This window comes from Streptococcus sp. 32226D021BW (assembly GCF_053545015.1).
On the sequence record NZ_JBPPVC010000001.1, the window covers coordinates 115012 to 171237 of the forward strand.

Genomic DNA, 56226 nt, shown 5'->3' on the forward strand with positions numbered 1-56226 from the left:
TGATAAACCGTTTGAAACGGGCCGAAGGTCAGCTCAGAGGCATTCAGAAAATGATTGAAGAAGATCAGGAATGTATTGATATCGTAACTCAGTTGAGTGCTGTTCGTTCCAGTATCAATAGTATGATGGGAATGGTCATTGCTCAGAAGGTCCAAGACTGTATTGCTCATCCGTCTGAAAACCCTGAAGAACAAGAAGCTCGTCTTGCTCAAGCTATCAATTTAATCATAAAAAAATAGGAGTAGGGGTATGTCGACAGAAAGAGAAAAGATGATAGCTGGACAATTTTATATGGCAGCAGATGCTGAATTGAGAGAGATGCGAACCTTTGCCCGCCAACAGATGAAAAAATTTAACGAAGAACTAGATGGACAAGCCCGTTCGGAGCAATTGAAGAACTGGTTTGGAACTACAGGCCAACGCATTTATATGGAGCCAAATTTCTACTGTGACTACGGTAGTAATATTCATGTTGGTGAGGATTTTTACGCTAATTTCAACTGTACCATGTTGGATGTTTGTCCCATCACCATTGGCAAAAATGCCATGCTTGGTCCAAATGTACAGTTGCTAACTCCACTTCATCCACTAGATCCTGATGAACGGAATTCTGGCTTGGAATACGGGGCTCCAATTACCATTGGTGATAATTTTTGGGCTGGTGGTGGTGCGACAATCTTACCTGGTGTGACCTTGGGCGACAATGTCGTTGTTGGTGCTGGTTCAGTTGTGACCAAGTCTTTTGGTGATAATGTCGTTTTAGCGGGCAATCCTGCGCGTGTTATCAAAGAAATACCTCAAAAATAATTCTTCTTCGGGAGAATTTTTTTCTTTGCCTTGCGAATAGACTAGGTGAGGTGAAGAAAATGAATAATTTTGAATTGTTTAAATGGAAAAAAGCAGGTCTGACCAATCTTAATATTAATAAAGTTTTGGCCTATCAAGATTTACATGGTAAAAAATTGACCTTGCGAAATGTCGCTGTAGTGTCTGAATGTAAAAATCCAGTGCTATTTATGGAAAATTATAAGAATCTAGATACAAAAGCCTGTCGCGAGGAATTTAATAAGTATCCATCATTTTCAATTTTAGATGACATCTATCCTTTGGCGCTCAAACAGATTTACAATCCACCTGTACTTTTGTTTTATCAAGGGGATTTAGAATTGCTGGAAAAATCCAAGCTGGCAGTTGTTGGTACTCGAAATGCTAGCAAAAATGGTATTCAGTCTGTCCAGAAAATTATCAAGGAATTGAGCAATCGTTTTGTCATTGTTAGTGGTCTAGCAAGAGGAATTGATACGGCTGCCCACATCGCCAGTTTGAAAAATGGTGGACGAACCATTGCTGTTATTGGAACAGGTTTGGATAAGATTTATCCGAAAGAAAATAGAGAATTACAGACCTACATCGGAAAACACCATTTAGTTTTGACTGAATACGAACCAGGTGCAGACCCTCTCAAATACCATTTTCCAGAACGCAATCGCATTATAGCTGGTTTGGTAGAAGGATTGGTAGTCTGCGAAGCTAAAATGCGGTCTGGTAGCTTGATTACCTGCGAACGTGCCTTGGAAGGAGGAAGAGAAGTTTATGCCATTCCAGGTTCGATTCTGGATGGAAAATCAGATGGCTGTCATCATTTGATTCAGGAGGGGGCAAAGTGCATTACATCGGGCTTGGACATCCTTTCGGACTATCAATTATAAAATAAGTTTTCCTATAGAAAAAATAAAAATCTTGACACTGATTAAAAAATAGTATATTCTTTGTGAGGTTAAAAATAATTGTAAGGTATAAGAATGGCTACGAAATCAGTTACTAAGAAAAAAACGACAACCAAGAAGAATCTTGTCATAGTGGAGTCTCCTGCCAAGGCCAAAACTATTGAGAAGTATCTTGGTAAAAACTACCGAGTTGTTGCTTCAGTAGGTCATATCCGTGATTTGAAAAAATCCAGTATGTCCATTGACTTCGAAAACAACTACGCACCTGAGTATATCAATATCCGCGGAAAAGGTCCGCTTATCAATTCCTTGAAGAAAGAGGCCAAAAATGCCAAACAAGTCTTTCTGGCAAGTGACCCGGACCGTGAAGGAGAAGCGATTTCTTGGCATTTGGCTCATATCTTGGGACTAGATGAAAAAGATAAAAACCGGGTTGTTTTCAACGAAATCACTAAGGATGCCGTTAAAAATGCCTTCAAGGAACCACGTGCCATCAATCATGACTTGGTCGATGCCCAGCAGGCTCGTCGTGTTTTAGACCGTATCGTTGGATATTCGATTTCGCCAATTCTATGGAAAAAAGTCAAAAAGGGCTTGTCTGCAGGGCGAGTACAATCCGTTGCCCTCAAGCTCATCATTGACCGTGAAAATGAAATCAATAATTTCAAGCCAGAGGAATATTGGACTATCGATGCCAGCTTTAAAAAGGGTACTAAGAAATTCCAAGCCAGCTTTTATGGCTTAGATGGAAAAAAAGTCAAGGTTGAAAACAATGAACAGGTCAAGGAGATTCTGGCTCGTTTAAATAGCGATGATTTCTTGGTCGAACAGGTAGAGCGTAAGGAACGTAAACGCAATGCACCACTTCCTTATACAACCTCGACCATGCAGATGGATGCGGCTAACAAAATCAATTTCCGTACCCGTAAGACCATGATGGTTGCCCAACAGCTCTATGAAGGGGTTAGTCTTGGTACCGGTGGTACACAAGGTTTGATTACTTATATGCGTACGGATTCGACCCGTATTAGCCCTGTTGCACAAGCACAGGCAGCGGAGTTTATCACAGAACGTTTTGGAGAAAAGTATTCCAAACACGGTAGCAAGGTCAAGAATGCGACTGGTGCCCAAGATGCCCACGAAGCCATTCGCCCTTCAAATGTTCAATTGACACCGGAATCCATTGCCAAGTATCTGGATAAGGACCAACTTCGTCTGTATACTTTGATTTGGAATCGTTTTGTGGCTAGCCAGATGGCTGCAGCGGTCTTTGATACCATGAGCGTTCGCCTCGGTCAAAATGGAGTGATTTTTGCTGCCAATGGTAGCCAAGTTAAATTTGATGGTTACATGGCAGTCTATAATGATTCTGACAAGAATAAAATGTTGCCAGATATGGAGCAAGGTGATACAGTTGTACGCACATCAACAAATCCTGAACAACATTTCACGCAGCCACCAGCTCGCTATTCTGAAGCTACTTTGATTAAGACCTTGGAAGAAAATGGTGTAGGGCGTCCGTCAACCTATGCTCCAACCATTGAAACCATTCAAAAACGTTATTATGTCAAACTTGCTGCTAAGCGCTTTGAACCAACTGAGCTTGGTGAGATTGTCAACAAACTCATTGTTGAATTTTTCCCTGATATCGTTAATGTTAAGTTTACAGCCGATATGGAACAGAAATTGGACGATGTCGAAGTAGGTAAAGAGCAGTGGCAGAAGGTTATCGATGGTTTCTATCAACCCTTTAAAGTGGAACTTTCTAAAGCTGAAGACCAAATGGAGAAAATCCAAATCAAAGATGAACCAGCTGGTTTTGATTGTGAAGTTTGTGGACACGAAATGGTTATTAAACTTGGTCGTTTTGGAAAATTCTACGCATGTAGCAATTTCCCTGATTGCCGCAACACCAAACAAATTACCAAGGAGATCGGCGTGACTTGTCCCGTGTGTCAACAAGGTCAGGTCATTGAGCGTAAGAGTAAACGAAATCGCCTTTTCTATGGTTGTGACCGTTATCCAGAGTGTGAATTTACCTCATGGGATAAACCTGTCGGACGTTCCTGTCCAAAATGTGACCACTATCTCGTTGAGAAAAAAGTTCGTGGTGGTGGTAAACAAGTTGTCTGTCCAAATGGTGACTACGAGGAAGATAAAATTAAATAAGATAAGACTGCTATTCTCATGGGAATGGCAGTTGTTTTTCAAAGTTTGGTAATTTTTTTAAAAAAATAAGAGAAAAGTCTTGCATTCTATGAAATACTGTGTTATGATTATTGAGGTTTGAAAAAACTGACCTAAGACAGTAGGGGAGCTAGACTCGTAAACATCCTACCGAGGCACAAAACGATTATTGAGATAAACGTATTTGTACTTTCGTGTCTAGGTTTAGGTGCGATTTTTTTGTGCCTAGCCCAAAATAAAAACGGAGGTAAAAAAATGAGTGAAGCTATTATCGCTAAAAAAGCGGAATTAGTAAATGCCGTTGCTGAGCAAATGAAAGCTGCAACATCTATCGTTGTTGTAGACGCTCGTGGTTTGACAGTAGAACAAGATACAGTTCTTCGTCGTAACTTGCGTGGTGCAGAAGTTGAGTACAAAGTTATCAAAAACTCAATCTTGCGTCGTGCTGCTGAGCAAGCTGGTCTTGAAGGTCTTGCAGAATTGTTTGTAGGTCCATCTGCAGTTGCATTTTCAAACGATGCAGTAGCCCCAGCTAAAACAATTTACGATTTCGCGAAAACTGCTGATGCTCTTGAAATCAAAGGTGGAGCTGTAGAAGGTAAAGTTTCTTCTAAAGAAGAAATCGAAGCACTTGCTACATTGCCAAACCGCGAAGGCATGCTTTCTATGTTGCTTTCTGTACTTCAAGCGCCAGTTCGCAACGTTGCATACGCTGTCAAAGCTGTTGCAGAAAAAGAAGACGCTGCTTAATGTGTCAGAGTGTAGCTGCTTAGTGCTACAAACTATTTAAAAACCTAAATTGGAGGAAAATCACAATGGCATTGAACATTGAAAACATTATTGCTGAAATTAAAGAAGCTACTATCCTTGAGCTTAACGACCTTGTTAAAGCTATCGAAGAAGAATTTGGTGTAACTGCGGCTGCTCCTGTAGCTGTTGCTGCAGCTGGTCCTGCTGAAGAAGCTAAAGACTCATTCGACGTTGAATTGACATCTGCTGGCGACAAAAAAGTTGGCGTTATCAAAGTTGTACGTGAAATCACTGGTCTTGGTCTTAAAGAAGCTAAAGAGCTTGTTGACGGTGCACCAGCTATGGTTAAAGAAGGCGTTGCAACTGCAGAAGCTGAAGAAATCAAAGCTAAATTGGAAGAAGCAGGCGCTTCAGTTACTCTTAAATAATAGAGTTTCCAATCAAAATAAAAACCTATCACTTAATGTGGTAGGTTTTTTCGTTCTATTGTTGCAAACGTTTTCGTTGTGGGGTATAATATAAAAAATGATGTCTAAAGATTAGGAGAAAGACATGAAAAGTTACAAAAACTATATCTTCGATTTTTATGGTACATTGGTTGATATTCGTACAGATGAGAATAAACTAGAGGTCTGGAATCAGCTAACACAGATTTACAATGCTTTTGGTTGTTCCTATCGACCGCGCCAGTTGAAAAATGCCTATCATCGTTTTGTAGAAGAGGCAGAGAGCTCTCTCGCGGAAACAGTGAGTTATCAGTATGTCGAAATTGATTTAGAAACAATCTTCATTCGCCTATTAACGGATGCACCAAATGAAAACCAAAGTACCAATAAGCCGACTGATTTAGAGACTTTTGGGCAAGTAGTAGCCACGATTTTCCGCGTGCTTTCACGTGAAAAGTTAGAGGCTTATGAAAATACCCTAACTAGTCTACAGACATTAAAGGATAGAGAAGTGCGATTATTTATTCTCTCTAATGCTCAACGAATTTTTACTCAGGCAGAAATTGAACAGACAGGTTGTGCGGATTTGATGGAAAAAATTTATATCTCTTCTGACTTTAAGATGAAGAAGCCTGAACCAGCATTTCTTCAACTGGTTTTAGAGGAAAATAATCTTGATGTTGAGGAAACGGTTATGGTTGGTAATGATTTGACATCCGATATAGCTATTGCTCATGAATTGGGAATGGATTCCATTTTGCTGAATACTTTCCCGTATAGTCAGGAAGAAATCGACTCTTATAGGAGACTTGGTTGGAATTTTGAGGTTGTTGGAGATATAGCGGAGCTATTGTAAATAAGCGATAGAACAGTAAAGAATATGCATAAAACATATTATGTAAATAAATAATTCTACTTTCATATTATGAGAGTAGTTTTTGTATTTTCACGTCATTTTCTGATATACTGGATAGGTATTAAAATTTAGAAAGGTTCTGTTTTGGGTCATTCCCAATCAGTAGCCAGTCTTCTGGCTAGAGGTATTAGTTTCATGTCTCAAACCCACATTAACGTTATCGGAGCTGGCTTGGCTGGCTCAGAAGCTGCTTATCAGATTGCCAAACGTGGCATTCCTGTCAAACTCTACGAGATGCGTGGTGTCAAACCAACACCCCAGCACAAGACCGACAAGTTCGCAGAGTTGGTCTGTTCCAACTCTTTCCGTGGCGATAGTTTAACCAACGCTGTCGGCCTTCTTAAGGAAGAGATGCGTCGTTTGGATTCCATTATCATGCGTGCCGGAGAGGCCCACCGTGTGCCTGCTGGGGGGGCCATGGCCATGGACCGCGAGAATTTCTCCCAAGCAGTCACAGATGAGATTCACAACCATCCACTGATTGAGGTCATTCGCGGTGAGATTACAGAGATTCCAGAAGATGCCATTACAGTTATTGCGACGGGACCTTTGACATCCGACGCCCTGGCGGAGAAGATTCACGCGCTCAATGGTGGCGACGGTTTTTACTTCTACGATGCGGCAGCACCAATTGTGGATAGTTCGACCATTAACATGGATTTAGTCTATCTCAAGTCCCGGTATGACAAGGGAGAAGCTGCCTATCTCAATGCTCCTATGAACAAGGAGCAGTTCACCGCTTTCTATGAGGCCTTGATTTCAGCCGAAGAGGCGCCGCTTAATTCCTTTGAAAAAGAAAAATATTTTGAAGGTTGTATGCCTATCGAGGTTATGGCCAAACGTGGTATAAAAACCATGTTATATGGTCCAATGAAGCCAGTTGGTCTGGAATATCCAGAAGATTACAAGGGACCTCGTGACGGTGAATATAAGACACCTTACGCAGTTGTCCAGCTCCGTCAGGATAACGCAGCAGGTAGCCTTTACAATATTGTTGGCTTCCAGACTCACCTTAAGTGGGGCGAGCAGAAGCGGGTCTTCCAGATGATTCCAGGGCTTGAAAATGCTGAGTTTGTCCGTTACGGTGTTATGCACCGCAATTCCTACATGGATTCGCCAAACTTATTGGAACAGACCTTTGCGACCAAGAAAAATCCAAATCTTTTCTTTGCAGGTCAAATGACAGGAGTAGAAGGCTATGTTGAGTCTGCCGCCTCTGGCTTAGTGGCCGGTATCAATGCTGTTCGCCGTTTCCGTGGCGAAGAACCAGTCATCTTCCCACAGACCACAGCTATCGGGGCTCTGCCATTCTACATCACCCACACGGAAAGCAAGCACTTCCAGCCTATGAATGTCAACTTTGGCATCATTAAGGAGCTAGACGGACCGCGGATCCGCGACAAGAAGGAGCGTTATGAGGCAATAGCAGAGCGTTCCCTCAAAGACTTGGAAGAGTTTTTGGGCTACTAAGATATTTAGACTATCATCAGACACCTTCGGGTGTCTTTTGTGTTATACTGGGGTTAGAAAAACGAAGGAGAAACGAATGAATCACGATACTTGGAAGGGAATTATTCTGCAGAAACAAGGTTTGTTGAAACCCCAGTCTGCCCAGAGAATCTGCCAAAACCTCAACGGCTTGCAGGCTCAGTTTCAGCCCTATGTTCATGTCGGATTTCGTAACCGTATGACAGCGGAGGATTTTCATGAGGGCAGCTGGCAGGAGGAACTGACACGCCAGTGGTCCATTCGGCGAACGGTTCATGCCTATCTCAAGTCAGAAATTCCTCTCTATATCCACGAGGGGCGGCTGGCCAGCACCGATTACCTCAAGACAGAAGGGCGGGACGGTTTTAGTCCGCAGACCAAACAGAAATATCACCAGCTGATTTTAGAAGCTCTTGAACAAGGTCCCATGACCCGTGAGGATCTCAAGGTCCTTTGCCGAGGGGAAAAGATGACACAGGAAGAGGAGAAGCTGGTCTTTAATGCCTGGGGCGGCCTTTTTCGCTACATGGTCGAGCGTGGAGAAGTCTATCAAGAGTACGGTGCCAAACGTTTTCATCGCCTGACAGACTTTCAGTCACTTTCGCGGGAAAAAGCAGAGCTGGAAATCGCACGGCGGTATTTTGCAGGTTTTGGGCCAGTCAGTTTAGCGGATGCTCGTTATTACTTTAAGGAAAATAAATCTACAGTCCAAAATTGGATGAAACAATTAGACCTAAAAATCGTTGAGGTAGCAGGAGAAGAACGTTTTTATCTGGGAGAATTAGAAGAAGCTGAATTGCCTGATTGCCTCTTCGTGGCAGGTTTAGACCAACTTTTGCTAGGTTATGAAAAGAAAGCCAATCCTTTCTTTGATCCCAAGTTTATCCGCCAGATATATACGCTGACAGGCATTGTCAAACCCGTTGTTTTCTACAAGGGACGACTGGTTGCGACCTGGCGGCGTGATAAGGACAGGATTGAATTGGCTATATTTGAAAATATGACCAATCGTGAACTGAAAGAACTGGAACGTTACCGTCGAGTCTACGAGGAACGCTTAAAAACTGAGCAAAAATTGTTCGGAAAATAAGAATAATGAAATAAAAAAACTAAATTTTCTGAATATTTCAGAAAATCTATGGTATAATACTAAAAACACTGTTTAGAAAGAGATGTCTATGAACAAGTCTTACTTTTATCTAGATATGAAAACGCACGAATTGGAAGTGCCCTTTACTGCTAGAAAACGCCGTGTCCGTGTTTTATTGCCAAAAGGATATGCTGAAAATACAGAAGAGACATATCCCGTTGTTTATTTCCACGATGGGCAAAATGTACTCTACAGTAAGGAAGCTTTTTCAGGGCATTCTTGGAAAGTCATTCCAACTATCAAGCGAAATCCCGATATTGCAAAGATGATTATTGTGGCCATTGACAATGATGGTGCTGAGCGTATGCACGAATACGCTGCCTGGAAGTTTAGCGAGATGGGCATTCCTGGAATTCAGTTTGGTGGCAAGGGTACTTTATATGCCGAATTTGTCATGGATGTGGTCAAACCTTTTATAGACCAAACCTATCGAACCAAGTCCGATAAAATCCATACTGCTATGATTGGCTCGTCACTAGGTGGCAACATCACTCAGTTTATGGGGCTAGCCTATCAGGACCAAATCGGCTGTCTAGGTGTATTTTCATCAGCTAACTGGCTCCATCAAGAAGCTTTTGACCGCTATATTGAGCGTCAAGCCTTGGATAAGGACCAACGTGTTTATATCTACGTTGGAACAGAAGAAGCAGATGATACAGATAAAACGCTGATGGCTGGCAATATCAAGCAATCTTATATCAATTCCTCTCTGACTTACTATCGTCAATTGATAGCAGGTGGGGTTGATTTGGACAATATTGCCTTGGAAGTTGTTTCCGGTGCCGTCCACAACGAAGAAGCTTGGGCAGCTTATTTGCCAGATTGCTTGCGATTTTTAAGCGAAAAATGGTAATGTAAAGAATTAGTTAGGAGAATGAATATGCATGTAGAATTTTTAAGTCACTGGTCAGGTCATCTCGGTCGTGAAATGAATGTCAACCGTTATGGTCACTCGGGTATTCCTGTAGTTGTTTTCGCTTCATCAGGCGGTTCGTACAATGAATACGCAGATTTTGGTATGATTGAAGCCTGCCGTGGCTCAATTGAAGCTGGGAATGTCCAATTTTTCACTCTTACCAGTCATGATAAAGAAAGCTGGTTAGCAGATTGGAAATCCATTCATGATAAAGCAGAGGCTCATCGTGCCTATGAACGTTATGTAATTGAGGAAGCTATTCCATTTATCAAACATAAGACTGGTTGGTTTGATGGGATGATGACAACGGGTTGTTCTATGGGAGCTTATCACGCACTGAATTTCTTCCTCCAGCATCCAGATGTATTTACAAAAGTTATCGCCCTTTCAGGTGTCTATGATGCTCGTTTCTTCAACAACAACCATGATTATGGTCATGATGATGCAGTCTATCAGAACTCACCATCAGATTACATTTGGAACCAAAACGACGGCTGGTTTATTGATAAATACCGCCAAGCAGACATCATTGTTTGCACAGGTTTAGGCGATTGGGAGCAAGATGGCTTAGACTCATTTTATAATCTAAAACGCGCATTTGAAGAGAAAAATATCCCAGCCTGGTTTGACACCTGGGGGACAGATGTGGCACATGATTGGGTCTGGTGGAGAAAGCAGATGCCTTACTTCCTACACGCAATCGGTCTATAAGGAGAGTTTTCTATGAATTATTTAGTGATTTCACCCTTTTATCCTGAGAATTTCCAGCCTTTTACCATTGAACTGGCTAAGAAAGAGGGAGTAAAGGTACTCGGGATTGGACAAGAGCCCTACGATCAACTTCCTGAAGAGCTCCGCCATGCCCTTACAGAATACTTCCGCGTGGAAGACTTGGAAAATATCGATGAAGTCAAGCGAGCGACGGCTTTCTTGATTTATAAGCACGGGCCAATCGACCGCATCGAGTCCCATAATGAGCACTGGTTGGAAAATGATGCTAGTCTCCGTAAGCAATTTGATGTTTTCGGTGCCAAGCCAAATCACCTCAAGAAAACCAAGTTTAAGTCCGAGATGAAAAAATACTTCAAGCAGGCTGGAGTGCCTGTTGTGCCAGGGCAAGTGGTGCGGACAGACAATGACATCAATAGAGCGGTCAAGCACATCGGTTTTCCCATGATTGCCAAGCCTGATAACGGAGTTGGGGCTTCAGGAACCTTCAAATTGACTGGCCCAGAAGATTTGGAAACCTTCAAGCAAAATTGGGACCGTCAGGTTGTCTATTTCTTTGAGAAATTTGTGGATTCCAGCATCATCACCACCTATGACGGCTTGGTCGATGCCAAGGGAAATGTCATCTTTGAAACAGGTCTGACCTATGTGCACACACCTCTGGAGCTTATGTTGTCTAAAAAAGACAACGCCTACTACATCGAGAAGGACTTGGATCCCAAGTTGGTGGAATACGGTCGTTCGATTGTCAAAACATTCGGTATGAAGGAGCGTTTCTTCCATATCGAGTTTTTCAAGGACGGCGATGATTACATAGCGATTGAGTACAATAACCGTATGGCAGGTGGTTTCACAGTTGAAGCCTACAACTATGCCCATTCCATTGATCTCTTCCGTGACTATGCTAATATCGCAACAGGTGGTACAGTTGAGGAACGTAGATTTGAACCACAATACTGCTTGGTAGCAACTCGTCGTGATACAACTGACTATGTTCACTCTGCAGATGACATTCATCAGAAATTCGCTGGTAAGATTAAAACCGTCAAACGCATGCCAGATGCCTTTGCGGAATTGCAAGGAAACGATGCCTACCTTCTAGTTACCGATAGCAAGGCGACCTTGGATGAGATGATTAACTTCATTGGAAAAACGAAATAAACTCAGTAGAAGATGCCAGAAATGGTATCTTTTTTCTTACAAACTTGTAAGTTTTGAGACCAAACTTGTAAGAGTAGTAGTACCGTAAATGAACTATAATAGACTCATAAGAAAGAGAAAGAAGGAAATTATATGTCATTTAAATTTTTACAAGCAAAGAAAATGGAAGAGGTGGTATTCTCAGAAAAAGAAAAGGCTGAACTCATGGAACAAGCAGAATTTTTAGAGGAGCTTGCCCATGATTTGCAAAGTATGCGATTTATGGCATACTAGAGGGAGGAAACTATGAAAAAGAATGTATTTGCCCTGCTGGTTTTGGGCGGTATGACTCTGACGGCTTGCTCTTCATCTTCAGCAGGTCTAAGCTTTGATGAAGGCTATCAGACCTTTCATTACAAAGGAAAAGACTATGCTATTAGTAAAGTAGAAGTAACAGAAGATAGTATCCAAAGAACAGAAGCTAAGTTTATGGAATGGCCAGCGGTCAAAGATAATGGATCGGTAAAAGAAACTGTTTCCTTGAATAACCTCTATATAACCACTAGCAAGGAATGGGTCATCGGTGTCCAGGATGGTTATTATAAGGTGGATTTAGTAGATAATATTGCTGAGTCAGACCGAATCGACTATCAAGCATTACTTGATGCAGTTGATTTATCCAAAGAAAACAATTAGGAGTTTATATGTTATTAGAAATCAATCATTTAGAAAAAGTTTACCGCACGCGCTTTTCAAAAGAGGAAACTCGTGCCTTGCAAGATGTGGATTTTAAGGTAGAAGAGGGCGAGTTTATTGCCATTATGGGCGAAAGTGGCTCTGGTAAAACAACCTTACTCAACATTCTTGCAACCTTGGACAAGCCAACTCGTGGCTCTGTTCTTTTGAACAATCAAGATATTACCAAAATCAAGGAGAGCGAGCTGGCCGATTTCCGTTTGCGTAACCTGGGCTTTGTCTTCCAAGATTTTAATCTTTTGGACACCCTGTCCATCCAAGACAATATCTTTTTACCTCTGGTATTGGCGCGAGCTAGCCATCAAGAAATGGAAAAACGTTTGAAAGTCTTGGCGCCAAAACTACGTATTCAAGATTTGCTGAAAAAACGTCCCTTTGAACTTTCTGGTGGACAGAAGCAGCGCGTGGCCATTGCTCGTAGTTTGATTACCCAGCCACAGATTGTCCTAGCGGACGAACCGACAGCTGCGCTTGATTACCGCAATTCAGAAGATTTGCTGAATTTATTTGAAGAGATTAACCGTGACGGTCAAACTATTCTCATGGTGACCCACTCGGCCAACGCAGCTAGTCATGCTAAGCGAGTACTCTTTATCAAGGACGGGCGGATTTTCCACCAATTGTACAAGGCAGGTAAGAGCAATCAAGACTTTGCCAAGGAAATTTCGCTCAATATGTCTGCACTTTTAGGGGGTGAATAGATGTTTTACCTCAAACTTGCTGGACAAAATATCCGAAAATCCATGGGTGTGTTTGCTCCTTTTGTTTTAGCCAGTCTGGTCCTCTTTACCTTGATTTGTTCTATGTTCTTACTCATGCTCAGTCCAGTAATGAAGACCATGGGCTCAGGTGCCATTTCTATCGGTCTTGGCGTGATTGTTCTGACCATTTTCTCGGTCATTATGGAAATATATAGCTTTAATTTCCTCATGCAGCAACGGACTAGGGAGTTCGGGCTTTACAATATGCTGGGGATGAACAAGAAAAAAGTAGCCTTGATAGCCAGCCTAGAATTGATGATGATATTCTTACTGGTTGTGGTTCTTGGTTCTGTCTTAGCTGGTGTGTTCGCAAATGTTCTCTACTTGATTTTTGTCAATCTAACAAATTATAGTGATTTGCATTTTGGAATAGCTCCTCTGGCATTTGCCATGACCGCCTTTCTCTTTGCAGGTATCTTCTTTATCTTGGAATTACTGGCTATTCGGACTATTGGCAAGACCAGTCCGCTGATTTTATTCCGAGCTAGTGAAAAAGGGGAGAAGGAGCCGCGTGGGAATTTCCTCTTGGCAGCACTCGGTGTACTTAGCCTAGGGGTTGGTTACTACCTATCACTTTCTTCTCAATCTGAAGGAGTTGGCGTCATCATTCGTTTCTTCATCGCTGTGCTCTTTGTCATCGCGGGGACCTACTTGTTCTACATCAGCTTTATGACTTGGTATTTGAAGGCTCGTCGGAAAAACAAACGCTATTTTTACACGCCAGAGCATTTCATTACCACGTCGCAGATGATTTTCCGTATGAAACAGCATGCAACTGGTTTGGCAAATATTACCCTCTTAGCAGTCATGGCCTTTGTGACCATTGCAACAACGACTTCACTTTATACTGGCATGTCAAGCATGACAAGTGGTCTTTATCCAAAGGAAACATCTATTACCTACAAAGTTGCGGATAGAAGTCAGGGTGAAAGTGCCTATCAGCAATCGGTGCTCAGCCATTTTCCAGAAAAAGCGGAAGATAGTCTGTCCTACCTGACCTACCAAGCTGGTCTGGTCTATGACGGTGGGAAGGAGATTGTCATTAGTCCAGAAACCATTGCCAATCCAGACTTTAGCAAAATAGCCTTTACCTACTTCGTCACCCAAGATGATTTCCGGAAGTTGGGCAATGACCTGCCAGAGCTGGCTGCCAATCAAGTTGCCTTTATCCGTCCAAGTGAAATGCCGTTGCTAGAGAAAGTCACTTTGGGAGATAGTACTTTCGAGAATGTAGTAAATCTTGATACAGCTATTTTCCCTGATATTACTAATACGCTCAATGCTGCCGTTATGGTAGTCAGTGATGATACTGTGTTGGATGCTGTACGTGAGTATTACGAATCCAATAATCCGCAAGGCTCTCTTGTTAGTCTAGACTACCGTGTCTTTACTGACTTGACTGATGAAGAAGTAGCAAAAGTTGGTGAACAGGCAGGTGATACCTATAATATCAGCGATGCTAATGGAGAATCTTTTGGTTACGCCATGCAGAAAACAGATTTCAATAATATGCTCATGGGCCTCAGAGGCGGTTTCCTCTTTACAGGTTTCTTGCTGGGAATTAGTTTCTTGCTGGGTGCTGCCTTGATTATCTACTACAAGCAGTATTCGGAAGGGCATGAGGACAAGAAATCCTACAAGATTTTACAGGAAGTGGGCATGAGTGCAGCAGCGGTCAAAAAGACCATTAACTCGCAAACACTTACGGTCTTCTTTATGCCACTAGCTATGGCGACCTTGCATTTCGTGATTTCTCTTGTTATGCTTAAGCAAATGCTATTGACCCTTGGTGTCACCTCTTCGCTTATGATTTATACCGTCAGCGGAATTACCCTACTGGCAGTCGCTCTGATTTACTTTGTCATTTACAAGTGGACCAGCCGAACCTATTATCGCATTATTGAACGGTAGAAGAAGTCTCGCCTTGTGCGAGATTTCTTGCTTTTTCAGGGGAATGGTGTTACAATGGTAATACCAAAGGAATACTCGAAGAGGTGAGAAAATGGCAGCTATCACATTGAAAGTTTCTGAGCAGGACAAGCTCTTTATGCAGGCTATGGCAAAGTTTGAAGGTGTCAGCTTGTCAGAACTCATTCGGACTAAAACCCTTGAAGCCCTTGAAGACGAGTACGATGCGCGTGTGGCAGATATCGCTCTAGCTGAATACGAGGCAGACTTGGCGAAAGGCATTGAACCGATTAGCTGGGAGGAAATGTTGGAAGAGTTGGGGTTGACGGATGAAGACCTGTTATAAACTCGTACCGACCAGTCGTTTTATCAAACAGTTGAAAAAGTTGGACAAATTTACCCAAAAACAGATTACCAACTACCTGTCTAGTCATGTGACCGACAACCCCAGACAATACGGAAAAGCCTTGACTGCCAATCGTTCTGGCCAATGGCGCTATCGTATCGGCAATTACAGGGTCATCGTCAGCATTGAGGATGATAAATTGATCGTAACAGCTCTTGAAGTCGGGCATCGAAAAGAAGTATATAAATAAAAAAACAAGACTTGTGTCCTGGCTTTTGCAGAATGAAGAAGATGAAAAAAGAGAAGATTTATATTGTTGAAGACGATGAGATGATTGTCCAGCTCTTGAAGCAGCATTTGGGAAAATCTTATCAAGTAGAAAGCGTGCAGAATTTCCGAGCCGTCAGTCAGGAGGTTGCTGAAATCAAACCAGACTTAGTGCTGATGGATATTAGCCTGCCTTATTACAACGGCTTTTACTGGACGACAGAAATCCGTAAAACCATGACCATGCCCATTATCTTTATCTCCTCTAGCGATGATGAGATGAATGCAGTCATGGCTATGAACATGGGTGGTGATGATTTTGTGTCCAAGCCATTTTCACTAGGGATTTTGGATGCCAAAATCGGTGCCTTTCTGCGTCGGGTTAATCAATTTAGCAAAACAACGGACTTGTCTATCGACCAATTCCAGCTTAGTTTGGACGGGCGATTTTCAAACGAATCGGAACAGGTTCAATTGTCTCCAACAGAAACCAAGATTTTATCAGCCTTACTAGAACGACAAGGGCAGATTGTCAGCAAGGATGAGCTCTTGGAAAAACTTTGGGAAAATGAAGAATTTATTGATCAGAATACGCTAAATGTCAACATGACTCGACTGCGTAAGAAGGTGAGTGAAGTCGGTTTTGAACGAATTCATACTGTTCGTGGCGTGGGGTACTTGGTCAAATGATAGCAAAATTTATCCGTGAATACCGGAGTTTTTACTTCTCCTACATTGTTCTGGCTACTAGTTTTATCTTGCTTTTCTTTCTCTATCAACTGCCCAGCGAATTTCTGCAAAACGCTCTGCTATTGTCCCTAACCCTTATCATCCTACTGACAGTAGGCCTGTTCTGGAAGTTTCGCAACCGCATGAGAGCCTTGGAAGACTATCTCCATGAAGAAGCTCTGCCCCTGCTGAATAAGCCTGTGGACCTGGCCTATCTCAACTTGATTGAAGCGGAGAAGGAGGCGACACGGGAGCAGCTTTTGGTCTATAAGTCGCGGGAAGAAGACCTGCAAGCCATGGTCAAAATGTGGTCCCACCAGATGAAAGTGCCTCTGGCTGCCCTGTCTTTGATGAGCCAGACTGGCAATCTCAACCAGCAGGATGTCAATCACCAGCTCTTGCGCTTAGATAATTACATGGCCAATCTCCTCAATTACCTCAAACTAACCAACCATGCCAGCGATTTTCGATTTGAGCAGGTGGAAGTAAGAGAAGTGGTGGTGGATTTGGTCAAAAAATACCGCAATCAGTTCTTGCAAAAGGACATTTCAGTGATCATCGATGGAAATTGGCTACTGAAAACCGACAGAAAGTGGCTTAGTTTTGCCCTATCACAGATTATCGACAACGCCCTCAAGTACAATAAGACTGGTGGAAAGGTGGCCATTGAATTGAATGAGGGAATTTCCGTTACTGATACGGGAATTGGCATTCTGGCAGAAGACATTCCACGCCTGTTTGACGAAGGTTTTACAGGTTTTAATGGCCGTGAACACCAAAAAGCGACAGGATTTGGGCTTTATTTGACAAAGCGGGTCTTGAATCAGTTGGAACTAGCTATTTCCGTCGAAAGTCAACTGGAAGTTGGGACAACTGTAAGTATCACTAAAGTACAGTAAAAACTGTGCTTTTTTCATTTTGAAACTGCCTTAAAAATATGATATACTAAATTTAGTTTGAATTAGGAGGTTACTATGTCCCATCATCACGCCTTACAAAACGGATCGGATATTCGCGGGATTGCGATTACAACGGACGAATATGCCGTCAATCTCACGCCACAAGCCACCAAGGAAATCGTCCGTGGCCTGATTCATTGGCTAACTCAGAAGCCAAAACTGGCTCAAGCCTATCAAAACGGACAACTCAAGATTGGTATCGGCCGAGACAGCCGCCTCAGCGGTCCAGACTTGGTTGCTGCCTTTAAAGAAGAAGCTGTTCGTCTGGGCGTTCAGCTGATTGATTTTGGCATGGCCACCACGCCAGCCCTTTTCATGAGCACCCAGTACCCTCAGTTCAAGTGCCACGCTGGTGTCATGATCACTGCCAGCCACCTGCCCTATTACTTCAACGGCATTAAGATTTTTTCGGAAAATGGCGGAGCAGAACATGAAGATATCGACTTCATCCTCTCGCATAGTGAAGACTTGCCAGCTTCTTCCCTTGGAAGTGTCACCAGTGCAGACCTGATTACGCCTTATGCCCAAGATCTGGTTGATAAAATTCGTACCGCCTGTGGTGGACAAGAAAAACCACTGACAGGTCTGAATATCATCGTCGATGCTGGAAACGGTGCAGGCGGATTTTTTGCTGAGAAAGTGTTGGCAGAATTGGGAGCAGATACCACAGGCTCACAATTCCTAGACCCAGACGGAACCTTCCCAAATCACGTTCCAAACCCTGATAACAAGGAAGCTATGGAAAGCATTCGTCAGGCTGTCTTGAAGCAAGGTGCAGACCTAGGCATTATCTTTGATACCGACGTTGACCGTGCCGCCCTGGTCACCAAGTCAGGTCAAATTCTCAATCGTAACAACCTGATTGCCGTTCTCAGCCAGATTGTCCTAGCTGAACATCCAGGAACCAGCATTGTGACCAATTCCCCAACAACTGAACACCTTAAAGTCTTTATAGAAAGCCTGGGCGGTAAACAAATACGCTATATCTCAGGCTATCGCAACGTGATTAACCGTGCTATTTTAGCAAACCAAGAGGGAGTTGATTGCCAGTTGGCTATCGAAACCTCAGGTCACGCTGCCTTTAAAGAAAATTACTTCCTCGATGACGGAACCTATGTAGCGGCTAAGATTCTCATGCTCTTACCCAAACTGCAAGCGGAAGGCAAGTCCTTGGACGACTTGATTGCCCAGCTTAAACAACCGCTGGAAACCCAAGAAGTGCGGTTCAAACTAGAAGCTACAGATTATCGAGCACTTGGTGAACAGGTCATTGCTAACCTCCGCCAAACCAGCCTCGAAGGCTTTGCTTTTAACCCAGAAAACGAAGAAGGAGTGCGGTTTGACCTGACTGAGCCTTATGGTGACGGCTGGCTCTTGCTCCGTATGAGCCTTCACGAGCCACTCTTAGTCTTGCAGGTGGAAAACGACCATACTGGTTATATTCCTGCCGTTTTACGAACTCTCTCAGCCTTTTTGGACCAGTACCCAGCTGTCAATCAGGAAAAGTTGAAAGAATTGCTATAATTGAAAACACGAGTAAGTTTGAACTTACTCGTGTTGTTTTACATAATTTATATTACGTAAAATCATAATTTATCCAGAGCATTTTTCTGCTCATCGTTGACGATATGGGTGTAGAGGTCGGTGACCTGGGTATTGGCATGCCCCAGCTGATGACTGACTAGAACTTGCGACTTGGTGGCGTCGTAGAGGCGAGTTGCCAATGTATGACGGAGTTTGTGGGGGGTTACGCGTATCTTGAAGTCCGCAGAATATTTCGCAACCATTTTTTCAATAGAAGAAGCGTCGATACGATTGGGCAGACCACGGTATTCGGACAGGAAGAAGGCTGTATCTGTTTTTTCAGCCTTGTAGCGTTGCTGACGGATGCTCATATAGGTTTCCAGATAGGGCTTAGCAAACCCAGCCACATTGACCGAGTCCCGCTTACCCCCTTTACGGGTTACTTCGATAATCATCATATTGAGATTTACATCTCGAAGATCCAAATTCACCGCTTCTGACAGACGGACGCCAGAAGCCAAGAGAAGCGCCAGAATCGCCAAATCCCGCTCCTTATTTTTCTGGAAGGAGGAGAGGGCACGGTTGGAAAGCTTGACCTGGTATTCCTTATCTACATAGTCCAAAAACTCCATCGTTTCATCGCCCAAAAATAGCTTTTGCTTGATGTTCTCCGCCCTAGCCGCCAAGGTTTCCTTCTTCTTCTTGGTGGACACCTTCTTCATGACATTGCGGTAGAAGTAGGGCTCGCCCTGCTCATTTTCCACTTCTTCGGTTAAATACTTGAAGAGACTAGAAAGAGCCGACAGGGTACGGTTAATGGTGGTCTGTGACACACCATTCTGCGTGGTATTCGCGTTCAGCAGGGGACGCTCCCGCAGATAAAGAATAAAAGCCTCCATATCTTTTTTTGTCAAATGTTCCAGAACATCTAATGGAATGTCAGCGATTCGTTCCACAGACACCAAATCTGAATCCTGTAACCACTCAAAAAAACGACGGTATTCTTTCAAGTATTCATATAAGGTAGTAAAACTGTAAGGCACAGCCAATTTTGACTGATAATATTCCAGAACAAACCAAGGCATAATTTCTTTTAGTTGATCAATTTTTTCCAATAATAACTCGCGACGCATGTATTTCTCCTGATTTTAGTTTACTAGTTTGAAAAGTACAAAATAATACGCCTTAGAAAATCCAGTTTTCCCAAGAATAATGTACATTTTTTGAGAAAAAGTTTTTTCAGTTTTGACTATAAGTAGTATAGCATAACCGCATATAACTTTCAAGAAAATTATAGTTTTTCGGAAAGATGTATGTAGGGAAATTTAGTTAATAAAAAATATGATATAATATAAACAAATACGAAAGGATGTTTTATGTTAGATTTTGTTCCTATCAGTCCTGATAATTGGCGAGTTCCGTTATCTGTTTCTCCTGACCAAGCGGAGTTTGTCGCCGATAAGGTAACAACCTTGGCACGTGCCTTTGCTTATCGAATGTTTGATAGTCAGGCTTATTTGATTTACCAGCAAGATTGTCCGATTGGCTTGATTTTATACCATGATTTTCCTGAACGACAAGCCTATCTCATCTCTGAATTCTTTATTGATACGAATTTCCAGCGACAAGGTTTGGGTCGTCAGGCTATGACACAGTTGCTGGAAAAATTCCGCTCAGAAAGAAAATTTTCAGCTGTCCAGCTCTGCATTTTATCTCAAAACACCCCAGCCAAAGCCTTGTATCAATCGCTTGGCTTTGTTGAAACGGGCGAATATGATGAAGATGAAATTATATTGCGATTAGAATTCTAAAAAAATTACACAATATAAATTATGTAAACATAATTAGCTTCTTTGACTGAGCTGCAGGATTAAATCCATAGCTGTTTTTCGATTTCGGAAATAAAGTTTTATTCCACTAGACTTCAAGCGTTTGGTAAAGGCGCTTTGGCTGAGTTTCATCTTCTCGGAAATTGGCTTTTGCTTAAATTCTTCCTGATAGATTTTATTGCTGATTAAGAATTCAAACAAGTCTGTTTGTGAACTATTCCAAGTAGCTTTGATAAAATCACTTGAAGTAAGTAAAGGATTGATAACACGGTCAATTTGCTTGTATTCAGAAGAAAAAGCAACTAGGCTACTACCATAGTCATCCTTATCTTGAATGACCTTTATCGCTTTCTGTGCTTCCCAATAAGCAGGTCCATCCACTCCAATGCTTTGTTTTGGGTCGATGACTGTCAAAATTTTCCCCAGACCAATTCCAAATTTAATTTCTAGCTGATCACGAAAAGCCAGTTGAATTTGGTCAATCATCAAAAATATATGAGGGTTAGGCTTGCATAGGGCTTGAAATTCATCTCCCTTTGTAAGGGTAAATGGCGATGCCAAGTTCTGGGAAAAAGAATAATTGATACTATGCAGCTGCTGTTTTAGACCTTCTATAGTGTTTGAACGCTGGGAAACCTGTTTTGAATGGATAATATTTCCTATTATTGCGATATAATTCATGACTTGTCCTTTGATTATCGTTATTTTTCTATTTTAACGGACATTGCCTAAAATGTCGAGTATGAGGGACTTTTTTAAAACTTTCCTTTATAACGGAAATTCAGACTGCAAAATAGCGCTCTTTTCTACCATCCTACTCCTATTTTCTATTGCTAAAACTTAACCACTTCGAACAAAAAAGTAAAAAGAAGAGATTATTTTCTCTTCTTTTTGGCTTTCTTGATTTTATTGGCTTGGCGTTTCATGGCTTGTTTCATAGCAAACTCACCAATTTTACCTTTCAAACCGCCTCCAAACATTTGGGACATATCTGGCATACCAGCTCCTCCCATCAGTTGGCTCATATCAGGCATTCCTGCACCGCCCATCATGTCTTCAAGAGCAGACATATCCATACCATTCATATTTGGCATATTTTTAGGAAGATTATTTGGGTTAATCCCCATTTGTTTCATCATCTTGCTCATATCACCAGACATGACACCTTGCATCATTGTTTTGGCTTGGTTGAAATCTTTGATAAATTTATTAACTTCTACAAAGCTATTTCCTGAACCGTTAGCAATACGACGGCGACGGCTAGGTGTTAACAAGTCAGGATTTTCACGTTCAGCTGGTGTCATAGAGGATACAATTGCTCGTTTTCGTGCAATTTCTCGCTCGTCAACTTTTAAGTTGGCAAGAGCTGGGTTGCCAGCCATACCTGGAATCATCTTCAGCAGGTCTTCCATTGGTCCCATATTTTGAACTTGGTCCAGCTGATCGATGAAATCGTTGAAATCAAAGGTATTCTCACGCATTTTTTCAGCGAGTTCCAATGATTTCTTCTCGTCGTATTCTTTGCTGGCTTTTTCAATCAAGGTCAGCATGTCACCCATACCTAAGATACGAGAAGACATACGGTCTGGGTGGAAGGTTTCAATATCTGTGATTTTTTCACCAGTACCGGTGAATTTGATTGGCTGACCAGTAATGTGACGGACAGACAGGGCAGCACCACCACGTGTATCACCGTCAATCTTGGTCAAAATCACACCAGTAATAGCCAGTTGATCATTGAACTCACGCGCAACGTTGGCAGCTTCCTGACCAATCATGGCATCAACAACCAAGAGAATTTCATTTGGTTGGGCAAAATCTTTGATTTCTCTCAATTCGGCCATGAGAGCTTGGTCAATCTGCAAACGACCGGCCGTATCAATCAAGACATAGTCATTATGATTGGCTTTGGCTTGCTCCAAACCTTGGCGTACAATCTCCAGGGCAGGGACTTGATTACCCAACTCGAATACAGGTACATCAATTTGCTGACCTAGGGTTTTCAACTGGTCAATGGCAGCTGGACGATAAATATCGGCCGCAATCAAGAGAGGACGAGCATTCTCTTCCTGCTTGAGTTTATTGGCCAACTTACCTGTAAAGGTCGTTTTACCAGCCCCCTGCAAACCAGCCATCATAATGATAGTTGGAATTTTTGGTGACTTGATAATGTCTGAAGTTTCAGAACCCAATACAGCCGTCAATTCTTCATCAACGATTTTGATGATTTGTTGAGCAGGGTTCAAGGTTTCAATGACTTCGTGTCCGATAGCACGTTCACGTACCTTCTTGATGAAATCTTTAACAACTGGCAAGGCAACGTCGGCTTCTAGTAAGGCTAGACGGATTTCCTTGGTTGCTTCCTGAATATCACTCTCAGAAATTTTTCCCTTACGACGCAGATTTTTAAAGACACTCTGCAAACGTTCTGTTAAGCTTTCAAAAGCCATGTACTTCTCCTCTTACTCTCTATTATCAATACTGGTTAGAATAGCGATTTTTTCCTTCAAATAAGAATCCTCAGGATACTTATTCAGCATCTCATCGAAAATCTGACTACGCACTACATAGTCAGAATACATATGCAGCTTCATCTCATAATCTTCCAGCAATTTTTCTGTTCGTTTAATATTGTCATATACCGCCTGACGGCTAACTTGAAATTCCTCAGCAATCTCAGCCAAGCTATAATCATCTGCATAATATAGCTCAATGTAGTTCATTTGCTTATCTGTCAGCAAGGCTGCATAGAATTCAAACAAGGCGTTCATTCGGTTGGTTTTTTCAATTTCCATAAGCTTTATTATATCAAAAATTCCGTCTTAAATAAATAGAAACATCTGCTTCCGTATCTAGAAAACAGACGTTGTTTACATAATTTATATTATGTCATAAAATAGAGCATAGAGCTACTAATTATTCTCCAGATAAAACTCGAACCGTTCACCAACATACTGGCTATTGACATACTCAAAGGCTTGTCCGTCTTCCAGATAAGAAACCTGTCTTAAAGCTAGAATAGCTTGATTTTTCGAAATTTCTAAATATTTGGCGACCTTTTCATTAGCCAGTCGGGCAAAAATGGTTTGTTTACTTGTTCCAATCCGATAGCCATTATCAATAAGGGTTTTGAAGAAATGGTTAGTCACATCTTCCTTGGGAACGTTCTTAATCAAGCGTTCGGGAATGCTGGCTACCTCATAGACCACAGGGACATTATCAGCATAGCGAACCCGCTCCATCCGAATAACGTATTCCCCCTTACCTAAAGCAAGTTGCTCAACTTCTTTCTCATTTGGTTTGGTACGAGTATAAGACAACAACTGACTGCTCGGCATTTTCCCTTGGAGTTGTACCAATTCAGTAAAAGAGGTTGTTCCACGCATCTTTTCTTGGACCCGAGTGTTTGCCACATAGGTTCCTGAACCCACCTTACGTTGAAGAACCCCTTCTTCGACCAGCAGGGTAATGCCCTGGCGCAAGGTCATGCGTGAAACGCCAAACTCGTCAGCCAAATCTCGCTCGCTTGGCAAACGCTGTCCAACCGCCCAAACTCCCTTGTCAATCTGTTCTTTTAATTTATCATGAATGGTAATGTATGCTGCTTTCATCTGTCTAGCCTTTCTTGCTTCTAGTTTACCAAAATATCGTGATTTTGACTAATCTAGACCGATTTTTATCTGTAAAAATCTCGCAGACAAACAATCTGCACCCTTTCCCTATAACAAACTCAGTAAAATCTAGAAAAAGACGAACGCTTGTTTTCTAAAAAACTTCCATAGTTTGCAAAACAGATATTTGACAATTATAGTTTGGAAAATGTTCGTTTTTATGATAAAATAAGGAACAGTATTTGAATTATTTTCAAAATGAAAGGGAAAAACATGACAAAACAAGATGTCCAAAAAATTATTGTATTGGATTATGGAAGTCAATACAATCAGCTCATCTCACGTCGCATTCGTGAATTTGGTGTCTTTTCAGAATTGAAAAATCACAAAATTACTGCTGAAGAAGTTCGTGCCATCAATCCGATCGGTATCGTTCTTTCAGGTGGTCCAAACTCTGTTTATGCTGAAAATGCCTTCGATATTGACCCAGAAATCTTTGAATTAGGTATTCCAATCTTGGGGATTTGTTACGGCATGCAGCTGATTACTCACAAATTGGGTGGTAAGGTTGTTCCTGCTGGTGAGGCTGGAAACCGTGAATATGGTCAATCAAATCTTCAACTGAAGGCTGAATCAGCTCTGTTTGCTGGCACACCAGAAGAACAGCTTGTACTCATGAGCCACGGGGATGCTGTAACTGAAATTCCTGCTGACTTCCACTTGGTTGGTCTTTCTGCTGACTGCCCTTACGCAGCCATTGAAAACACAGAACGCCGTATCTACGGTATTCAGTTCCACCCAGAAGTTCGTCATTCGGTTTATGGAAATGATATTTTGAAAAACTTCGCATTTGGTATCTGTGGTGCTAAGGGCGACTGGACAATGGAAAATTTCATTGAAACAGAAATCGAAAAAATCCGTCAAACAGTCGGTGACAAGAAAGTCTTGCTTGGTTTGTCAGGTGGTGTTGATTCATCAGTTGTTGGTGTCCTACTTCAACGTGCTATCGGCGATCAATTGACCTGTATCTTTGTTGACCACGGTCTTCTTCGTAAGAATGAAGGCGATCAGGTTATGGAGATGTTGGGCGGCAAGTTCGGTCTAAATATCATTCGCGTTGATGCTGCTAAGCGTTTCTTAGACCTACTTGCTGGCGTATCTGACCCTGAGAAGAAACGTAAAATCATCGGTAATGAATTCGTTTACGTATTTGACGACGAAGCAAGCAAGTTGACTGATGTTGAATTCCTAGCGCAAGGAACACTTTATACTGATATTATCGAGTCAGGAACGGATACTGCTGAGACAATCAAATCTCACCACAACGTTGGTGGTCTGCCAGAAGATATGCAGTTCAAGTTGATTGAACCGCTCAATACTCTCTTTAAAGATGAAGTTCGTGCCCTCGGTACTGCTCTTGGTATGCCGGATGAGGTTGTGTGGCGGCAGCCATTCCCAGGACCAGGCCTTGCCATTCGTGTCATGGGTGAAATCACAGAAGAAAAACTTCAAACTGTCCGTGAATCTGACGCTATCTTGCGGGAGGAAATTGCAAAAGCAGGTCTTGACCGCGATGTATGGCAATATTTCACAGTCAATACTGGTGTCCGCTCTGTAGGTGTTATGGGTGACGGTCGAACCTACGACTACACTATTGCCATCCGTGCCATCACTTCTGTTGACGGAATGACTGCTGACTTTGCCAAACTACCATGGGAAGTCCTACAGAAAATCTCCGTCCGCATCGTAAACGAAGTTGACCACGTCAACCGCATCGTCTATGACATCACAAGTAAACCACCAGCAACAGTTGAGTGGGAGTAAAACAGTCTGGGGATAGACTGTTTTACCCGACACCTGAAAACAAGAAAGTGTCGCAAGCCTGGGGATAGGCTCTATCAGCCGGTCCATCAAGACTAATTTAGCCGATGCCTAAAAATGCAAGAGCATCGTTGTCTAGGGTTAGACTGTTTTACCCGACGCTTGAAAACAAGAAAGCGTCGCAAGCCTGGGGATAGACTCTATCAGCCAGTCCATCAAGACTGTTTTAGCCGATGCCTTGAAGCACCCGTAGAAACTCACTTTCTGCGGGCTTTTTGCGACTAAATTTTCCCTACTTTTACTTGCTTCCATTATTTCTATATGATACTATATAGACATAGATAGGAGAAGTTCTTATGCAGAAAAAATGGAAATTTCTAGTTATTGGTTTCTTTTTCATGATTGGAGTTGCTGGTCTTGGTCTTCACTGGTTTGGTCAGGAGCAAACTCGCTTACTAAATGAGCAGTTAAAACCCTTGAATTTGCAAATCAATGCTGATACTGGAACCAAGATTGATGCTATTGGTGGTCCGCAACATCCGAGGATTATTGGATTTTTTCAGAAAGACCAGACCACTGCTATCAGCCAGCGGATTACAGCTGCTTCTGAAGAGGTAGCGAAAACAGCCAGTCCAGATGGTTTGACCCATAAAGAATGGATTGTTCTCTATCCTCAAACTCGTAACAGTTCTTTTACAAATGCATCTGCCTACGCTCTTATGAAAACCACTATCAAGGCAGATTGGTTGCAAGTCACATCTAGCCCAGAGGAAGAACTGGAAGTCTTTTATGAAAAAACGATGAGAGTCTACTAACCTTACAAGATTTGATTGCGGATAAAGAAAAGTTTCGTGAACAGCTAGATCAGGTTTTGGCTAGCTCTCCTGCACAAACAGAAGATGCCAAAAAAGTCCATGAAGAACTCCTCAAAACATTTGCTGTAGAAGATTGGTCGGATATTTCATTTGCCTACGAGCAGGAGAGTTTGGAATTGCCACAAGCCATCATTTCCATGTCTGTCTTTGTGGAGAGTTTGAACGACACCTACTTTTCAGACCAGACCTTGGCAGCATTTCGAGCTCAGGCACATGCAGACACTTCTTCTGTTACCACAATCTATTACCCCTAACTTGTAACCTCTAGCCCAGCCTTCCAGTCCTTAGTCGGTTGGGCTTTTTAGAAAGGAAAATGACATGAAGCTTGACTACAAACGCACCATTTACATCGGTATGGCTTTTTTGGGTATTTCTGCTTTTTGGCAGCTATATGATGTCATCATCCCCTTGATTTTGGAGAATCAGTTCGCTCTAGATAAGACCTGGACGGGTCTGGTCATGTCCTTGGACAATATCCTCTCCCTCTTTCTCCTTCCCTTCTTTGGAGCCATTTCAGATCGGCTGGATTGCAAGTACGGCCGTCGGCTTCCCTTTGTCTTTGTTGGGACAGTCTTATCCATCATCGGTCTGCTACTGCTCCCCTATGCGACCAACCAGCACTCCTTCTGGCTCTTTAACCTGGGCTTGGGAATTGTTTTGCTGGCCATGTCCATTTCCCGTGCACCTGCCGTGGCCCTCATGCCTGACCTGACACCTAAAGAATTGCGGAGCAAGGCCAATGCTGTTATCAATCTCATGGGGGCGGTCGGAGCCATTTTTGCCCTCTTGGCCATTCGGTTTCTGGTCGGCAAGTCTGACCAACCTGACTATACTGATGTTTTCTTGGCTGTTGCAGGCATCTTGCTGGTCAGCTTTGCAATTTTACACTGGAAAATCAAGGAAGAGACCATGAGGGTGGAGGAGGTTTCGGAGGCAATAGCAGAGCAGGTCAGTCATGAACTTCCAAGGGAAGTCAAGCGGTCCCTTCTCTGCTTGCTAGCATCTATCTTCCTCTGGTTTATGGCCTACAATGGCATCACAACAGCTTTTTCCCGTTATGCTATCGCGGTCTGGGATATGTCTGCTGGTGAGGTAGCCACTTCACTAATGGTCGCTACCATTGTCGCTATTATCAGCTACATTCCGTCAGGTTTTGTGGGAACAGTTTTGGGACGAAAAAAGGCCATTCTCATCGGCATCTGCTTGGTTTCGATAACCTACGGACTGGGGATTGTCTTTACCAGCTTTTCGCCCCTTGTCTATCTGTCCTTTGCTATTATGGGTATGGGCTGGGCTTTTATCAATGTTAATTCATTACCCATGCTGGTGGAGATGAGTCATCACTCGGATGTTGGCAAATACACTGGTATGTATTATACTGCTTCTATGGCTGCTCAGATTGTAACACCGATTTTGTCAGGCTTTCTTATGCAGTCACTTGGTTTTAAGATACTCTTTCCCTATGCCCTTATCTTCTCTCTTCTTTCCCTCGGAACAATGAGCTTGGTGCTGCATGGGGACAGCAAGCTTGAAAAAGAAAGGCTGTAATGGATTATGATGTATTGGTTACTGGGCATTCTTGTATTTCTGCTTGGCTTGTTTTTCTATTTGTTGGCTCCGCGGAGGAAGGTTGTTGATTTTCATCCTTTTCTAAACTGGGATTATGCCCACCGTGGTTTTCATGATAATGCGGGACTAGCACCTGAAAACAGCCTGCTGGCTATTCAGTTAGCGGTTGAGAAGGGCTACGGGATTGAGTTTGATATTCGTTTGTCCAAAGACGGTCAACTGGTCGTCTTTCATGACGAAACCCTCAAGCGAACCTCTGGGATTGACCAAAACATTGAGGAATTGACCTATGAGGAGTTGCTAGCTTATAGTTTGTTCAACAGTCAAGAGAGGATTCCCCTACTGTCGCAAGTCCTCTCAGAAGTGGCGGGACGTGTGCCCTTGATTGTGGAGCTCAAGTCGGAAGGCATGGAAGTGGCGGATTTATGCCGTCGGACCATAGCAGAGCTGGATGTTTATGAGGGATTGTTTATGGTGGAGTCCTTTAATCCCTTGGTGGTGGCCTATTTCAGAAAGCACCGTCCAACCTATATCCGTGGCCAACTTTCTGGCAATCTAGGAGATAGAAAGGGTATTATTTATATCGCAGTTCGCTATTTGCTTTCCAATGTACTGGCTCGACCAGACTTTGTGGCTTATGACCATCTCTATCAAAACAATCTTAGCTTGCAACTGCTGAAGTCAGTCTTTGGTATTCCCATTGTCTGCTACACGGTCAAAAGTCCAGAAGAATATGAAAAGAACAAATCTATGTTTGATCTGCAAATATTTGAAGGTTTTGATCCTAACAAGCTGACCAGCAATTAGAAATAATATACAAGTCCATCCCCTACTATCCTTCTAGTAGGGATAGATTTTATATCTTTGTTTAACGAATTAAACTTTTCTCTGGAATTGAAAACTATTTTTTGCTATACTTGTCTTATGAAAACACTAACGCTTGGAAAATTGCTAGAATTACCCTCGTTTCACCACTTTTACACCCTGCCAATTCGAAAAAGTACAGAAGTTTCTGGGAATTATATTCTTGTTTTTGAGCAGGATAAGCAAGCAGTATTTGTTGATGTGAATAGTGAAGCTGGTCACACTCATGAGGCACGTTTTGCCAGTCACTTTCACAAAGACAATCTTTTGGTTGGTTTGGGGGCTGTTCCTGTTAGCGCCTGGCCTACTTGCCAAATCCTTACCGTAAAGAAAAATAGCAATCAGAGAGGGATTGCCCTTGCTAACCTAGTTGAACACTACGGAGACCTATCTATTTTTAAGCAAATGGCAGAGCAGTATCGACAGCGTGAACGTTCTACTATTTATGACCCCTACCGCTATTCCTATACCATTGATGAGAAAAAATTAGAGGCTTCAGCTACCTTAAACATTGTCCCGCGTAAAGAATACGAGAAGATACGAGATTTTCACCCCTTTCTTCAAACAAATAGGGGGAATGTTTATGCTGTACCATGTCACTATCAGGATAAACAACGAAATAAAGAAACCAAAATTTATATTATGGGCTGGTATTTCTACGAAAAACAATTAAAAATTTCTTGGAAACCATCCCACTCTCGAAAAAGTAGATGGCGTTCTTCCCTTGTTTCAGTTGATAAACTGTCCGAACGCTACTTTTTCCAAGGGGAACTCTATAAGAAAGGGTCCTTTCCTATATTCTTAGACAATCTCACCATACAAAACAAAAGCTACCAAAAACGCCTAGACACCGAATTCGCAGCCTTCATCAGTATCATTGAAAAACAGAAACAGGCCGCAAAACTGCGCATAAAATAAGGCTAAGCCTAATGATCCCAGCCTTATTTTTAGAGTTGATGTCACTATCCCCTATGGTTGATAGACAATCTGATAATTGGCATTAACAATCACACCATTTTGATAAACAGAATAGTGGGTATTGTCATTTCCTTCTAAAACATTATATGGAATAGCTTCAGTCCGTGTGTAATTTCCCTCGATGACACGCCAATTATTCTCACCAAGGATAGAATTAGCGTATTCTATGGTCTTGGGACCACTTTCTAGCTGAATACCAGTTTCTGTATTCTTGAGGGGATCTATACCCTCGCTAGCAGTGTTGCTGACACGGTAAAAAGCATCTATATCCAGTTCTGCTGCTCCAACCTTTGTCAAAATGCGATCCCGTGTTGTATCCGTTGGGTCAGTTCCAGCAGCATAAAGTGATTGACTAAGCAAGGTGTCTTTAGGCACCATCATCAAACTAACTTCGCCAATACTCTTATCAATGTAGCCTGTTTCAAAAATTCCGTCTGTAATTTTTCCACGACCTAGTAAATTCTGACTTTCAGCCACCAAGCCTTTCATATTAAATACTAGGGTTTCACCACGACTGTTTTGCCAGGTCCCAATAAGGCTGTCATAATTTCCCTGCATGAGAGAATCGATGTCCATGGAAAGAATGGTGGCAGCTTCCGCCACACTTGACGAACTGGTATCGCTACTGCTCGAAGAACTAGAGGTGTTTGTAGTTGAACTACTTGACGGCTCAGAACCTGCTTGATTAGTACTAGGACTGCAAGCTACAAGGGTTGTCAATGTCAGAATACTTGCTAAAAGGATAGAATAGTTCTTTTTCATACGGTCCTCCTATTCTCTATGGATGGTAAAGCCAGTGGCCTGCTTAGTCGCCATAATGGTCATATCTGAAATCTGCACATGTCCCGGCTGGTTTGCCACAAAAAGGGCACAAGACGCAATATCCTCAGCCTGTAAGGCCTCAATGCCCTTGTAAACTCCAGCCGCTCTGTCTGTATCGCCATGGAAACGAACCTGGCTAAAATCAGTTTCAACAATACCAGGTTGCAGGGTTGTGACCTTGATATTTTTATCGATTGTATCAATCCGAATACCATCTGACAGCACCTTAACCGCTGATTTTGTAGCCGCATAAACCGCAGCGCCCGCATAGGCATAAATTCCAGCAGTAGAGCCGATATTGATAAGATGTCCCTCATTATGTTCAACCATTTGAGGTAAAATCTGGCGTGTAACAGTTAACAAGCCCTTTACATTGGTATCTATCATGGTCATCATGTCTGCCAGGTCATAGTCTTGAAATTTATCCAAGCCCAAGGCTAAACCTGCATTGTTCACCAAGATATGAACTTGCCCCACTTCTTGTAATATCTGTTGGCAAGAAGCAATAACTTGGTCATTTTGTGTAACATCAAATGAATAAACGTAAACCTGTACATCATAATTTTTCTCAATATCACATTTTATTTCATTTAATTTATCGTTTCTGCGTCCAGTAATGATGACATTGTCACCATTCTTAGCGAAAGCGTAGGCGATTGCTTTGCCAATGCCACTGGTCGCACCAGTAATCATACAATTTCTCATTCTAACATTCCTCATTCTGTCTATACAATTATTATATCATTTTTACCAGGAAAAGAAAAACAACCAAGAAATTTTCTCGATTGTTAAAAAATATTCATCAACCGCATTAGGTGCATATTAAAACGAACCTGTCTAGCATAGTAAATATTTCCACCATTTACATAAAGTTTACCACCATGCAAGAGGGCTATCGGGTGATAATAGGTGTAAGTCTCACCGCTTGTATTGCCAAGGCTGGGAGCTACCACTGTCTTGGAATACTCTTGAGCTAAAGCAAGGGTATGTTCACCACCATTTTCCGCCACAAAATCAATATAGGCAGGTCCAAAATTGTAGGCTTGAACAGCGGTCCAGACTTCAACTCCCTTTTCCTCTGCTAAACGTAAATTCTCTGATAAATAGATTACGCCCTGACGGATACTCTCTTTACTATCAGTAATCGTATTGGTATAGCCCGTTGCAGATTCACTAGACTGCATAACATCCGCTTCTCGTCCCTTAGTTTCTGTGTAAATCATCGCCAAAACCAGTTCTTCATTGGCAGCCGTATCATTCTCAGCTAGAACTTCTTGAACCATAGTCTGATAGGTCATCACTTGTTTGACATCTTGATAGATCTGGAAGGTCTTTACAAGGAGAAAAGCAAGGGCGATAAGGCTAATCGCTCTTATTAGTTTCTTCATTTACTTACTCTTTATATCTTCAATATTTTTGATAAGAATGGAATAGGTTCCATTATCATTTTGGATAAACTCTACGGATTCAGCATCTTCATAAACTGCATTAGGAACGATCAGTTCAATACCATTTGAAAGGGATAATTTTTGGTTTTCAAACTTCTTTAGCTGACGACTGCTGTCAATCTCGTCGAAGGAAATCTTATCTGGAATAACTTCTTTGAGCTGGTCAACAAAGTTCAAACGGGCAGTCAGATTATTATCGAATAGTTGGTCAGCCAATTTTTCAGGAGAAAGTTCATTGTCTTCTTCCAAATGGTTGAAAATAGCTGACTTGACCTTTGATTGAAATTGGAAATCACCTTGATGGAAATTATCAGCAATTTTTTGAGCTGTCTGTTCTACTGCCTTGATCGATTTCTTTGCAGAAATGGCTGGCGTGACCTGCAGGAGATTGTCTGAAAAGTAATGGAGAAAGGCTCCATTGTGTTTAATTCTTTTCTCAATCAAATGATACTTTCGCGTTTGAAGATTGACAATCAAAGCCTCATCTGGAGCCGACCCTGCCCCTGGTAAATTATTTTGAGTGATTTTTAGCGGGCTATCACTTTCTGAACCAACGTGAGCAAGGTTTTCACGCAAGGCGATCCTTAGAAAGGCGAAATGCTCCACACCATTTCGTTCAAACTCGATAAAGATTAAATCATTGGTCTTGAGATTTTCAGAAATGGAAAATTCTTCTTTCCAGAGACCAGCAATTTTGACAGAATTGGTCAGTAAATCTTCTTGTAAGTATTCAAGAAAAGGATTGTCTGCTTCAAATTGTCCAGTTTTTGCTTCATCAGAAAAAACACGTTCGATTTTCTTGCGCAAGTATTCTTCTATTTTCGGACTGACAGTCAAAAGCTGGTCAGCAAGGACCAGCTTAGTGTCGTCAGGACTAAATTGATGTATAATAGCTTTTTTTACAAATATATCCATTATAAACCTTCGTAAAGTGGGAAGCGGTCTGTCAAAGCACGTACTTCTTGACGAACTTCTTCTAGAACGGCTTCATTTTCTGCATTTTCAAGGGCTTTGATTGTCAATTCAGCAACCTTACGCGCTTCTTCCACTCCAAAACCGCGAGCTGTAATGGCTGCGGAGCCAATACGGATACCGCTTGTTTTGAATGGTGAGAGTTTTTCGTAAGGAATTGAGTTTTTATTTAGGGTGATATTGACTTCATCCAATAGATGTTGTGCAACCTTACCGTTCTCAACAACTTTTGTCACATCTATCAAGAAGAGATGGTTGTCTGTGCCACCTGTGATGACCTTGAAATTAGGATTAGCAAGGAAAACTTCTGCCATCGCCTTGCTGTTGTCAATAATTTTTTGAGCGTAATCTTTAAAGGCAGGGTCTAAAACTTCTTTGAAGGACACAGCTTTTGCAGCAATAACATGCTCAAGTGGACCACCTTGAATACCAGGGAAGATGGCTGAGTTGATTTTCTTGATGAGAGCTTCATCATTGGTCAAAATCAAACCACCACGAGGTCCACGAAGGGTTTTGTGGGTTGTTGTAGTTGTGATATGAGCGTGGGGAACTGGGTTTGGATGGAGACCAGCAGCTACAAGACCAGCAATATGGGCCATGTCCACCATCAATTTAGCACCAACTGCATCTGCAATTTCACGGAATTTTGCGAAATCAATGGTACGGGCATAAGCTGAAGCACCTGCGACAATCAATTTTGGCTGCACTTCTTTGGCTTGCTCTAAAATCGCATCGTAATCCAGCAAACCAGTCTCTTCATCTACATTGTAAGCAACGAAGTTATAGGTTTGTCCAGAGAAGCTAACTGCAGCACCGTGAGTCAAGTGACCACCTGCTGACAAGTCCATCCCCATAACTGTATCGCCTGGTTCAATCAAGGCCATGTAAGCGGCACAGTTGGCTTGGCTACCTGAGTGTGGCTGAACGTTGGCATACTCAGCACCAAAGATTTCTTTTGCACGTTCAATGGCAAGACTTTCGATGACGTCGACGCATTCTGTACCACCATAGTAACGACAGCCTGGATATCCTTCAGCGTATTTGTTGGTCAAAATAGAACCTTGAGCAGCCATAACTGCTTTAGAAACAACGTTTTCAGACGCGATCAACTCGATATTATTTTGTTGGCGTTTTTCTTCAGCTTGAATAGCTTCCCAAACTTCTTTGTCGAAATCTTTGTAGTCAACTTTGTCAAAAATCATATGCGGTACTCCTTTATAAGTGCTTGATAAAGCGATATTGTAATTTGTCAGATTCATATCTCAAATGCTCATAAAAACGATGGGCTTGTTTACGGTGTTCAGCTGAATTGAGGCGAATGAAAGATAATCCTTTGTCTATAGCTAGCTTTTCAACTGCTTGCAACAACTTTGAACCAATTCCCTTGCCTTGGCATTCTGAAAGAACAGCTAATCCTAGAATATTAAGACCACGATTTGAATACAGACTTTCATAGATTTGGGCATGAATGTAGCCTGATACTTGACCGGTTTCATGGTCCTCAAAAACCAAGATAGTATGTCCATTAGTCTCTGAACAACGTGCAAATTGTATTTCTGTTTGCTCAAGAAGGACATCGTAGCCCAAGACTTGTGCATTTATCGTCATTTAGTTTTTCTTTTATTACTTCGTTAACTCGCCTTGCCTAACTCCAGTTATGCCTGCGTCTCGTTGCCTAGTACTAAAAGTAAACTAAAAGACTATATTTTTCTAATCGCTGACAAATCTGCAAACTCAATACTTCGAATCATGTCTTAATCCTCAAATTCTATTTCAGGGACAGCGGCTTGGATTTCTTCTCGGCTGATACTGCCTTGTCGGAGAATTCTAGCTTTTGGTCCTGAAAGATCTAAGATGGTTGAATCAATTCCAGTCAAGGCCTCGTCATCGGCTATCCCTTCCAATTTTTCAGAGAATTGTGATAGGACTTTGGTAAACTCTTTTCCACTTTCTCGCCCCGAAACGTTGGCAGAAGGTCCGATTAAGGGACCAGTTTCCCTAATCAACTGAAGGGTTTTTTCGTGATTTGGCAGACGAAATCCAACGGTATCCAGTCCAGAATTAACCCAAAAAGGAACGTTCTTGTTCGCCTCAAGGATGATTGTTAGCGGTCCCGGCATAAACCTATTATACAGTTTTTCCAGATAATAGGGTGGATTTTGACTGAAAAAATAGATATCGTTCAGATTTGAAACATTTAAGTTCATGGCCTTGTCCCTAGGACGTTGTTTCAACTGATAGACACGATTGACTGCATCTTCATTCAAGGCTTGGGCAAAGAGGCCATAGACAGTTTCAGTCGGCAAAACAACAGCCCCACCACTTTCGAGGATTGTTCGGAGTTTATCCATTGTCATCTGCCACAACCTTTCTATCCTGACCGAATTGGTCTTTTATAACGCGAACACGCTTTTCGGGAAAATGCAGGGCCAGTAAGTCTGTTAAGGCCTGTCCTTGCTTGTAGCCAATTTCAAAGTAGAGTTTTCCATTTTCCTTCAAAAATGTCCCTGCCTGTTCCGCAATTTGTCGATAGATGGCCAGCCCATTTTCTTCTGCGAACAGGGCTAAATGTGGTTCCGATGCTAAAACATTGGCTCCAACTTCGTCCTTGTCGTCTGGTGAGATATAAGGTGGATTGGAAACAATGATATCAAATTGACCTGTCACAGCTTGCAAGACATCCGACTGTATGAATTGAACAGAAACCTGATTGCTTCTTGCATTTTCCTGAGCCACTGCCAAGGCATCTTCTGAGATATCTACTGCTACCACTTCCCAATCAGGTCTAGCTTTTGCAAGAGAGATCGCAATGGCACCGCTTCCTGTACCGATATCTAAGATACGCAAACCTGCTCTGCTATTTTCCTGCAAAATCAAATCGACCAATTCTTCCGTTTCTGGTCTTGGAATTAAAACCCGCTCGTCCACCGCAAACTCTAAGTCGTGAAAATCAGCCTTGCCGACAATGTACTGGGCAGGTCGGTGCTGGGAGAGTTGCTGAAAAATATGGTTCAGTAGCTCTTGGTCAGCTGTACTAACTTCCTGTCGGAGCAAGAGGAGAAATTCCGTAAAATTCAGTCCTTTTAAGCCTCGAAAGGTGAAGGACAGGGACTCTGCCTCTTCACCTATTGCTACTAATTCTTCTTCGTATGCTGCAAATAATTGAGCGTAATTCATTATTTGTTAAGCTCTTCCAGTTTTTGCGTTTGATCGTAGAGAACAAGGGCATCAACAACTTCGTCCATCTTACCCGACAAGATGGTATCGAGCTTCTGCAAGGTCAAGCCGATACGGTGGTCTGTCACACGGTTTTGTGGGAAGTTGTAAGTACGGATACGCTCTGAACGGTCACCAGTACCGATGGTAGATTTACGCTCTGCATCCTGCTCATCTTGGGCAATTTGTGCAAAGTGGTCAGCTACACGGGCACGGATAATCTTCATAGCTTTTTCACGGTTTTTCTGCTGGGTCCGTTCTTCCTGCATTTCCACCTTGATATTTGTTGGCAAGTGAACGATACGTACGGCAGTCGCAACCTTGTTGACGTTCTGTCCACCAGCACCAGATGCGTGGTAGATATCAACACGGAGGTCTTTTGGATCGATGTCATATTCCACTTCTTCGACTTCTGGCATGATGAGGACAGTCGCTGTTGAGGTGTGGACACGACCTTGGCTTTCTGTCACAGGGACACGTTGGACACGGTGAGCTCCTGATTCATACTTGAGTTTTGAATAAATGGATTGACCAGATACCATGGCAACCACTTCTTTGATACCACCAACACCGTTATAAGAAGCCTCCATGACTTCAAAACGCCAGCCTTGACCTTCTGCATATTTTTGGTACATGGTCAAAAGATCACCAGCAAAGAGGGCAGCCTCGTCACCACCTGCAGCACCACGGATTTCCAAGATGATGTTTTTGTCATCATTAGGGTCTTTTGGCAAGAGAAGGATTTTCAACTTTTCTTCATATGCTTCTTTGTCAGCTTTTGCTTGTTTAAGTTCTTCCTTAGCCATTTCCTCCAAGTCAGCATCGCCAGAAGATTCTTTAATCATTTCTTCTGCATCGACAATGTTTTGAAGTACATTCTTATATTCACGGTAGGCTGTTACTGTATCACGAGTTGCCGCTTCTTCTTTGGACAACTCCATAAAACGCTTGGTATCGCTGACTACATCAGGGTCAGACAACAATTCACCAAGTTCCTCGTAGCGATCTTCCACCGCCTGTAATTGATCGTAGATGTTCATAATTTTAAGATATTAAGGGCGTTAAACGAACAAAGCAAAAATAGGAGTTTTGACGAAGGACGAAAGCGTCCTAGGAAAAACTATCTTTTTTGCACAGTTCGTAGCCCGAATTCAGTTCCTTTCTAAAAATTTGGAAAGAACACACTTCAAGTTAGCTTGTAGGGCGTGTGCAGTTCTATTAAGATACAAAGCCCGTTAAGCAAGCACAGTCAAAATAGGAATTTCGACCAAGAGTTACAAACACTTGGAGAAATTATCTTTTTGACACAGCTTGTAGGGCGTGTTCAATTCATTTCTGTAATATATAGGTCATGAAACAGGCACAGTTTCTAGCACGTGTTCATTCTTTCGATAGATGGTTTACTTGCGCTACATCTCAATTTCCGGTGAAAAGTAATGTTTGCGGCAAACTGGGATGTAGGTTTCATTTCCACCGATTTGAATTTGAGCGCCTTCATAGGTTGGCTTACCATCTTGCGTTCGCAAAACCATAGTGGCTTTCTTGGAACAATATTGGCAGATTGTTTTAATTTCATCCAACTTATCGGCCAACAGCAACAAGTGTTGGGAACCTTCAAAGAGTTCATTTCGGAAATCATTTTTAAGACCGAAAGCCATAACTGGAACATCCAATTCATCTACCACTCGTGCCAAGTCATAGACATGGTGGCGACGAAGGAATTGGGCTTCATCAATCAAAACACAATAAGGACGAGGTTCCATTTTCTGAATGTAACCAAAGATGTCCATCTCATCATCAATTGCTACTGCTTCACGTCGCATACCAATACGACTTGAAACAACACCAAAGGCATCGCGGGTATCCAAGGCAGAAGTCATAATGACGACAGGCTTACCCTGCTCTTCATAGTTATGGGCAACTTTAAGAATTTCAATGGTTTTGCCAGAATTCATCGTCCCATATTTATAGTATAATTGAGCCACTTTTCACTTTCCAATCTTAAAATTTCACTCCTTCCATTTTATCATAATTTGACCATTTAGGAAACAGAAAAACAAGCCCGATTTGAGCTTGTTTGATATTAGGACCAAGGTAATGATAAGAAATTTCCGACACACTCAAAAATAATTTTAGCAGCTTTTGGTTTCCACTTGTATAGCATGACACATCCATAGATTAAGCCTAGGAAGGAGAAGGTGATCAATAATGGTCCTTGCCATATACATTGGGCAAAAACAGTTGCCGCTAGATATAAAAACAGACCGACAAGCAGGAATGAAAACAACATACGATAAACATAGTTCATAAGCCAACACCTCCTATGTACGTGTAGAATAGCACGAATTGCAAGCGGTGTCAAATGTTTACTTATAGAAAGCAGGTAAAATTTATGCTATACTGAAACTAGCAAAATAAAGGAGAAACCATATGCCATTTGTACGTATTGATTTGTTTGAAGGACGCACAGAGGAACAAAAAATCGCTCTTGCCCGTGAAGTGACTGAGGTGGTATCACGCAATACCAATGCTCCAAAAGAAGCCATTCATGTCTTTATCAACGATATGCCAGAAGGAACCTACTACCCACAAGGCGAAATGAAGCGTAAATAAGAGAAAACACTCTTGCAAGAATGCAGGAGTGTTTCTTTGTATCAAATCTTATTTCTTGTCATCTTCATCCATGCTAAGTACGCTGAGGAAGGCTTCCTGAGGGACTTCGACGGAGCCGATAGCTTTCATACGTTTCTTACCAGCTTTTTGTTTTTCCAAGAGTTTGCGTTTACGGGAAACGTCACCGCCATAACATTTAGCCAAAACGTTCTTACGGAGGGCCTTGATGTCACTACGAGCCACGATTTTCTGGCCGATTGCTGCTTGAATTGGCACTTCAAACTGCTGACGAGGAATGATTTTCTTGAGTTTATCCACGATAAGCTTCCCACGTTCATAGGCAAATTCCTTGTGGACGATAAAGCTGAGAGCATCGACCTTGTCACCATTGAGGAGAATATCCATTTTCACCAACTTGGATGAACGGTATTCCGAAATCTCATAGTCAAAGCTTGCGTAGCCACGGGTAGAAGACTTGAGTTTGTCAAAGAAATCAAAGACAATTTCAGCCAAAGGAATTTGGTAGATGACATTGACACGATTATCATCGATATAATCCATAGTCACAAAGTCACCACGCTTGCGTTGAGCCAATTCCATGACTGCACCGACATACTCCTGCGGTACCATGATTTGTGCTTTAACGTAAGGCTCCTCAATATTGGCAATCTTAGTGGGGTCTGGGAACTCTGACGGATTGGCTACATCAATAGACTCTCCGTCTGTCATATTGACATGGTAAACTACCGACGGAGCTGTCATGATCAGGTCAATGTTAAACTCACGCTCAATTCGTTCTTGGATAACATCCATGTGCAAGAGCCCCAAGAATCCACAGCGGAAACCAAATCCAAGTGCCTGCGATGTTTCTGGTTCAAACTGCAAGCTAGCATCGTTAAGCTGGAGTTTTTCCAAGGCTTCACGAAGATCATTGTACTTGTTGGAATCAATCGGATAGATACCTGCAAAGACCATCGGGTTCATCTGCTTGTAGCCAGCTAGCGGTTCACTGGCAGGATTTTCAGCCAAGGTCACCGTATCACCGACACGGGTATCTGCAACTGTCTTGATAGAGGCTGCAATGTAACCAACATCACCAGTCGCCAAATAATCACGCCCCATTGCTTTTGGTGTGAAAATCCCCACTTCCGTCACATCGAAAGTCTTGCCATTGCTCATCATCTGGATGGTATCGCCTGGTTTTACCACACCATTGACGATACGAACTTGCAAGATAACGCCACGATAGGGATCGTAAACTGAATCAAAAATCAAGGCTTGCAACGGTGCTGCAACATCACCAGTCGGTGCAGGGACTTTCTCCACGATTTGCTCCAAGATTTCCTCGATACCAATACCCGCCTTAGCTGATGTTGGCACTGCTTCTGAGGCATCCAAACCAATCACATCTTCGATTTCCTGACGGACACGTTCTGGGTCTGCTGCTGGTAGGTCAATCTTGTTGATGATTGGCAAGATTTCCAAGTCATTATCCAATGCCAGATAAACGTTAGCCAAGGTCTGTGCTTCAATACCTTGAGCCGCGTCCACCACTAAGATTGCTCCTTCACAAGCTGCAAGAGAACGAGATACTTCATAGGTAAAGTCCACGTGTCCTGGCGTGTCAATCAAGTGGAAAATGTAGGTTTCCCCATCTTTAGCCTTGTAATTGAGCTGAACAGCGTTCAATTTGATGGTAATCCCACGCTCACGCTCCAAGTCCATGCTGTCGAGCAACTGGGCCTGCATTTCCCGGCTAGAAACTGTTTCTGTTTTTTCAAGAATGCGGTCAGCCAGAGTTGATTTTCCATGGTCAATATGGGCAATAATGGAGAAATTACGGATTTTCTCCTGTCGTTTTTTCAATTCTTCTAAATTCATGTTTCTTCCTCTACAAGAGTATTACTCCTCATTATATCAGATTTAGTGATAATTTTCCATAAGAAAAACACCTAGAAACTAGGTGTCTGCTCTGCTATTTCCCCAACCATAAGGCGATTTCACGGTGAGCAGCTTCTATGCTGTCAGATCCGTGAACAACATTGGCCACAATTCCCTCAATAGGCGCTGTCGCGAAGTCACCACGAATGGTTCCGGGTAAGGCATTGACTGGATTGGTAGCCCCCATCATATCTCGCCAAGATTTGACGACTTCCGGTCCTTCTAAAATCCCTGCGATAAGCGGCCCGCTGGTCATATAAGTCACCAAATGCGGAAAGAAAGGTTTGTCTGTTAAATGCTCATAATGTTGAGCGACCAAGTCCTCCGTCGCTGTCATCATATTTAGGTCACGAATGACAAATCCACGACGTTCCACTCTGCTGAGAATTTGCCCAACCAGTCCACGTTTGATAGCGTCAGGTTTGATAATGAAAAATGTTTGTTCCATAAAAACCTCCTAAATCTCACTCAGGATAGCATCCCAAGCCTGGTTATAACCATGGCGGGTTTCGGATGAAAAGACGACAAACTGGTCATTTTTATCGAAATCCAATTTCTTTTTGATAATGGATTCATGCTTGTTCCATTTACCACGTGGAATTTTATCTGCCTTGGTCGCAACGATGATGACTGGAATTTCATAGTATTTTAAAAACTCATACATTTGAACATCGTCAGCCGATGGCTCATGGCGCATATCAACCAAACTAACGACCACGCGTAAATTATCGCGACTGGTCAAGTATTCTTCAATCATTTTGCCCCATTTTGCTCGCTCAGTCTTGGAAACCTTGGCATAGCCATAGCCTGGCACATCGACGAAACGAATTTTGTCATCGATATTGTAAAAGTTTAACTGTTGGGTCTTACCTGGTTTTCCTGAAGTGCGGGCCAGATTTTTTCTTCCGAGCAAGGTATTGATGAAGGAAGATTTTCCGACATTTGATCGGCCAGCCAGGGCGATTTCTGGGATATCGTCATCAGGGTATTGGGCCTTTGAAACTGCACTCAGCAGAATTTCAGCATTGTGTGTATTGATTTCCATTCTTTACCTCTCATAAATAAGGGGGAGAAAGCTAGCTGCTTATCACCCCTAATGATCATTTTTAGGCAGTTTCTAGCAATGGCTTTTCCTTGCCATCTACTGCTGCTTTTGTAACACGAACACGTTTGACCTCTTCTTGACTTGGAACTTCAAACATGACATCCAACATGGTTTCTTCGATAATAGAACGAAGTCCACGCGCTCCTGTTTTCCGCTCAATCGCCTTCTCAGCAATGGCCAACAAGGCATCCTCATCAAAATCCAACTCTACATCATCGTATGACAAGAGGGTTTGGTATTGTTTAACCAGAGCATTCTTAGGTTCTATCAAAATACGCACCAAGTCCTCGGTTGTTAACTGGTCTAAAGCTGCAAATACAGGCAAGCGACCAATCAATTCTGGAATGATACCAAACTTTTGAATATCATCAGCAATGATATGTTGCATGTAAGAATCTTTTTCATCAATGGCACGATTGTTTTGACCGAAACCGATGATTTTCTCACCTAGACGTTGCTTGACAATTTCCTCAATCCCGTCAAAAGCACCACCTACGATGAATAAAATGTTTTTGGTATCCACATGGATCATTTCTTGGTTAGGATGCTTGCGTCCGCCTTGTGGTGGCACGCTGGCAACAGTTCCCTCGATGATTTTCAAGAGAGCCTGTTGGACACCTTCGCCCGAAACATCGCGGGTAATGGACACATTTTCACCTTTTTTGGCAATCTTATCAATTTCATCCACATAGATAATCCCTCGTTCTGCGCGGTCAATGTTAAAATCTGCCGCCTGCAAAAGCTTGAGGAGAATATTTTCTACGTCCTCACCGACATAACCCGCCTCAGTAAGAGCGGTCGCATCCGCAATGGCAAATGGTACATTCAGACTTTTGGCTAAGGTTTGAGCCAAGAAGGTCTTACCAGAACCAGTTGGACCAATCATAAGGATGTTTGATTTTTGCAAATCAACATCGCTTTCATCACGGTTATCTTGGAAATTTATCCGCTTGTAGTGGTTGTAGACTGCTACTGCCAAGGCGCGTTTAGCACGGTCCTGTCCGATAACATAATTGTTTAAAATATTGAGTAATTCCTGTGGCTTTGGAGTGTCAGCCAGGTCAGTCAATACTTCTTCTGCCAATTCTTCGCGAATAATTTCCTGAGCCAGCTCCACACATTCATTACAGATGAACACATTGTTTCCAGCGATAATTTTTTTAACTTCTTCTTGATTTTTCCCGCAAAATGAGCAATAAATTAACTCATGGTTATGCTTAACAGCCATTTATCTCCTCTTTCATATCTCTTATCTAAACAAAAATCCATATACAGCATGGATGCTATTGACTAAATTGGTAAAAGCGTTCAATAGAAACAAAATCGCTAAACCAAATCTTTTCTTTTTAAAGGCTTGAATTGCACAAAGAACACAGATTCCACATAGAAATGCTGTAAATAAACCGAATAAACTTCTCTCCATGCCTAACCATCTCTTCTTTCATAGGTTTTTATTGTAAAATCATACGGGTTTTTCTCGTCTTTTGGACGTAAATTGGCGCTTTGTAGCTGAAATTTCTCCATAGGAAATGCTTTCGGAAAATACACATCGCCATTAAATTGACCGTGAATATCTGTCACTATTAAAGCTTCAATGTAAGGTGCAAAAGCAGTAAAAATTTGTCCCCCACCAAGCACAAATAGAGTATGCTCCTGTTTGTTATACCAATCTAGGACATCTTCCACACTGTGTAAAATGGTAACATGTTCATTCTCTAGTTGATAGGTTTTATCTGTAGTCAAAACGATGGTGTGACGATTGGGAAGAGCACGTTTACCCATGCCGTCGAAGGTTATACGTCCCATCACCATCGTGTGACCTGTTGTCGTTTCTTTGAAATGAGCAAAGTCAGCTGGCAATGACCAAGGAAGTCTATCACCTTTTCCAATCAATCCATTTTCATCTTGAGCCCAAATGGCAACAATCTTTTTAGTCATTTTCTCTCACTTTCCGTCCTATCATTCTATCAAAAAAACATGAAAAATGCACTTACCAAGTAGGCCAAGCGCAAATTTTATAACTAGAACCAATTCCTCAATTTTATATATTCTTGATGGACGAAACTCTACTTACTACTGTTTATTAAAATCGGACTTCAATTGCTCCAACACTTTAGGACGGTGCTGGAGGTTGGAAAGTGAAACAGTTCGGGAAACTGTTTCAGCCCGAACTTATAATTAAAGAAGCGAGGTAATAGAACGAAGTTCTTACTGCTAATTCAGTTAAATCGCCAAATCAAACTTCAATTGCGGTTTAACTGGCTTCGACAGTCTGAGTATAGACTGTTGAAGGTTGGAAATAGAAAGAACGAAGTTCTTCACTGCTAATCCAGTTAAATCGCTAAATCGAATTTTAACTGAGGTTTAACTGGATTGTAGTCCACTAGCTCAAAATCTTCTGCCTTAATATCAAAGAAATTCGTTCCGTCTGGGACGTTCAAGACCAAACGTGGCTTGATTTCTGAAGGTGTGCGACGGAGCAATTCTTCAGCTTGTTCGAACTGATTGTCATAGATGTGAAGATTGTTGATGAAATAGAAAAACTTCCCAACCTTCCAACCAAAATGCTTGGCAATCATCATTTGAAGAGCAACATACTGCATGGCGTTGATATGGTGAGCCACTAACATATCATTTGAGCGCTGAGTGAGGGTCGCATCTAGATAAATGTCTCCCTCCACTCGGCGAACATCAAACATGGTTTGAAAGGCACATGGCAAGAGACCTGCAGATTGGTCAAAGGCTTCATAATCCCACAAAGAAATCACATTGCGGCGATTCCATGGATTTTCTTCCAATTGCTTGAGGATTTTTGAAATGATGTCATGCTTTTTCACGATAGCCCCATAGCGTTCACCGATTGTACCAGTACCATCCACTTCCCAGTCATTCCAATACTGGACACCGTATTTTTCCTGCAAAACCGACAAATCATTGGTTTGGTCTTGGTAAATCCAGAGAATTTCCTTAATGGCGGATTTAATAGGAATTGGTCTTAGTGTGGTAATGGGAAACTCCCCCTTGGCCAAGTCATACTCTGCAAAGGAACCAGTAATATACTTGGAATTAGCAACGTTTCCATCCTTGTAACGTGGGCGAGCATTTTCTGAAAAAACGCCATCTTCCATAATCTTACGAATGTTCTCTTTAAAAATATTATCTGCTTTAGTCATGGTATTAGTATAGCAAATTCTAGCAAAAAACTCCAGTTTTGCACCGGAGTTCTCATTCGAAAAAAATTGAAAAGAAATTAAGTTGGAATAAACCAGATAGGGAAGTTACTAGGCTGAACAGTATAAGATGGAAAGCAAGCAAGGTGACACTCAACAATATCTGACGAACATTTTTCCTATAAATAGCCGTTGGTAGAGTAGCTAGTCCTAAAAATGCAATGATATAAAATATCAGCTTAAAATTCACATTTAAAATACCAAACCACTGGCCTATTGGTAAAAATAGCATAGCAATGAGAAAAGCAGCAATGCTATAGAGGACAATATTTAGCCGTCTTAATAGGGTCATATTCATAAATAACTCCTTCTAGGGACCGAAGAGAACATAGCCCAAGCCAAAGAACAAGGGGAAAGAAATGATCAATAGAATACTGATGATACCTGTCCAAAGTTTTTTGTAATAGATTGACAAGATGAGAATGAGTGCCCCGAATATTGGCAAAATCAGCATAGTCGCTACAGAGCCCCAACTAGACGGGAAAAACCAGTCACGAATCCAGTAATCAAGGAAAAAGGCAGACAGTAAAATCAAAAGCCCGACTATAGTTAGATAGTCAATTAGTTTAGGCATACTTACTTGTTTCATACACCGACACTCCTTTCTCTTTTCACTATTATTGTATCCTTTTATCAATCAATTTTCAATATATGTATATAAAGAAAGTGTGACAGCGGATTAAAAAAAGCAGGGAACCCCTGCTCCTAATCATTATTTCAAAACCAGTGATGCGGCGCCTAATACACCTGCATCATTGCCACGAGTTGCCAAGACAATTTGTGTGCTTTCCTTGATTTGTGGGAAGCTGTTTTCCGCAAAGACCTTGCGAACACCGTCCAACAGGAACTCACCTGCAGCTGATACACCACCACCCAGAACGATGTAGGCTGGATTGAGGACTGCCGCAATGTTGGCACAAGCCACACCTAGGTATTCAGAGAAGTGACGGTAGACAATCAAAGCCAAATCATCGCCTTCTTTTGCCAAATCAAAGACATCTTTAGCCGTTACATCTTGCCCATCATCAATCATTTGTTTCAGTTTAGCATCGCCAGCGTATTGATCAGCATAGCGACGGCTGAGGTTGACAATACCTGTCGCTGAAGCAACTGTTTCTAGACAACCTTTCTTACCACAAGTACATGCAAATGGCTCATCAAAGTCAACTGTGATATGACCTAATTCACCACCAGCACCTTTGACACCACGAATCAAGTTTCCAGCAGCAATGACACCACCACCAACACCAGTTCCAAGGGTCATAAATACAACGTTTGGATTGTTGTTTCCAGCACCAACCCACTGCTCACCGAGAGCCGCTACGTTGGCATCATTGTCGATAAAGAATGGCAAACCAAGTGCAGTTTCAAACTGTTCTTTGACCAACTGCAAGGTCTTCCAGTTGAGGTTATAGGCTCCGATAACAGTGCCAGCATCACTATCCACTACACCGGGAGACCCCATACCAACACCCAAAAAGTCATCTTTTGTCAAACCATGGGTTTCAAAACGATGTTGAATGCTCTCGATAATATCAGGTACAATGTGACTTCCCTCATCAAAAATATTGGTCTTGATAGACCATTTTTCTTGAATTTCTCCCTCAGTAGTCAAAATGGCCAATTTAACAGATGTACCACCCAAGTCAATACCAATAATTTTTTTAGACATAATCATCACCTCAAATGTATTTTCTTTATTATAACACAATGCAAAGGTTTGCGTAAAGCCTTTTCAAAAATCTGTACGGATAAAAAATTGCTCTATCGAAAGAGATAGAGCAAAATTAAAAATTGAATATGTAAGATAAACCTTCCAATGGAAAAGAGCATAACTGTCGTAAAATTACTACCTTCTTTCGTTCCATTATAGAGAAAAAGAGTAGAAATAAAGGTAAAACCTAGAGCAAAGCCCACCATTTGTACATCGTGATAGGCCTGACTATAAAAATACAAGGTGCTTGTCAGCAATATCATGGATAGGATAGTTAAAATCAAGCGCAATGTATTCATTTTTTTGGTCTTTAGATAGCTAAACAAAGCCGCTCCCAAGGTCACCAAGAGATAGATGACCATATATGACATGACAAGAACTTTCATCTAGCCCTCCAGTTCGCTCAGATACTCATACCGCTCATATTTTTCCAAGAGCAGGTCGTTTTTCTCATCCAATTCCTTCTGCAAATCGGACAATTTTGTAAAATCACTACCATAGGTCAGCATTTCCGCCTCGATTTCCGCAATCCGCTCCTCCAAGCCAGCAATATCCTCTTCGATGGTCGCCCATTCCTGCTTCTCAAAGTAAGACATCCGCTTCTTGGTTTCTTTTATCTTCTCGGATTTCTCCTTTGGTTTTTCCAAGGAAATGGCAGAGCTGGAAGCCAGAAAGGCCTTCTCATCCAGATAGTCAGTGTAGTTGCCAAAGAAGGTCTGAATGCCGTCGTCTTCAAAGGCCAAGATTTTGTTAGCCACCTTGTCCAAGAAATAACGGTCGTGACTGACGGTAATGACCGGACCAGCAAAGCCCTGTAAGAAATGTTCCAAGACTGTCAAAGTCGCTATGTCCAAGTCGTTGGTTGGCTCATCTAGTAAGAGAACATTGGGTCGTTGCAAGAGAATTTTCAGCAAATAAAGTCGCTTCTTCTCCCCACCTGACAATTTCTCAATCAGGGTACCATGGGTATTACGTGGGAAGAGGAATTGCTCCAAGAGTTCTGCGATAGAAACCATACCAGATGTCGTCTTAGCTTCTTCTGCCACTTCCTGCAAGAAATTGATGACGCGCTTGCTTTCGTCTAAGCCCTTGATGGTCTGAGAAAAATAACCGATACGGATAGTTTCACCAATATCTACCTTACCGCTGTCTGCTTGTAAGTCGCCTGCGATTAGATTAAGCAGGGTAGATTTTCCTTTCCCGTTATCACCAACAATTCCTATGCGGTCCTTGTTTTGAATGAGCAGGTTAAAGTCTGCTAAAATGGGCTTATCAGGATAGGAAAAGCTGACATTTTCAAAGTTAATGACTTTTTTACCGATACGAGAGGTTTCAAAATTGATTTCCAGTTCGCTATCGTCTATCTTGTTGGCTAAATCGCCTTTGAGGTCATGGAAACGATTGATACGGGCCTGTTGCTTGGTTGCACGAGCTTGAGGTTGTCTGCGCATCCAAGCCAGCTCTTGTTTGTAGAGCTGCTCTTTCTTATGGCGAAGGGCGGCATCTCGCTCGTCCTGTTCTGCCTTCAAGCGAACATAGTCCTGGTAATTTCCCTGATATTCGGTTAAGCTGGCGCGATCCAATTCAAAAATCCGTGTCGCCACATTGTCCAAGAAATAGCGATCGTGGGTAATAAAGAGAACAGACTTTTTAGTATTTTTCAAGAAAGTCGTCAACCATTCAATGGTATCAATGTCCAGGTGGTTAGTCGGTTCATCCAGCAAGAGCAAGTCAGCATTGCCAAGGAGGACTTGGGCCAATTGCACTCGTCTACGTAGACCACCCGATAACTCAGCAACGGTTTTGTTGAGGTCTGTCAGACCGAGTTTTGACAGAACAGTCTTGACCTGGCTTTCAATCTCCCAAGCATTGAGAGAATCCATCTCTGCCATGACTTTCTCCAGTCTTGCTTGACTGCTTTCATCATAGTTTGACAAGAGCCGTTCATATTCACGGATTAACTGGGTTTCCCGTAAATCCGAAGACAGAACAGTATCTAAGACAGTTTGGCTTTCATCAAATTCAGGCTCTTGGGTCAAATAAGAAATTTTATAGGCATTCTTCGTCTGGAAAGGGGACACATCACCATCAAAGCCAATTCGACCAGACAGGACATCCAACAAAGTCGTCTTTCCTGTACCATTGACCCCAATAATCCCGATACGGTCGCCTTGATGAATGATAAATGAAAGATCGGCAAAAACCGTCTTATCTCCAACAGACTTGGTCAGGTGTTCAACGATAAAATCACTCATTGTCTAATCTCCCTTTTACAAATGTCTTAATCGCTTGCTCTTCGTTTTCAAGCTGTCCTTCCACAATCTGGAATTCCACCTCTTTGAGCAAATTGCCCAATACTGGACCTGGTTTGAGGTCAAATGCCTTCATCAGATGTCCTCCATTGACAACAATTTCATGCTTGTCGTGGATAGTCAAGGCTTGGTCAATCTTATCGATTGCTGCAAAATCTGTAACAAAACCTTGTGCCTGACGAAGTTCCTCTACCAAGTATAAGAATTCTTTGCCATACTTGAAACAGATTTGCTTGGTAACAGGTCCTGCTTGGCGGAGCTGATAAATCTCTACCAATTTGACCGCGCTGCGTTGGAAATCATTACTGGTTTTCCATTTTTTCAGGAAGGATTTGATGTTATCGATACCTAAACAGACAAAGAGCAGGGCCCAAGCCTGTTCAGAAGTTGAAAATCGGAAGTCCTCTACTAAACTGGTCAGCATACTTTCAAGCTCTTCACCCTTGTCTGCTAGGTCTGGCAAGAAATCGTAAGCCTTCGAATCAATCATAGCTCGCAAGCCTTTTCGCCAAAAATCCGCCATCAAGAGTTTATCAAACTCGATAAAACTGCGCTCCACAGAGATTTTTTCTAAGAGCGATGCGGTTTCAACCATGGCTTCAAAGGTCGTTGATTCAATCTCAAAGTCCAAGGTCGCCGCAAAGCGAAAACCTCGCATGATACGGAGGGCATCTTCGTTGAAACGCTCAGCCGGGATGCCTACAGCCCGTAGGGTGCGGTTTTCTAAGTCAGTCATCCCATCAAAGAGGTCAACAATCTGTGCTTCTTCATCCAGAGCAAAGGCGTTGACTGTGAAGTCGCGACGTTTGAGATCCTCTTCTAAGGAACGCACAAAAGAAACCTGACTCGGCCTACGGAAGTCAACATACTCCTCCTCTGTCCGAAAGGTGGTGATTTCATACTCCTTATTGCCTTCCAAGACTAGGACAGTTCCATGCTCAATCCCCACATCGATAGTCCGAGGAAAAATCTGCTTGGTTTCTTGCGGATAGCTAGATGTGGCAATGTCAACATCATGAATAGGTCTGCCCAAAATAGCATCACGCACGGAGCCACCAACAAAGTAAGCCTCAAAGCCAGCTGCTTTAATTTTCTCTAAAATCGGCAAAGCCTCCTGAAACTCAGAAGGCAGATTGTTTAATTTCATAATAAGTGTTCCAAACCATAAACGAGTTGTGAGCGTTTGACTACCTCTTTAATGCCGAGATTGACACCGCCCATAAAGGAAATACGATCATAAGAGTCATGACGAATGGTCAAGCCTTCACCTTGCGCACCAAAAATCACTTCCTGATGGGCAACAAGGCCTGGCAAACGAACCGAGTGAATACGGAATCCGTCAAATTCTGCACCACGTGCTCCAGCAATCAGTTCTTCTTCATCCGCTGCACCTTGAGCCTGTGATTGACGGACTTGTGAAATGAGTTCGGCCGTTTTGACAGCCGTACCACTCGGTGCATCCTTCTTCTTATCGTGGTGTAATTCAATGATTTCAAGATTTGGGAAATACTTGGCTGCCTGTACTGCAAATTGCATAAGTAAGATAGCGCCAATAGCAAAGTTAGGAGCAATCAAGCCGCCCAAACCCTTCTCAGCAGATAAGGCGGTCAATTCCTCGATTTCTTCAGGGGTAAATCCTGTCGTTCCAACCACAGGTGCGAAACCATTTTCTAAGGCAAAACGGGTGTTTTCATAGGCAAATTTTGGCGTTGTAAAATCCACCCAGACATCAGCTTCTAGGCTGGCAACTTCTTCTTTGGTCTTGAAAACAGGAACACCATCTACTTCTGTTTCTGTCGCAAAGGGATCCACCAAGGCAGCCAGACTAAGTGCTGCGTCACCTTTGACCATCTCAACAGCCGTTGAGCCCATTTTTCCTTTGAATCCTGCGATAATTACCTTAATTGTCATGCAAACTCCTATTCAATAATGGGAGAAATACCAAAGGCCACTGCCCCTTCTCCCAAGTGCGTACCGATGACCGAACCAAATGACACGATTGGTAAATCGCTACCGACACCTGCTTCTTCCAACTGCTGTTTAAAGTTTTCAGCCTTCTGAGGTGCGTTGGCGTGTATGATAGCAATCTGATACTGTCCTTCGGTCGTTTGTTCTTGGAGGATTTCCAAGAGGCGTTTAATGGCCTTTTTCTCCGTCCGAACTTTTTCATACACTTCAATCTTACCCTCACCTGTAAAATACAGAATCGGTTTGATGCTCAAAAGATTGCCAAGCAAGGCTGCTCCATTGGACAAGCGACCGCCTTTTACCAAATGATTGAGGTCATCAACCATGATGAAGGCTGTGGTCTTTCCAATTTCTTGGTTCAATTTACCAGTAATTTCTTCAAAACTAAGTCCTGCATCAGCCCACTTAAATACATTCTCAACCATCATTCCCAATGGTGCTGAGGTAATTTTTGTATCTGGAAAGGCAACTGTCAGACCTTCAAATTCATCAGCCAAATATTGAATATTTTGATAAAAACCTGAAATACCTGATGATAAGAACAAACCAAGCGCGTGAGTGTAGCCTTTATCTTTCAAGCCTCCAAGAATTTCTTCCAATTCCATCAAACTTGGTTGGCTGGTTTTTGGCAATTCTTTGGAAGAAGCCATTTTTTGATAAAATTCCTCAACGGTCAAATTTTGACCTTCGATATAATTGACGCCATCAATGTTGACTGGAATATTTAAGACAAACAAGTCCTCGCGTTCTACCCCTAAAACAGCTGATGAGTCAGTAATAACTGCTAATTTCATTCTAAAACTCCAAATTTACACCAGGGGCATCAAAGGCAATTTCTGTAACGTCATAGGTCATGCGTTTCAACATATCTAATAAAGGATCAACAAGAGTACGCTTTTCTTCTTCTGTGAATTCAGTCGGTTCATTGACATAACGTCCCTTAAGATGAACGGCTTGGCTCATAGCGCCTGAGATTACAAAATGATTCAAAACAATAATGAAGCTTAAAATAGTAACCATTGACGTCTTGCTTTCTTCTTCGCTGCGTTCCAACAACTGGAAATCAACACTCAATTTTGTTTGAGGTACTCCATTTTCCTTTTCCCAAGCCTGATTGCGTGCATCAAAGTGATACTGATTAACAAATTCTTTTTCGCGAATGATTTCCATGTCTAATTTCTCCTATAAACAATACTATGCTTATTATACCATAGTTGGCATGAGAATTGCCAAAAAACCTTGCCCGAAGACAAGGTTTTAATCTTATTTAGCTTGACGAAGAGCTCCGTAGAGAATACCTGAAACTACTGCACCGATCAATACATACAGGATGTAAAGCAATGGATTTGAAGTCAAAGCGATGACGAAGATTCCACCGTGTGGAGCCATCAATTGGATACCTGACAAACCTACCAAGGCACCTGCAAGGGCAGAACCTGCGATAAAGCTTGGGATTGCACGAGCTGGGTCAGCCGCACCAAATGGAATGGCACCTTCAGTGATGAATGACAGACCCATAACGATGTTTGTCAAACCTGAGTTACGTTCTTCTTGCGTGAATTTATTTTTGTAAAGAAGGGTTGCAACGAATACTGCCAACGGTGGAACCATACCACCTGCCATAACTGCCGCCATCGCTACAGAACCACCGTCTGCAACAGTAGCTGCAAGGGTACCTGTACCGAAGACATAAGCTGCCTTGTTTACTGGACCACCCATATCTACTGCCATCATACCGCCGAGGACAAGTCCAAGGAGAATAGCAGAGCTACCTTCAAGACCAGCAAGGAAATTGTTCATGCCAGTGTTAATTGCAGCCATTGGGATGTTGACAAAGAACATCAAGAAACCAGTGATAGCTGTACCCAAAAGTGGCAAGAGCAAGATTGCATTCAAACCTTGGAGTGATTTTGGCATGTTACGCAAAGCGTTGCGAAGAACAAGAACTACACCACCAGCAAGGAAACCACCTACAAGAGCACCCAAGAAACCAGATGATACACCAGCAAGGGCAAGGGTTTCTTCACCACCAGCTGCGTAAGGGATTTTACCAAAAGCAAGACCACTGCTAGCGATTGCACCAGCTACGAAACCTGCAACCAAACCTGGTTTTTCAGCAATTGAGTAAGCAATGTAACCTGCAAGAAGTGGCAACATGAAGCCAAAGGCTGCTCCACCAATCTTCATGAACATCGCTGCGATTTCGTTGTATGACCCCAGGCTACCAAGACTGTCGCTTGGTACACCGAGCAAGTTATCAAACAAGAAAGCAAGGGCAATCAAGATACCGCCACCAATAACGAATGGCAACATTTGAGAAACACCGCTCATCAAGTGTTTATAGAATGCTTTACCAAGACTGAGTTTTTCTGAAGATTCTACAGTAGCTGCTCCTTCTGTTGCTGTGTAGGCTGATGCTTTACCATCCAAGATGATGTTAATCAATTCTTCTGCTTGTTTGATACCAGCAGCAACTGGACGAGATACCAATGGTTTACCATTGAAACGAGGCATGTCAACAGCCTTATCTGCTGCGATGATTACACCTGCCGCATTCTTAATGTCTTCAGCAGTTAGTTTGTTACCAACCCCAGACGCACCGTTTGTTTCAACCTTGATGTCAACACCCATCTCAGCAGCCTGCTTCTTAAGAGCTTCTTCTGCCATGTAAGTGTGGGCAATACCAGTTGTACATGCTGTAACAGCAACGATAAATGGACGGTCGCCACTTGGAGCTGCAACCACTTCTGCTGCTACCTTGTCTGCTGCTTCAGCTGTATCAAAGACTGCAATGACTTCTTCTGGGCTAGAAACGCCACGAAGTTTGTCCGCAAATCCTGCTTTCATCAAGTATTTAGACAATTCAGCGAGAGCTGCCAAGTGCGTGTCGTTTGCACCTTCTGGAGCTGCAATCATGAAGAACAAGTCAGTTGGTTGACCGTCAAGACTTGCATAGTCAACGCCCTTGTTTGATTTAGCAAAGAGAACAGTTGCCTCTTTTACAGCAGCATTCTTAGCATGTGGCATTGCAATTCCGTCGCCAAGACCAGTAGTTGTTTGTGCTTCACGGTTCATGATACCTGTTTTGAAAACATCAAAATCAGTTACGTATCCTTTTTCTACCAAGCTAGCAATCATTTCATCGATGACTGCTTCCTTGCTTGTCGCTTGCAAATCAAGCAACATGACATCTTTTCTCAAAACGTCTTGAATTTTCATAGTGTTTCTACCTCAACTTTTTCATAAGTTTCCTTAATAAATTCGATACTTGCCAAATCGTCTGAAAAGGCTGTTGCCGTACCGCAAGCAACTCCCCATTTGAGAGCTTCAATCGGGTCTTGTGAGCGAACGTATTCGCCAGTAAATCCTGCCACCATGGAATCTCCAGCTCCGACAGAATTTTTCACTATTCCCTTGATTGGTTTGGCAAAGTAAGTTGCCGTTGGAGTGACCAACAAGGCTCCGTCCCCTGCCATAGAAATGATAACATTCTGAGCTCCCATGTCTAAGATTTTCTTAGCATAGGTCTCGATGTCTGCAATGCCAGTCAATTCAACATTGAAAATAGCTTCCAATTCATGATTGTTCGGCTTGACCAAGAGTGGTTGGTGAGCCAGTGAATCCAGAAGCGTTTGCCCTTCAAAGTCACAGACCACTTGTGCTCCTGCTTTTTTAGCCACTGGAATTAGCTTATTATACACTTCATTTCCAAGGCTAGCTGGTGCTGAACCAGCAAAGACAACTGTGTCATCTTTAGTCAAGCCAGCCAAAACCATTTCTAGTTCTGCCAACTGTGTATCTGTCACAATCGGACCCAAACCGTTGATTTCTGTTTCTTGGTCGGCTTTGATTTTCACGTTAATCCGCGTATCTTGGTCCACATGAACAAAATCGGTATCAATGCCTTCAGCAACCAATCCATCTTTGATGAACTGTCCAGTAAAACCTCCTAGAAACCCCGTCGCTGTGTTTGGATAGCCCAATCGCTTCAAAACACGACTAACGTTAATTCCCTTACCGCCGGCATACTTATCGTCGCTCTCCATACGATTGACACTGCCTGTTTCAACTCTATCAAGTCGAACAATGTAGTCAATAGCTGGATTGAGCGTAACAGTATAAATCATACCTCGATTACCCTCGTTTTCTCTTTTATGATGTCCAACAAACTGCTCTCCGAAGATTGACAGATAATATTGGCTTTTTCGATGGCTGCAACCTTGGCAAAGGAGAATTGACCAATCTTCGACGCATCTGCTAGAACATAGCTTTCTTTTGAATTGTCTATGATGGTACGTTTGATGGTTGCTTCCTCAATATCTGGTGTTGTAAAATAGTTTTTATCAATACCATTCATTCCCAAAAAGGCCTTATCAAAATTGAGCTGTCGAATGTGTTCCATAGCCATTGCACCTACTGAAGCATTGGTCGATTGCTTAACATAACCACCTATAATAATGGTCTTTATCTTGCGTTCAACCAACTTGACAGCGTGGTTAATGGAATTGGTTACGACTGTCAGATTTTCCTGTTGAAGATAATCAATCAGTAAACTAGTCGTTGTTCCTGCATCAAGGAAAATCACATCGCCGTCCATGATCAACTGAGCTGCTCTCTCGGCAATCATTCGTTTTTCTTG

63 protein-coding genes and 1 other annotated feature (2 of these 64 cut by a window edge) are annotated in these 56226 nt (G+C 42.3%); of the genes, 29 read left to right on the forward strand and 34 right to left on the reverse strand.

The features are described 5' to 3' along the window. The 21 genes from ACEE44_RS00615 to ACEE44_RS00715 all read left to right on the forward strand — a co-directional run. Window positions 1-239, forward strand: the 3' portion of a protein-coding gene (locus tag ACEE44_RS00615; protein WP_023370330.1) for a metal-sensitive transcriptional regulator. Its footprint begins 22 nt before the window's first position; the window shows 239 of its 261 coding nt (coding positions 23-261); its start codon lies beyond the left edge, outside the window; it ends in the stop codon at window positions 237-239. Between the two features lie 10 nt (window positions 240-249). Continuing rightward, a complete protein-coding gene (locus tag ACEE44_RS00620) occupies window positions 250-807 on the forward strand; it encodes a sugar O-acetyltransferase (RefSeq protein ID WP_449170882.1) in 558 nt (185 codons plus the stop codon). Between the two features lie 59 nt (window positions 808-866). Next, window positions 867-1709 carry a DNA-processing protein DprA gene (gene dprA / locus ACEE44_RS00625; RefSeq protein ID WP_449170883.1) on the forward strand — a complete coding sequence of 281 codons (843 nt, stop codon included), beginning with the start codon at window positions 867-869 and terminating at the stop codon, window positions 1707-1709. A 93-nt stretch (window positions 1710-1802) separates the two neighbouring features. Beyond that, window positions 1803-3896 (forward strand): type I DNA topoisomerase, encoded by a 2094-nt coding sequence (gene topA, locus ACEE44_RS00630; protein WP_449170884.1) that lies wholly within the window; start codon window positions 1803-1805, stop codon window positions 3894-3896. Between the two features lie 112 nt (window positions 3897-4008). Next, window positions 4009-4143, forward strand: a sequence feature (ribosomal protein L10 leader region). A gap of 26 nt (window positions 4144-4169) precedes the next feature. Beyond that, a complete protein-coding gene (gene rplJ / locus ACEE44_RS00635; RefSeq protein WP_002936486.1) occupies window positions 4170-4664 on the forward strand; it encodes a 50S ribosomal protein L10 in 495 nt (164 codons plus the stop codon). Between the two features lie 65 nt (window positions 4665-4729). After that, window positions 4730-5092, forward strand: a complete 363-nt coding sequence (gene rplL / locus ACEE44_RS00640) for a 50S ribosomal protein L7/L12 (RefSeq protein WP_105108607.1) — start codon at window positions 4730-4732, stop codon at window positions 5090-5092. 124 nt (window positions 5093-5216) lie between these two features. Next, window positions 5217-5966, forward strand: a complete 750-nt coding sequence (locus ACEE44_RS00645) for an HAD family hydrolase (RefSeq protein ID WP_011922420.1) — start codon at window positions 5217-5219, stop codon at window positions 5964-5966. 195 nt (window positions 5967-6161) lie between these two features. Further along, window positions 6162-7496 carry a methylenetetrahydrofolate--tRNA-(uracil(54)-C(5))-methyltransferase (FADH(2)-oxidizing) TrmFO gene (gene trmFO / locus ACEE44_RS00650; RefSeq protein WP_074391120.1) on the forward strand — a complete coding sequence of 445 codons (1335 nt, stop codon included), beginning with the start codon at window positions 6162-6164 and terminating at the stop codon, window positions 7494-7496. A gap of 76 nt (window positions 7497-7572) precedes the next feature. Further along, window positions 7573-8604 (forward strand): DNA glycosylase AlkZ-like family protein, encoded by a 1032-nt coding sequence (locus ACEE44_RS00655; protein ID WP_449170885.1) that lies wholly within the window; start codon window positions 7573-7575, stop codon window positions 8602-8604. Window positions 8605-8692: 88 nt separating this feature from the next. After that, a complete protein-coding gene (locus ACEE44_RS00660) occupies window positions 8693-9517 on the forward strand; it encodes an alpha/beta hydrolase (RefSeq protein ID WP_449170886.1) in 825 nt (274 codons plus the stop codon). 27 nt (window positions 9518-9544) lie between these two features. Continuing rightward, complete coding sequence (locus ACEE44_RS00665) at window positions 9545-10291, forward strand: esterase family protein (RefSeq protein WP_449170887.1); 747 nt, start codon at window positions 9545-9547, stop codon at window positions 10289-10291. 12 nt (window positions 10292-10303) lie between these two features. After that, entirely contained in the window at window positions 10304-11470 is a 1167-nt protein-coding gene (locus ACEE44_RS00670) for an ATP-grasp domain-containing protein (RefSeq protein ID WP_449170888.1), read from the forward strand. A gap of 132 nt (window positions 11471-11602) precedes the next feature. Continuing rightward, complete coding sequence (locus ACEE44_RS00675) at window positions 11603-11743, forward strand: hypothetical protein (protein ID WP_398578714.1); 141 nt, start codon at window positions 11603-11605, stop codon at window positions 11741-11743. Window positions 11744-11755: 12 nt separating this feature from the next. Continuing rightward, window positions 11756-12145, forward strand: a complete 390-nt coding sequence (locus ACEE44_RS00680) for a NisI/SpaI family lantibiotic immunity lipoprotein (RefSeq protein ID WP_449170889.1) — start codon at window positions 11756-11758, stop codon at window positions 12143-12145. An 8-nt stretch (window positions 12146-12153) separates the two neighbouring features. After that, complete coding sequence (locus tag ACEE44_RS00685; protein WP_449170890.1) at window positions 12154-12906, forward strand: ABC transporter ATP-binding protein; 753 nt, start codon at window positions 12154-12156, stop codon at window positions 12904-12906. Next, a complete protein-coding gene (locus tag ACEE44_RS00690; RefSeq protein WP_192369479.1) occupies window positions 12907-14877 on the forward strand; it encodes an FtsX-like permease family protein in 1971 nt (656 codons plus the stop codon). 91 nt (window positions 14878-14968) lie between these two features. Then, on the forward strand, window positions 14969-15220 hold the full coding sequence (relB, locus tag ACEE44_RS00695; RefSeq protein ID WP_044675807.1) for a type II toxin-antitoxin system RelB family antitoxin: 252 nt from the start codon (window positions 14969-14971) through the stop codon (window positions 15218-15220). Next, window positions 15204-15470: a type II toxin-antitoxin system RelE family toxin gene (locus tag ACEE44_RS00700; RefSeq protein WP_024397888.1), complete on the forward strand. Its 267-nt coding sequence runs from the start codon at window positions 15204-15206 to the stop codon at window positions 15468-15470. Before relB ends, ACEE44_RS00700 begins: the two co-directional genes overlap by 17 nt. 41 nt (window positions 15471-15511) lie before the next feature. Next, entirely contained in the window at window positions 15512-16177 is a 666-nt protein-coding gene (locus ACEE44_RS00705) for a DNA-binding response regulator (RefSeq protein ID WP_449170891.1), read from the forward strand. Beyond that, entirely contained in the window at window positions 16174-17115 is a 942-nt protein-coding gene (locus tag ACEE44_RS00710; protein ID WP_449170892.1) for a sensor histidine kinase, read from the forward strand. The genes ACEE44_RS00705 and ACEE44_RS00710 overlap by 4 nt, the downstream gene beginning before the upstream one ends. A 75-nt stretch (window positions 17116-17190) precedes the next feature. Further along, entirely contained in the window at window positions 17191-18699 is a 1509-nt protein-coding gene (locus ACEE44_RS00715; RefSeq protein WP_449170893.1) for a phosphomannomutase/phosphoglucomutase, read from the forward strand. Between the two features lie 62 nt (window positions 18700-18761). Here ACEE44_RS00715 and xerS read toward each other — a convergent pair whose 3' ends face one another. After that, on the reverse strand, window positions 18762-19832 hold the full coding sequence (gene xerS, locus ACEE44_RS00720) for a tyrosine recombinase XerS (RefSeq protein WP_449170894.1): 1071 nt from the start codon (window positions 19830-19832) through the stop codon (window positions 18762-18764). 243 nt (window positions 19833-20075) lie between these two features. Between xerS and ACEE44_RS00725 the strand changes: the two genes are divergently transcribed. Then, on the forward strand, window positions 20076-20510 hold the full coding sequence (locus ACEE44_RS00725; protein ID WP_449170895.1) for a GNAT family N-acetyltransferase: 435 nt from the start codon (window positions 20076-20078) through the stop codon (window positions 20508-20510). Between the two features lie 33 nt (window positions 20511-20543). On the opposite strand, the gene ACEE44_RS00730 is transcribed toward ACEE44_RS00725, so the two are convergent. The 4 genes from ACEE44_RS00730 to ACEE44_RS00745 form a co-directional block, all read right to left on the reverse strand. After that, window positions 20544-21209: a SatD family protein gene (locus ACEE44_RS00730; protein WP_449170896.1), complete on the reverse strand. Its 666-nt coding sequence runs from the start codon at window positions 21207-21209 to the stop codon at window positions 20544-20546. A gap of 194 nt (window positions 21210-21403) precedes the next feature. Further along, a complete protein-coding gene (gene ffh, locus ACEE44_RS00735) occupies window positions 21404-22978 on the reverse strand; it encodes a signal recognition particle protein (RefSeq protein ID WP_105210453.1) in 1575 nt (524 codons plus the stop codon). A 12-nt stretch (window positions 22979-22990) separates the two neighbouring features. Then, complete coding sequence (locus tag ACEE44_RS00740) at window positions 22991-23323, reverse strand: putative DNA-binding protein (protein ID WP_002943217.1); 333 nt, start codon at window positions 23321-23323, stop codon at window positions 22991-22993. A gap of 117 nt (window positions 23324-23440) precedes the next feature. Then, window positions 23441-24139 (reverse strand): UTRA domain-containing protein, encoded by a 699-nt coding sequence (locus tag ACEE44_RS00745; protein WP_172050424.1) that lies wholly within the window; start codon window positions 24137-24139, stop codon window positions 23441-23443. A gap of 273 nt (window positions 24140-24412) precedes the next feature. Between ACEE44_RS00745 and guaA the strand changes: the two genes are divergently transcribed. From guaA to ACEE44_RS00775, 6 genes are all read left to right on the forward strand, one after another. Beyond that, on the forward strand, window positions 24413-25963 hold the full coding sequence (guaA, locus tag ACEE44_RS00750) for a glutamine-hydrolyzing GMP synthase (protein WP_449170897.1): 1551 nt from the start codon (window positions 24413-24415) through the stop codon (window positions 25961-25963). A gap of 353 nt (window positions 25964-26316) precedes the next feature. Beyond that, entirely contained in the window at window positions 26317-26775 is a 459-nt protein-coding gene (locus ACEE44_RS00755; RefSeq protein WP_449170898.1) for a hypothetical protein, read from the forward strand. A gap of 11 nt (window positions 26776-26786) precedes the next feature. Further along, entirely contained in the window at window positions 26787-27089 is a 303-nt protein-coding gene (locus ACEE44_RS00760; RefSeq protein WP_449170899.1) for a hypothetical protein, read from the forward strand. 64 nt (window positions 27090-27153) lie between these two features. Beyond that, window positions 27154-28383: an MFS transporter gene (locus ACEE44_RS00765; protein ID WP_449170900.1), complete on the forward strand. Its 1230-nt coding sequence runs from the start codon at window positions 27154-27156 to the stop codon at window positions 28381-28383. 6 nt (window positions 28384-28389) lie between these two features. After that, entirely contained in the window at window positions 28390-29211 is an 822-nt protein-coding gene (locus tag ACEE44_RS00770; RefSeq protein WP_449170901.1) for a glycerophosphodiester phosphodiesterase family protein, read from the forward strand. A 117-nt stretch (window positions 29212-29328) separates the two neighbouring features. Then, on the forward strand, window positions 29329-30186 hold the full coding sequence (locus ACEE44_RS00775; protein WP_449170999.1) for a hypothetical protein: 858 nt from the start codon (window positions 29329-29331) through the stop codon (window positions 30184-30186). Window positions 30187-30237: 51 nt separating this feature from the next. On the opposite strand, the gene ACEE44_RS00780 is transcribed toward ACEE44_RS00775, so the two are convergent. The 11 genes from ACEE44_RS00780 to ACEE44_RS00830 all read right to left on the reverse strand — a co-directional run bounded on the left by ACEE44_RS00780 (window position 30238) and on the right by ACEE44_RS00830 (window position 39012). After that, the gene (locus ACEE44_RS00780; RefSeq protein ID WP_449170902.1) at window positions 30238-31008 is read right to left on the reverse strand and encodes a DUF6287 domain-containing protein; all 771 of its coding nucleotides are present in this window, start codon (window positions 31006-31008) and stop codon (window positions 30238-30240) included. Window positions 31009-31017: 9 nt separating this feature from the next. After that, window positions 31018-31773 (reverse strand): SDR family NAD(P)-dependent oxidoreductase, encoded by a 756-nt coding sequence (locus ACEE44_RS00785; protein ID WP_449170903.1) that lies wholly within the window; start codon window positions 31771-31773, stop codon window positions 31018-31020. 83 nt (window positions 31774-31856) lie between these two features. Next, a complete protein-coding gene (locus ACEE44_RS00790) occupies window positions 31857-32456 on the reverse strand; it encodes a lysozyme family protein (protein ID WP_449170904.1) in 600 nt (199 codons plus the stop codon). Further along, complete coding sequence (locus ACEE44_RS00795) at window positions 32457-33431, reverse strand: nucleoid-associated protein (RefSeq protein WP_449170905.1); 975 nt, start codon at window positions 33429-33431, stop codon at window positions 32457-32459. It lies immediately after the preceding gene. Continuing rightward, window positions 33431-34690 carry a serine hydroxymethyltransferase gene (glyA, locus tag ACEE44_RS00800; RefSeq protein WP_449170906.1) on the reverse strand — a complete coding sequence of 420 codons (1260 nt, stop codon included), beginning with the start codon at window positions 34688-34690 and terminating at the stop codon, window positions 33431-33433. The genes ACEE44_RS00795 and glyA overlap by 1 nt, the downstream gene beginning before the upstream one ends. 13 nt (window positions 34691-34703) lie before the next feature. After that, a complete protein-coding gene (locus ACEE44_RS00805; protein ID WP_449170907.1) occupies window positions 34704-35096 on the reverse strand; it encodes a GNAT family N-acetyltransferase in 393 nt (130 codons plus the stop codon). A 146-nt stretch (window positions 35097-35242) separates the two neighbouring features. After that, the gene (locus ACEE44_RS00810) at window positions 35243-35845 is read right to left on the reverse strand and encodes an L-threonylcarbamoyladenylate synthase (RefSeq protein ID WP_449170908.1); all 603 of its coding nucleotides are present in this window, start codon (window positions 35843-35845) and stop codon (window positions 35243-35245) included. Continuing rightward, window positions 35832-36665, reverse strand: coding sequence for a peptide chain release factor N(5)-glutamine methyltransferase (gene prmC / locus ACEE44_RS00815; protein WP_449170909.1), 834 nt, complete (start codon window positions 36663-36665; stop codon window positions 35832-35834). The genes ACEE44_RS00810 and prmC overlap by 14 nt, the downstream gene beginning before the upstream one ends. Then, complete coding sequence (gene prfA, locus ACEE44_RS00820; protein WP_449170910.1) at window positions 36665-37744, reverse strand: peptide chain release factor 1; 1080 nt, start codon at window positions 37742-37744, stop codon at window positions 36665-36667. The genes prmC and prfA overlap by 1 nt, the downstream gene beginning before the upstream one ends. A gap of 369 nt (window positions 37745-38113) precedes the next feature. Then, on the reverse strand, window positions 38114-38689 hold the full coding sequence (locus ACEE44_RS00825; protein WP_105124582.1) for a thymidine kinase: 576 nt from the start codon (window positions 38687-38689) through the stop codon (window positions 38114-38116). 98 nt (window positions 38690-38787) lie between these two features. Beyond that, window positions 38788-39012 (reverse strand): hypothetical protein, encoded by a 225-nt coding sequence (locus ACEE44_RS00830; RefSeq protein ID WP_449170911.1) that lies wholly within the window; start codon window positions 39010-39012, stop codon window positions 38788-38790. A gap of 122 nt (window positions 39013-39134) precedes the next feature. Between ACEE44_RS00830 and ACEE44_RS00835 the strand changes: the two genes are divergently transcribed. After that, window positions 39135-39317, forward strand: a complete 183-nt coding sequence (locus ACEE44_RS00835; protein ID WP_002934978.1) for a 4-oxalocrotonate tautomerase — start codon at window positions 39135-39137, stop codon at window positions 39315-39317. Window positions 39318-39365: 48 nt separating this feature from the next. On the opposite strand, the gene lepA is transcribed toward ACEE44_RS00835, so the two are convergent. From lepA to ACEE44_RS00925, 18 genes are all read right to left on the reverse strand, one after another. After that, complete coding sequence (gene lepA, locus ACEE44_RS00840; protein WP_449170912.1) at window positions 39366-41198, reverse strand: translation elongation factor 4; 1833 nt, start codon at window positions 41196-41198, stop codon at window positions 39366-39368. Between the two features lie 94 nt (window positions 41199-41292). After that, window positions 41293-41706 carry a nucleoside-diphosphate kinase gene (ndk, locus tag ACEE44_RS00845; RefSeq protein WP_449170913.1) on the reverse strand — a complete coding sequence of 138 codons (414 nt, stop codon included), beginning with the start codon at window positions 41704-41706 and terminating at the stop codon, window positions 41293-41295. Window positions 41707-41715: 9 nt separating this feature from the next. Continuing rightward, window positions 41716-42303 carry a ribosome biogenesis GTP-binding protein YihA/YsxC gene (gene yihA / locus ACEE44_RS00850; protein ID WP_332412445.1) on the reverse strand — a complete coding sequence of 196 codons (588 nt, stop codon included), beginning with the start codon at window positions 42301-42303 and terminating at the stop codon, window positions 41716-41718. Between the two features lie 61 nt (window positions 42304-42364). After that, the gene (gene clpX / locus ACEE44_RS00855; RefSeq protein ID WP_449170914.1) at window positions 42365-43591 is read right to left on the reverse strand and encodes an ATP-dependent Clp protease ATP-binding subunit ClpX; all 1227 of its coding nucleotides are present in this window, start codon (window positions 43589-43591) and stop codon (window positions 42365-42367) included. Window positions 43592-43788: 197 nt separating this feature from the next. Beyond that, a complete protein-coding gene (locus tag ACEE44_RS00860; RefSeq protein WP_024378658.1) occupies window positions 43789-44301 on the reverse strand; it encodes a dihydrofolate reductase in 513 nt (170 codons plus the stop codon). 395 nt (window positions 44302-44696) lie between these two features. Further along, window positions 44697-45536 carry a thymidylate synthase gene (locus ACEE44_RS00865; RefSeq protein WP_449170915.1) on the reverse strand — a complete coding sequence of 280 codons (840 nt, stop codon included), beginning with the start codon at window positions 45534-45536 and terminating at the stop codon, window positions 44697-44699. Between the two features lie 52 nt (window positions 45537-45588). Next, window positions 45589-45891: a hypothetical protein gene (locus ACEE44_RS00870; RefSeq protein WP_449170916.1), complete on the reverse strand. Its 303-nt coding sequence runs from the start codon at window positions 45889-45891 to the stop codon at window positions 45589-45591. A gap of 12 nt (window positions 45892-45903) precedes the next feature. Further along, window positions 45904-46182 (reverse strand): hypothetical protein, encoded by a 279-nt coding sequence (locus tag ACEE44_RS00875; protein WP_248054121.1) that lies wholly within the window; start codon window positions 46180-46182, stop codon window positions 45904-45906. Between the two features lie 123 nt (window positions 46183-46305). Beyond that, window positions 46306-47265, reverse strand: a complete 960-nt coding sequence (locus ACEE44_RS00880; protein WP_449170917.1) for an ROK family glucokinase — start codon at window positions 47263-47265, stop codon at window positions 46306-46308. A gap of 92 nt (window positions 47266-47357) precedes the next feature. Continuing rightward, entirely contained in the window at window positions 47358-47693 is a 336-nt protein-coding gene (locus tag ACEE44_RS00885; protein WP_449170918.1) for a hypothetical protein, read from the reverse strand. Further along, window positions 47694-49562 (reverse strand): ABC-F family ATP-binding cassette domain-containing protein, encoded by a 1869-nt coding sequence (locus ACEE44_RS00890; protein ID WP_449170919.1) that lies wholly within the window; start codon window positions 49560-49562, stop codon window positions 47694-47696. Beyond that, window positions 49555-50766: a CCA tRNA nucleotidyltransferase gene (locus ACEE44_RS00895; RefSeq protein WP_449170920.1), complete on the reverse strand. Its 1212-nt coding sequence runs from the start codon at window positions 50764-50766 to the stop codon at window positions 49555-49557. The genes ACEE44_RS00890 and ACEE44_RS00895 overlap by 8 nt, the downstream gene beginning before the upstream one ends. After that, window positions 50763-51530, reverse strand: coding sequence for a 4-hydroxy-tetrahydrodipicolinate reductase (gene dapB / locus ACEE44_RS00900; RefSeq protein ID WP_449170921.1), 768 nt, complete (start codon window positions 51528-51530; stop codon window positions 50763-50765). The genes ACEE44_RS00895 and dapB overlap by 4 nt, the downstream gene beginning before the upstream one ends. A gap of 8 nt (window positions 51531-51538) precedes the next feature. Then, the gene (locus tag ACEE44_RS00905; RefSeq protein WP_449170922.1) at window positions 51539-52381 is read right to left on the reverse strand and encodes a DegV family protein; all 843 of its coding nucleotides are present in this window, start codon (window positions 52379-52381) and stop codon (window positions 51539-51541) included. Between the two features lies 1 nt (window position 52382). Further along, a complete protein-coding gene (locus tag ACEE44_RS00910; RefSeq protein WP_449170923.1) occupies window positions 52383-52757 on the reverse strand; it encodes a DUF1149 family protein in 375 nt (124 codons plus the stop codon). Window positions 52758-52850: 93 nt separating this feature from the next. After that, the gene (locus ACEE44_RS00915; RefSeq protein WP_449170924.1) at window positions 52851-54806 is read right to left on the reverse strand and encodes a PTS fructose transporter subunit IIABC; all 1956 of its coding nucleotides are present in this window, start codon (window positions 54804-54806) and stop codon (window positions 52851-52853) included. Continuing rightward, window positions 54803-55714: a 1-phosphofructokinase gene (pfkB, locus tag ACEE44_RS00920; protein WP_449170925.1), complete on the reverse strand. Its 912-nt coding sequence runs from the start codon at window positions 55712-55714 to the stop codon at window positions 54803-54805. Before pfkB ends, ACEE44_RS00915 begins: the two co-directional genes overlap by 4 nt. Beyond that, a protein-coding gene (locus tag ACEE44_RS00925) for a DeoR/GlpR family DNA-binding transcription regulator (RefSeq protein ID WP_449170926.1) crosses the window boundary here: on the reverse strand, window positions 55711-56226 show its 3' portion. 234 nt of this gene lie beyond the right edge of the window; only the last 516 of its 750 coding nucleotides appear in the window; its start codon lies beyond the right edge, outside the window; the stop codon is at window positions 55711-55713. Before ACEE44_RS00925 ends, pfkB begins: the two co-directional genes overlap by 4 nt.

What these genes read in the sequence shown, in the direction of transcription:
- ACEE44_RS00775 (WP_449170999.1), top strand. Translation starts at nt 29,329, where the DNA reads ATGAAAACACTAACGCTTGGAAAATTGCTAGAATTACCCTCGTTTCAC.
- rplJ (WP_002936486.1), top strand. Translation starts at nt 4,170, where the DNA reads ATGAGTGAAGCTATTATCGCTAAAAAAGCGGAATTAGTAAATGCCGTT.
- ACEE44_RS00790 (WP_449170904.1), bottom strand. Translation starts at nt 32,456, where the DNA reads ATGAAGAAACTAATAAGAGCGATTAGCCTTATCGCCCTTGCTTTTCTC.
- prfA (WP_449170910.1), bottom strand. Translation starts at nt 37,744, where the DNA reads ATGAACATCTACGATCAATTACAGGCGGTGGAAGATCGCTACGAGGAA.
- ACEE44_RS00620 (WP_449170882.1), top strand. Translation starts at nt 250, where the DNA reads ATGTCGACAGAAAGAGAAAAGATGATAGCTGGACAATTTTATATGGCA.
- glyA (WP_449170906.1), bottom strand. Translation starts at nt 34,690, where the DNA reads ATGATTTTTGACAAAGTTGACTACAAAGATTTCGACAAAGAAGTTTGG.
- prmC (WP_449170909.1), bottom strand. Translation starts at nt 36,665, where the DNA reads ATGAATTACGCTCAATTATTTGCAGCATACGAAGAAGAATTAGTAGCA.
- ACEE44_RS00715 (WP_449170893.1), top strand. Translation starts at nt 17,191, where the DNA reads ATGTCCCATCATCACGCCTTACAAAACGGATCGGATATTCGCGGGATT.
- ACEE44_RS00785 (WP_449170903.1), bottom strand. Translation starts at nt 31,773, where the DNA reads ATGAGAAATTGTATGATTACTGGTGCGACCAGTGGCATTGGCAAAGCA.
- ACEE44_RS00685 (WP_449170890.1), top strand. Translation starts at nt 12,154, where the DNA reads ATGTTATTAGAAATCAATCATTTAGAAAAAGTTTACCGCACGCGCTTT.
- ACEE44_RS00655 (WP_449170885.1), top strand. Translation starts at nt 7,573, where the DNA reads ATGAATCACGATACTTGGAAGGGAATTATTCTGCAGAAACAAGGTTTG.
- ACEE44_RS00755 (WP_449170898.1), top strand. Translation starts at nt 26,317, where the DNA reads ATGCAGAAAAAATGGAAATTTCTAGTTATTGGTTTCTTTTTCATGATT.
- ACEE44_RS00675 (WP_398578714.1), top strand. Translation starts at nt 11,603, where the DNA reads ATGTCATTTAAATTTTTACAAGCAAAGAAAATGGAAGAGGTGGTATTC.
- guaA (WP_449170897.1), top strand. Translation starts at nt 24,413, where the DNA reads ATGACAAAACAAGATGTCCAAAAAATTATTGTATTGGATTATGGAAGT.
- dapB (WP_449170921.1), bottom strand. Translation starts at nt 51,530, where the DNA reads ATGACAATTAAGGTAATTATCGCAGGATTCAAAGGAAAAATGGGCTCA.
- ACEE44_RS00770 (WP_449170901.1), top strand. Translation starts at nt 28,390, where the DNA reads ATGATGTATTGGTTACTGGGCATTCTTGTATTTCTGCTTGGCTTGTTT.
- ACEE44_RS00835 (WP_002934978.1), top strand. Translation starts at nt 39,135, where the DNA reads ATGCCATTTGTACGTATTGATTTGTTTGAAGGACGCACAGAGGAACAA.
- ACEE44_RS00730 (WP_449170896.1), bottom strand. Translation starts at nt 21,209, where the DNA reads ATGAATTATATCGCAATAATAGGAAATATTATCCATTCAAAACAGGTT.
- ACEE44_RS00895 (WP_449170920.1), bottom strand. Translation starts at nt 50,766, where the DNA reads ATGAAATTAAACAATCTGCCTTCTGAGTTTCAGGAGGCTTTGCCGATT.
- ACEE44_RS00700 (WP_024397888.1), top strand. Translation starts at nt 15,204, where the DNA reads ATGAAGACCTGTTATAAACTCGTACCGACCAGTCGTTTTATCAAACAG.
- relB (WP_044675807.1), top strand. Translation starts at nt 14,969, where the DNA reads ATGGCAGCTATCACATTGAAAGTTTCTGAGCAGGACAAGCTCTTTATG.
- lepA (WP_449170912.1), bottom strand. Translation starts at nt 41,198, where the DNA reads ATGAATTTAGAAGAATTGAAAAAACGACAGGAGAAAATCCGTAATTTC.
- ACEE44_RS00910 (WP_449170923.1), bottom strand. Translation starts at nt 52,757, where the DNA reads ATGGAAATCATTCGCGAAAAAGAATTTGTTAATCAGTATCACTTTGAT.
- ACEE44_RS00915 (WP_449170924.1), bottom strand. Translation starts at nt 54,806, where the DNA reads ATGAAAATTCAAGACGTTTTGAGAAAAGATGTCATGTTGCTTGATTTG.
- rplL (WP_105108607.1), top strand. Translation starts at nt 4,730, where the DNA reads ATGGCATTGAACATTGAAAACATTATTGCTGAAATTAAAGAAGCTACT.
- pfkB (WP_449170925.1), bottom strand. Translation starts at nt 55,714, where the DNA reads ATGATTTATACTGTTACGCTCAATCCAGCTATTGACTACATTGTTCGA.
- ACEE44_RS00860 (WP_024378658.1), bottom strand. Translation starts at nt 44,301, where the DNA reads ATGACTAAAAAGATTGTTGCCATTTGGGCTCAAGATGAAAATGGATTG.
- ACEE44_RS00645 (WP_011922420.1), top strand. Translation starts at nt 5,217, where the DNA reads ATGAAAAGTTACAAAAACTATATCTTCGATTTTTATGGTACATTGGTT.
- ACEE44_RS00740 (WP_002943217.1), bottom strand. Translation starts at nt 23,323, where the DNA reads ATGGAAATTGAAAAAACCAACCGAATGAACGCCTTGTTTGAATTCTAT.
- ACEE44_RS00795 (WP_449170905.1), bottom strand. Translation starts at nt 33,431, where the DNA reads ATGGATATATTTGTAAAAAAAGCTATTATACATCAATTTAGTCCTGAC.
- topA (WP_449170884.1), top strand. Translation starts at nt 1,803, where the DNA reads ATGGCTACGAAATCAGTTACTAAGAAAAAAACGACAACCAAGAAGAAT.
- ACEE44_RS00805 (WP_449170907.1), bottom strand. Translation starts at nt 35,096, where the DNA reads ATGACGATAAATGCACAAGTCTTGGGCTACGATGTCCTTCTTGAGCAA.
- ACEE44_RS00810 (WP_449170908.1), bottom strand. Translation starts at nt 35,845, where the DNA reads ATGACAATGGATAAACTCCGAACAATCCTCGAAAGTGGTGGGGCTGTT.
- yihA (WP_332412445.1), bottom strand. Translation starts at nt 42,303, where the DNA reads ATGGAAATCAATACACACAATGCTGAAATTCTGCTGAGTGCAGTTTCA.
- xerS (WP_449170894.1), bottom strand. Translation starts at nt 19,832, where the DNA reads ATGCGTCGCGAGTTATTATTGGAAAAAATTGATCAACTAAAAGAAATT.
- ACEE44_RS00905 (WP_449170922.1), bottom strand. Translation starts at nt 52,381, where the DNA reads ATGAAATTAGCAGTTATTACTGACTCATCAGCTGTTTTAGGGGTAGAA.
- ndk (WP_449170913.1), bottom strand. Translation starts at nt 41,706, where the DNA reads ATGGAACAAACATTTTTCATTATCAAACCTGACGCTATCAAACGTGGA.
- ACEE44_RS00865 (WP_449170915.1), bottom strand. Translation starts at nt 45,536, where the DNA reads ATGACTAAAGCAGATAATATTTTTAAAGAGAACATTCGTAAGATTATG.
- ACEE44_RS00780 (WP_449170902.1), bottom strand. Translation starts at nt 31,008, where the DNA reads ATGAAAAAGAACTATTCTATCCTTTTAGCAAGTATTCTGACATTGACA.
- ffh (WP_105210453.1), bottom strand. Translation starts at nt 22,978, where the DNA reads ATGGCTTTTGAAAGCTTAACAGAACGTTTGCAGAGTGTCTTTAAAAAT.
- ACEE44_RS00670 (WP_449170888.1), top strand. Translation starts at nt 10,304, where the DNA reads ATGAATTATTTAGTGATTTCACCCTTTTATCCTGAGAATTTCCAGCCT.
- ACEE44_RS00875 (WP_248054121.1), bottom strand. Translation starts at nt 46,182, where the DNA reads ATGAAACAAGTAAGTATGCCTAAACTAATTGACTATCTAACTATAGTC.
- ACEE44_RS00680 (WP_449170889.1), top strand. Translation starts at nt 11,756, where the DNA reads ATGAAAAAGAATGTATTTGCCCTGCTGGTTTTGGGCGGTATGACTCTG.
- ACEE44_RS00885 (WP_449170918.1), bottom strand. Translation starts at nt 47,693, where the DNA reads ATGAAAGTTCTTGTCATGTCATATATGGTCATCTATCTCTTGGTGACC.
- dprA (WP_449170883.1), top strand. Translation starts at nt 867, where the DNA reads ATGAATAATTTTGAATTGTTTAAATGGAAAAAAGCAGGTCTGACCAAT.
- ACEE44_RS00890 (WP_449170919.1), bottom strand. Translation starts at nt 49,562, where the DNA reads ATGAGTGATTTTATCGTTGAACACCTGACCAAGTCTGTTGGAGATAAG.
- clpX (WP_449170914.1), bottom strand. Translation starts at nt 43,591, where the DNA reads ATGGCTGTTAAGCATAACCATGAGTTAATTTATTGCTCATTTTGCGGG.
- ACEE44_RS00660 (WP_449170886.1), top strand. Translation starts at nt 8,693, where the DNA reads ATGAACAAGTCTTACTTTTATCTAGATATGAAAACGCACGAATTGGAA.
- ACEE44_RS00880 (WP_449170917.1), bottom strand. Translation starts at nt 47,265, where the DNA reads ATGTCTAAAAAAATTATTGGTATTGACTTGGGTGGTACATCTGTTAAA.
- ACEE44_RS00830 (WP_449170911.1), bottom strand. Translation starts at nt 39,012, where the DNA reads ATGAACTATGTTTATCGTATGTTGTTTTCATTCCTGCTTGTCGGTCTG.
- ACEE44_RS00745 (WP_172050424.1), bottom strand. Translation starts at nt 24,139, where the DNA reads ATGAAAGCAGCATACATTACCATTCATGATAAATTAAAAGAACAGATT.
- ACEE44_RS00705 (WP_449170891.1), top strand. Translation starts at nt 15,512, where the DNA reads ATGAAAAAAGAGAAGATTTATATTGTTGAAGACGATGAGATGATTGTC.
- trmFO (WP_074391120.1), top strand. Translation starts at nt 6,162, where the DNA reads ATGTCTCAAACCCACATTAACGTTATCGGAGCTGGCTTGGCTGGCTCA.
- ACEE44_RS00690 (WP_192369479.1), top strand. Translation starts at nt 12,907, where the DNA reads ATGTTTTACCTCAAACTTGCTGGACAAAATATCCGAAAATCCATGGGT.
- ACEE44_RS00870 (WP_449170916.1), bottom strand. Translation starts at nt 45,891, where the DNA reads ATGAATATGACCCTATTAAGACGGCTAAATATTGTCCTCTATAGCATT.
- ACEE44_RS00665 (WP_449170887.1), top strand. Translation starts at nt 9,545, where the DNA reads ATGCATGTAGAATTTTTAAGTCACTGGTCAGGTCATCTCGGTCGTGAA.
- ACEE44_RS00725 (WP_449170895.1), top strand. Translation starts at nt 20,076, where the DNA reads ATGTTAGATTTTGTTCCTATCAGTCCTGATAATTGGCGAGTTCCGTTA.
- ACEE44_RS00765 (WP_449170900.1), top strand. Translation starts at nt 27,154, where the DNA reads ATGAAGCTTGACTACAAACGCACCATTTACATCGGTATGGCTTTTTTG.
- ACEE44_RS00710 (WP_449170892.1), top strand. Translation starts at nt 16,174, where the DNA reads ATGATAGCAAAATTTATCCGTGAATACCGGAGTTTTTACTTCTCCTAC.